The sequence below is a fragment of the Paenibacillus sp. NN59 genome (genome assembly GCF_057597225.1).
On sequence record NZ_CP199678.1, the window covers coordinates 2,479,614 to 2,537,284 of the forward strand.

The following is a 57,671-nucleotide window of genomic DNA, read 5'->3' on the forward strand; positions in this document are numbered from 1 at the left end:
AAAGCATTATATCTATATGAACGGCCGTGAAGTGTTTAAATTTGCTGTTCGTGTCATGGGTACAGCAACGATTGAAGTTCTTCGCAAAGCTGGCATGGATCGCACGGATGTTGATTTGTTCGTTCCACATCAGGCGAATGTTCGAATTATTCAATCGGCTATGCAACGACTTGAACTTCCAGAGGAGAAAGTGGTTGTCAATGTAGACAAGTATGCGAACACGTCGGCGGCATCCATTCCACTTGCACTGGTTGAAGCTGCAGAAGAAGGCCGTATGAAAGCAGGAGATACTGTTTTGATGGTTGGTTTCGGCGGCGGTTTAACTTGGGGCGCATCCGTACTCGTATGGTAAACTAGACAGCTGGAGGATGAATGAAATGGGTAAAATCGCTTTTGTATTCCCTGGACAGGGATCACAAAAAGTAGGTATGGCCAAAGATGTATATGAGTCTGTACCTGCAGCCACGGAAGTTTTTCGCACAGCAGATGAGGCGCTGGGCTTCTCGCTGAGCAACCTGATCTTTGAAGGACCAGACACGGAGCTGAAACAGACATCCAATACCCAGCCGGCACTGCTCACCGCGAGTATTGCACTGCTGGAAGCTTTCAAAGAAAAAGGAATTGAGGCAGACTACGTTGCAGGTCATAGCTTGGGCGAATACAGTGCACTAGTGGCAGCGGGTGTTCTTTCCTTTGAGAATGCTGTGCAAATTGTCCGGGCACGTGGTCAGTATATGGAAGAAGCTGTTCCAGGTGGACAGGGAGCAATGGCTGCTGTACTGGGTGCGGATCGGGAAGCGCTGGGGGTGCTTTGCCGTGAAGTGTCAGAAAGCGGAGATACAGTTGAACTTGCCAACATTAACTGTCCTGGACAAATCGTTATTTCGGGTGTAAAAGAGGGCGTTGCTGCCGTGTCAGAACGGGTGAAGGAAGCAGGTGGCAAGCGCGCAATTGCAATTGAAGTAAGTGGTCCGTTCCACTCTTCATTGATGAAAGGCGCTGCCGATAAGCTGGTCGATAAGCTGAGTACAGCGACGTTCTCACCTGCGAAGGTTCCTGTGGTAGCTAACGTAACCGCAAGACCTGCTGAAGATGGACAATTTCAGAACTTGCTTACCACCCAGGTCTATTCTCCGGTTTTATGGGAAGACAGTGTGACATGGCTGATTGAGCAAGGTGTGGATACGTTTGTTGAGATTGGTTCAGGCAATGTATTAACCGGTTTGATTAAAAAAACAGATAAAACCGTAAAATTATACAATGTAAACAGTCTTGAAACCTTGGAAGCAACCGCTGCTGATCTTAAAAAATAATTAAATCACATAAGCAAAACTATTTATTTACACTTTAACGGAGAGGACAGAAAAAAACTGGGAAAGCGAAGCTGAAAGCTTTCTGAAAGAAAGCTGCATCGGAAGCATATGCTTCGCCTTTATCACCAGATTTTTCCCTTTGGAAAAGGGAATCAAGAAAATCTGGGGATAACAGCGATTGAAAGGTTATTCTGTCACCTTAGTGGCTGTGTAAATAATCGAAGTTCAACTTATGTAGATTCAGGGAGAGGAGGAATGGTTATGTCTAAACCGTTAGAAGGTAAAAATGCATTAGTAACCGGAGCATCCCGCGGAATTGGCCGCAGTATTGCACTTGCCCTGGCTGAAGCCGGAGCGAATGTTGCTGTAAACTATGCGGGCAGTCAGGCTGCGGCAGAGGAAGTGGCCGAAGAGATTCGTGCAAAAGGTGTTCAGGCGATTACGATTCAGGCGAATGTAGGTCAGATGGTTGAAGCGGAACAGATGGTGAAAACAACGCTTGAAGCATGGGGCAATGTCGATATTCTGGTGAATAATGCGGGGATTACACGGGACAACCTCATTATGCGGATGAAAGAAGAAGAGTTCGATCAAGTTATCGAAACGAATCTTAAAGGGGTGTTTAACTGTCTGAAGGCAGTAACACGTCCAATGATGAAACAACGTTCAGGAAGAATTATTAACATCTCTTCTGTCGTTGGTGTGCTGGGTAATCCGGGTCAAGCCAACTACGTGGCTGCCAAAGCGGGAGTTATCGGTTTAACGAAGGCTTCTGCTCGAGAACTTGCTTCTCGCGGAATTACGGTGAACTGTGTTGCACCGGGCTTCATTGAAACCGATATGACCAAGGAATTGTCTCAAGAGCTGGTCGATGGTATGCTTAGTGGCATTCCGTTGTCCCGTCTGGGACAGCCGGATGAAATTGCTGGTGTGGTTACATTCCTTGCATCAGAAGCTTCATCTTATATGACAGGTCAAACACTGCATGTCGATGGCGGCATGTACATGTAAATTTCCTGGGCTTTGAATCAAAGTCGGGGAACAGGCGCTGGACGATCCGAAATGCCGGAAAAAGGCCGGGTTCCCCGGCCGGGAGCCGCATATGTCTTCTATGGCATTTTGCCTGCGATTCTCGTATAATACCAAGGAGGAGGTGAACCGGATGTCCGATGTATTGGAGCGTGTAAAACGCATCGTCGTCGACCGCTTGGGCGCAGACGAAGCTGAAGTTACACTTGAAGCATCTTTCAAAGAAGATTTGGGTGCTGATTCTTTGGATGTAGTGGAATTGGTCATGGAATTGGAAGATGAATTCGATTTGGAAATCTCTGATGAAGATGCAGAAAAAATTACGACCGTAGGTGAAGTTGTAAACTACATACAATCTCATACCTAAAGTCAATTCAGTCCCGCTCCTGTTTTCGAACAGGCGGGACTTCTCATCATTCATTGGTTTTTCACATCCCGCAGACAAGGTGCTTGCTGATCTTTGGAGAGGCGTCTTGCATTCGAGTCTGCGGATATTCCCACAAAATACTTGCGTAATGCAGTCGATATAGAGGTGAGTCGGTTGAAACAAAGAGTTGTAATTACCGGAATGGGCGTAATGACATCGCTCGGAAAAGATATAGAGACGTTCTGGGGCAGTTTAATGGCAGGAAAGTCCGGAATTTCTCAGATTGAGGCATTTGATGTTAGTGAATACACGACACAGATTGCAGCCGAGATCAAAGATTTCAACCCGGAAGAATATATGGATCGAAAAGATGCACGGAAGATGGATCGTTTTGTACAGTTCGCTGTGGCAGCTGGTTTCAAAGCTGTGGAAGATAGTGGTCTGAAAATCAACGAAAACATTGATGCAGAACGTTTTGGTGTATCGATTGGTTCTGGTATTGGTGGATTGGGAACTTGGGAAGATCAGCACAATGCGCTTTTGCAAAAAGGCCCTAAACGTGTGAGCCCGTTCTTTATTCCGATGATGATTTCGAATATGGCATCTGGACAGATGTCCATTTCACTTGGTGCCAAAGGACCGAACATCAACGTTGTTACCGCTTGTGCAACAGGAACACACTCCATTGGAGATTCGTTCAAGTTGATTGCCAATGGCGATGCAGATGCGATGATCTGCGGCGGTGCTGAAGCAACCATTAGGCCAACTGGACTTGCAGGTTTCTGCGCGATGCGTGCGATGTCTACACGTAATGACGATCCTACGAAGGCAAGCCGTCCTTTTGATACAGGTCGTGACGGATTTGTTATGGGTGAAGGTGCCGGAATTCTGATTCTGGAATCTCTGGAACATGCTCAGGCTCGTGGCGCACGAATCTACGGTGAAGTAATCGGTTACGGTCTGACAGGTGATGCACACCATATGACAGAACCAGATCCAGATGGAGCAGCACGTTGTATGACGATGGCGCTTCGCAATGCAGGCATTCAGCCGGAAGAAGTGGATTACATCAATGCACACGGAACTTCAACACCAGTAGGTGACCGTTCCGAAACGTTAGCCATCAAAAAGGCGTTTGGCGATCATGCGTACAAGCTTGCCGTAAGTTCCACCAAGTCCATGACAGGCCATATGCTTGGCGCTGCGGGCGGGGTAGAGGCAGTTATCTGCGGATTGTCCCTGACACATCAGACACTGGCTCCAACGATCAACCTGGAAGATCAGGACCCTGAATGTGATCTGGATTACGTGCCTAACGTTCCACGTCAAACCAAAGTGAATGTAGCAATGTCCAATTCATTTGGATTTGGCGGTCACAACGCTACCATTATTCTCAAAAAATTTGAAGCATAAGGGGCTAGTTCGTTTGAGTGAAGATCTGAAGCAGTTACAACAAAAACTTCAAATCAAATTTGACAACAGGCAGCTTCTAAAACAAGCGTTTACCCATGCTTCTTACGTAAACGAACACCGATTCAGTCAACATCAGGATAACGAACGTCTGGAGTTTCTGGGCGATGCTGTATTGGAGTTGACTGTATCGGAGTACTTGTATCATCTGTATCCTAACCGTCCGGAAGGAGAACTAACAAAGATGCGGGCATCCATTGTCTGTGAACCTTCCCTGGTCAAATTTGCTGAAGCGCTTAGTTTTGGACAATATGTACTTCTTGGAAAAGGTGAGGAATTAACTGGAGGACGTACACGTCCAGCTCTTCTGGCGGATGTGTTCGAGTCATTTATAGGTGCATTATACCTGGATCAGGGTCTTGAACCTGTGCGAGCATTTCTGGATCAGCATGTGTTTCCGTTAATCGTTGTTGGCAGCAAGCTGCAAATGAGTGATTACAAAACAGAGTTGCAGGAACTCACACAGCATCACAATATGGGGGCTCTGGAGTACCGGATCGTCGAAGAGCGGGGACCAGCCCATGAACGTGAGTTTGTCTCGGAAGTCCATATGGGCCAAGAACGACTTGGCCGAGGTACAGGACGCTCCAAAAAAGAGGCGGAACAACAGGCAGCATCTGCGGCGCTTGAACGATTGAAGCTTCCGGAGGCCTGAATTGTACCAGGCAGCGCTTAGACAAACGAAGAGCAAAGAGCAGCCCGCGGGCCCGCCCCGGCGGAAGTAATCGGCCGGACTGCTTTTTGCTCTTTTTTTTGTAAAGAGACTCGGGAGGCATTATCGGATTTTTTACTAGGTGTCGAAGGCATTATTTGAAATTCGCAAGAGGAGGTGACGAGAAGCCCTATGTTTCTGAAACGAATAGAATTGGGTGGATTCAAGTCATTCGCCGACAAAACGGAAATGGAATTTGTTCGTGGCATTACAGCGGTTGTAGGTCCGAACGGAAGCGGTAAAAGTAATATATCCGATGGTATCCGCTGGGTATTGGGGGAGCAAAGTGCCAAGTCACTGCGTGGCGGTAAAATGGAAGATATTATTTTTGCAGGCAGTGATGCGCGTAAAGCTGTCAACTACGGAGAGGTTTCCCTTACACTGGACAATGAGGATCATGCACTCGCTTTGGATTTCGGTGAAGTAACCGTGACCCGTCGTGTTCATCGCAGCGGGGACAGTGAGTATTTTATCAATAAACAATCCTGTCGCTTGAAAGATATCACAGAACTGTTCATGGATACGGGGATCGGTAAAGAGGCTTACTCGATTATTGGACAAGGACGTATTGAGGAGATCTTGAGTACTCGTTCAGAGGATCGTCGCGGTATTTTTGAAGAGGCTTCAGGAATCGTTAAATATAAATCCCGCAAACGAGATGCAACGCGCAAGCTGGATGAGACAGAGCAAAATCTGCTACGTATTCACGATCTTGTAACCGAACTGGAAGATCAGATTGGCCCGCTGAAAGAACAATCCGAGAAAGCCATGCATTACAAGCAACTTCGTTCCGAACTCAAATCAAAGGAAATTTCGATGTATGTGTATCAGATTGAACAGATTCATGCTTCCTGGAGCAAAGCGAGCGAACGTCTGGAATCACTTAAACACGAAGAGGTTGGATTGGCGGCGATTGTATCCACACATGATGCGAAGCTGGAGAATGATCGCAATGCACTGCGTCTGCTGGAAACGGAGACAGAAGAACTTCAGGCTGCTTTGTTGCAATTTAGTGAGGCAACAGAGAAAAGTGAAGGGCATGGAGAACTTCTTCGGGAACGTTCGCGTAATCTGCAAGCGAATCAGGAGCAACTGAGGGAAACGCTGGCGGTGAGCGAGCAGAGACATCAGGAACGTGAAGCTGAGCTGATTGCCTTGCGAGAGAAGTTTGGCAAGCTTGAACTGGAACTGGCTGATGTAAAAAATCGTTTGTCTGAAGAAGAAGCTAAGCTTATCGGTGTTACGGGTGGAATCAGTCAGCAGCAGGAGGAGAGCCTCAAAGGGAACTTGCTGGAACTGATGAATCAGATGGCGCAGGCACGAAACGAAATACGGTATGTGGACCAGCAAAAAGAAACGCTGGAGCGCAGAATGAACCGTGCATCAGAAGAATCCGGCAAATGGGAAGAACAGAAAGAGACGTTAGAAGGCCGTAAAGCAGAGATTCAGAAAAAAGTGGTTCGGTTAGGTAAGGAAATCAGTGAACTGCGCGGGGGTTATATTTCGGAAAGCGAACGGCTGCAGTCTTTGCAAAAACTCCTGGAAGAGAGCCGTGGTACTGTACGTAAATGGGAGCAAAAGCGCGAAGCACAAGTGTCCCGCCGGGATACGATGAAAGAAATGCAAGATGATTTTGACGGCTTCATGCTGGGCGTAAAAGAAGTGCTCAAAGCTTCTCGAAAGGGGACGCTAAACGGAGTACATGGTGCTGTGGCAGAACTCGTTAAAGTTCCCGAAAAGATCGAGCTTGCGGTAGAAACAGCGATGGGGGCTGCGCTGCAGCATATCGTCATGGAGAACGAGGCCGTATCCAGACAGGCTATTGCTTTCTTGAAGCAACGTCAGTTGGGACGTGCAACCTTTCTTCCGCTGGACGTTATTCGTCCTCGTTCAATCGGTGCAGGTGAACGCTCGATGGTTGAGGGTATGGACGGTTTTGTTGGCATCGGTGCTGAACTTGTACAGTATGATTCAAGATATGCCTCGATCATCGGTAGCTTGCTCGGAAATGTCATCATTGCAGAAACGTTGGAGTTTGCGAATAAAATTGCGGCACGTTGTCAGTATCGTTTCCGCGTTGTAACCCTCGAAGGGGATGTCGTCAACGCTGGCGGTTCCATGACTGGCGGCAGTCAGCACAAAAAAAATGGCAGTCTGCTCAGCCGCAAGCGGCAACTGGATCAGCTGGATCAAGATATTGTGGATACCGAGCAGCAGATTGTGAAACTGCATCGCAGTGTGGAAGATGTCAAAGCTCAGCTGGAGCAGTGTCAGGACAAGCTGGATCAGCTACGTCAGTCTGGTGACGATACCCGAAATGCAGAGCAACAGGCCTCGATGGAGATGAAGCAGGTTGAGCATGAACTGCGCCATGTATTGGAGCAGGTCGCTGTGGCAGGTCAGGAAAAGAACGGCTTTACGGAAGAAATTAAGGAACTGGACAAATCCCGGGTTGAAGCGGAGAAAAAACTTGAGCAACTTGAGGAAGAGGAGAAAGCAACTCATCGCGCTATTCATGCAGCAGAGTTTGCCCGGAAGGCCAATGAGTCTGCAAAAGAAGAGTTGCAAACACAGCTGACCGAACTGAAAGTCCGGGAAGGTAAGCTGGATCAGGAACGCTTCTCAAATGAAGAGCAATTGCGGAGATTGGAGCGAGAGGTTGATTCACTAGTCAAAGATCTGCGACAGAATCGTACGTTGCTCGCTTCGATGGAAGCTGATTTTAAGAAAACACAGAGTGAAAGTGTAAAACAGATTGAAGATTTAAACGAGTACAAGCTTAAAAAGGCACAGGCATCTCAAGAATTGGACTTCAAACGTGCCGCGCGCAGTGAACTGTCGAAAAAGCTGGAGCTGGCCGAGAGTGAAACGAAGGAGCAGCGCACACAGCTCAAAGCGGTGGAAGAGCAGATGCGTCAGACTGAAATTTCCGTGAACCGTCTGGATGTTGAGCTGGAAAATATTTTGCGTAAGCTGACAGATGAATATGAGTTAGGCTATGAGCTTGCCAAAGAACGTTATCCAGTGCCTGAAGATGTGGAGAGCACACAAGCTGAGGTACAGAAGTTAAAACGTGCAATATCCGCTCTTGGCGATGTGAATCTCGGTGCAATCGAGGAGTTCCAGCGGGTGAATGAGCGGTATGAGTTCCTGAACGAACAGAAGAATGATCTGGTGGAAGCCAAAACGACATTGTATCAGGTTATCAAGGAAATGGAAGATGAAATGGCGAAGCGTTTCAAATTTACATTTGACGCGATCCGTCGTGAATTTGGTACCGTCTTTACGAAGCTGTTTGGCGGTGGACGTGCTGATCTGGTTCTGATGGACCCTGAGCGACTCCTTGAAACAGGCATTGATATCGTAGCCCAGCCACCGGGTAAGAAACTGCAAAATCTGCAACTGTTGTCGGGGGGAGAACGGGCCTTAACGGCGATGGCGTTGCTCTTTGCCATTCTGCACGTGAAACCTGTGCCATTCTGCGTATTGGACGAAGTTGAGGCTGCCCTGGATGAGGCGAACGTCGTTCGTTTCGCCCAATACTTGCGTGAGTTCTCTGAGCAAACCCAATTTATTGTGGTTACGCACCGGAAAGGCACGATGGAAGAGGCAGATGTCCTATACGGAGTTACGATGGAAGAGGGCGGAGTATCCAAGCTCGTTTCGGTTAAACTGGATGATGAGGAAGCAGACATCGCCTAATTGCATGGAGATTGCTGTGTGCTTCAAATAGGATTCATTTAATTTTACAAAATCATACCATTTACGATTTAATTATCTACACGATGGAGGGGCTTTATGAGTTTCTTTAAAAAGCTACGGGACAGCATTGCAAGTAAAACGGAGTCGGTTACTAAACAGTTTAAGGATGGCCTGGAAAAGACACGCAAAGGGCTTGTGGAAAAAGTAACCGATTTGGTCATTCGCCGCAAAAAAATTGATGAGGAATTTTACGAGGAACTTGAAGAAATTCTGATCGGGGCAGACGTAGGCGTCAATACGGTCATGAATCTGATCGAAGACCTGCGCGCAGAAGTGAAGAAACGCAAAATTGAGGATGCGGCTGAGTTACAGCCTGTGTTGTCCGAGAAACTGACAGATTTGCTTCGTGGGGAACAAAACAATGAACTGAAAATGAATCCGGATGGCATTACGGTTATTTTATTTGTTGGTGTGAACGGTGTTGGTAAAACAACGACGATTGGCAAGCTGGCTCACCGTTTCAAGCAGCAAGGGAAAAAAGTAATTATGGCCGCTGGAGATACGTTCCGCGCCGGAGCGATCGAGCAGCTTGAAGTATGGGGACAGCGTGCAGGCGTTGATGTGATCAAACAGCAATCCGGTTCTGATCCGGCTGCTGTGATGTACGATGCGGTGCAGGCCGCGAAACAGCGCGGAGCCGATGTGTTGTTATGTGATACGGCAGGCCGCTTGCAAAATAAAAGTAACCTGATGGACGAGCTGAACAAAATCTATCGTGTCATTCAGCGTGAGATTCCAAGTGCGCCGCATGAAGTGTTGATGGTGCTGGATGCGACGACGGGACAAAATGCGCTGAATCAGGCCAAACTTTTCGGAGAGAAAAGTGGAGTAACGGGTCTTGTGTTGACCAAGCTTGATGGAACAGCTAAAGGTGGTATTGTAGTGGCAATCCGTCAGGAGCTGGACCTGCCTGTGAAGCTCGTTGGTCTTGGGGAGAAAATTGATGATCTGCAGGAATTTGATTCTGAGCAATTTGTTCACGCGTTGTTCGCAGGATTAATTCAGGAGCAACCGGCAGAGAATGCCGAAGAAGAGAATACACAATCCTGATCTTGGGTCGTAAATGAATAATCATGTTCACCGTATTGCCGCTGCATCATGTGAGAGCTCACGTGTAATGTCATCGGCAATACGTGTATAATGAAAGGTAACTGATATTGTAATGGGTTAGAAAGGAAGGTTGATATGGCCAATACCTATACCTATTCCCGTCGTGAAGAGGTCGCCAATGCCGTGACACATGGAATCGGTGCTGCGCTTAGTGTAGCTGCGTTAGTGTTGTTAATTGTATTTTCCAGTATGAAAGGTACGGCCTGGCATGTTGTTAGTTTTACAATCTATGGTATTACCATGCTGATGCTCTATACGAATTCAACGTTGGTGCACGCGCTCAAAGAGGGGGAGGCCAAAGACTTGTTTGAGTTTTTTGACCACTCTTCCATCTATCTGTTTATTGCAGGCACATATACGCCGTTTTTATTCGTCGCAGTTCGCGGAACGCTGGGCTGGACGCTATTCGGTGTCATCTGGGGCATTGCACTGGCCGGAGTGATCTTCAAAGCCTTTTTCACCAAAAAGTTTCTGTTTATGTCGACGATCTTCTATATCGCGATGGGGTGGCTGATCGTAATTGCTTGGCAACCGCTTGTGTCAGCAATTCCCACAGGTGGGATTGTACTATTGGTTGCAGGAGGCCTGATGTATACGCTGGGGACCTTGTTCTATGTATGGAGAGGTTTCCCGTTTCACCACGCGATCTGGCATCTGTTTGTACTGGCAGGCAGTATTCTGCATTTCTTCGCGGTCTTAATCTATCTGACACCACTTCGTTAGAAGCGTTAAACGAATCGTCTCTTCTTTAGGGATGTTTCGTTTTTCTTTTTGGTTCTGATTTGAAAGACTTCTATGCTTTATTGAATGGACAGAAAATGAGGCTTTATAACGCCTAGAGATGGCAGTTTTAAACTGTACATGGCAGGCGTAGCGTCTCTTTTTATTGTGACAAGTATTTTTGCTTGACATCCTGATTTGTTTTAGGTATTATTAGGAACGTTGCAAGAGTGTAAAGTGTTTTTCCTTGACGAAGGGAGTGCCCCGATATGAGTCAAGAAAATCGGCTTGAGAAAACAAACCGGATTAACTTGCTGTTTGCCTTTTACGAATCATTGTTGACAGAGAAGCAGCAAACATTTCTGAAATATTACTTTCATGATGATTTTTCACTTGGTGAAATTGCAGCCGAGTTTGAGATCAGCCGCCAGGCGGTATACGAACACATCAAGCGTGCTGAACAAGTGCTTGAGAACTATGAAAGCAAGCTTGGCTTGCTTGAGAAGTATGAAAGACGCAGCCGCTGCCTTGAAGATTTACAACAAGCACTGGAACGCGCTGGCGTTACCGTGGATAACAACAAACCAATACACGATCTCGTTGCTTTACTGGGAGAATAACCATTGTCTGCAGTGAAGTGAGACGAATCGGTCTTAAAATGGAATGAAGCATGAAGGAGGTGGGATCATGGCATTTGAAGGATTAACGACCCGATTGCAGAATGTGTTCAGCAAGCTGCGCGGCAAAGGCAAGGTGTCTGACGAAGACGTAGCCGAAGCGATGCGCGAAGTACGTCTGGCATTGCTTGAAGCGGATGTAAACTTCAAAGTGGTCAAGGAATTCATCGCCAAAGTGAAAGAGAAGGCTGTCGGCAAAGAAGTAATGGACAGCTTTACACCCGGAATGGTCATCATTGACATTGTTAACAAAGAATTAACAGAGTTAATGGGTGGAAGTCAAGCTAAGCTGGCGAAGTCGAATAAACCACCTACAGTGATCATGATGGTTGGTTTACAGGGTGCGGGTAAAACGACGACTTCCGGTAAACTGGCAAAAATGTTGCAAAAGCAAAATAGCAGACCTTTGCTGGTTGCGGGCGACATTTACCGTCCGGCTGCGATCAAGCAGTTACAAGTACTGGGAGAGCAGTTGAAGGCGCCAGTGTTCACCCTCGGTGATCAGACAAGCCCGGTGGAGATTGCTCGCCAAGGTTTGCAACACGCAAAAGATAACGGACATGATTATGTGATCGTGGATACAGCCGGACGTTTGCATGTTGATGAAGAACTGATGGAAGAGTTGCGTCAGATTCACAGTGTAGTGAACCCGGATGAAGTATTACTCGTTGTCGACAGTATGACAGGTCAGGATGCCGTTAATGTGGCGGAACACTTTAATCAGCAACTTGCTCTGACCGGGGTTGTACTGACCAAACTGGATGGCGATACACGTGGTGGTGCGGCACTGTCTGTTAAAGCAGTTACAGGTTGCCCGATCAAGTTTGCCTCTCTGGGGGAGAAGCTTGATGCACTGGAGCCATTCCATCCGGAACGTATGGCTTCACGTATTCTTGGTATGGGTGACATGTTGTCCTTGATTGAAAAGGCACAGTCCAATATCGATACCGAGAAAGCGAAGGAAATGGAACGCAAGATGCGGAATGCAGAATTCACGTTCGAGGATTTCCTGGAGCAGATGGATCAGGTGAAAAAGCTTGGACCAATTGACCAGATCATGGATATGATTCCGGGTATGGGTAAGATGAAACAAGCGAAGGACCTGAAGGTCGATGATAAACAGATGGGCCGAATCGAAGCGATTGTCTATTCAATGACAACGGAAGAGAAGCGTAACCCGGATATGATTAACCATAGCCGCCGGAAGCGGATTGCTACCGGAAGTGGAACGTCACTCGCAGAGGTGAATCGTCTGATCAAGCAGTTTGATGAGATGCGCCGTATGATGAAGCAGTTCTCGGATATGATGGGTCCTAAGGGTGGCAAGAATAAAGCAATGAAACAGTTGAAAGGTCTCGGTAAAGGAATGAAGTTTCCTTTCCGTTGATTGAACAGCGTTTATATGAGAACCAGATTTCATTGAAGGAGGTGAATTTTCAAATGGCAGTTCGTATTCGTCTGAAACGTATGGGTGCTCACAAAGCTCCTTTCTACCGCGTAGTGGTATCGGATTCCCGTTCCCCACGTGACGGTCGTTTTATCGAGGAGATCGGTTACTACAACCCGGTTGAACAACCGGCTGTTGTTAAGATCGATGAGGATAAAGCATTGCAATGGCTTCAAAACGGTGCGCAAGCATCCGACACTGTCCGCAACTTGCTGAGCAAAGCGGGCGTGATGAAGAAATTCCACGAGTCCAAATTATCTAAATAAGGTGCTGATTCGGAGGGTCATCTATGGAAGAATTAGTAAGCATAATTGCTAAGGCTTTGGTCGATCATCCGGATGATGTGGCGGTTCGGACGATTGAGAAAGACCGGCTTGTCGTTTATGAGTTGACGGTGCATCCCGACGATGTCGGAAAGGTGATCGGAAAACAGGGACGAATCGCAAAATCTCTTCGTACGGTCGTCACATCAGCAGCAGTTAAGATGGATAAACGGGTTACCGTTGATATCATATCTTAAAGATATACGAAAGGGGGTTAGGATGCATGTCCTAGCCCCTTTTCGTGCATGCTGAACTTATCATTTAATTGTTTAAGGGAATTTAGGATTAAAATTAATTTGGAGATTACACTTTAACGGAGCGGGCAGAAAAAATCTGAAGAAACGAAGTGTTCGCCTTTAGGCACCGGATATCAACCTTTTGATAACTTATTCAAAATATCCGGGGATAACAGCGATCGGAAGATGTTTCTGACCGTGGAGTGTGCGGGTAATCGCTTATCATTTTGATTGAATTTCGTAGGAGGATTGTATGGCAGAGTTTATGAATGTAGGGAAAGTTGTGAATACGCATGGAATTCGCGGCGAGTTAAAGATCATGCCTTTGACTGATTTTCCAGAAGTACGTTTCGCCAAAAATGCTGAATTGTTTTTGTTTACTCCGGATAATCATCCGGTGCCAGTTACAGTGGAATCTGCGCGTCTGCATAAAAATATGTATATCGTTCGTCTGAAAGAATACGGCAACATTAACGAAGTGGAGAAGTTCAAGGGGGGGATAGCCAAAGTATCCAAAGAAAACCTTGCTGAACTTGAAGAAGGGGAGTATTACTTCCATCAAATCGTAGGATGCGCTGTCATTACGGAAGAGGGAGAGTCACTCGGGACGATTTCGGAGATTCTGACCCCAGGTGCGAATGATGTGTGGGTAGTCAAAACACCGGCGGGAAAAGAAGTGCTAATTCCGGTGATTGACGATGTTGTTCTGGATGTGGATGTAGAGCAGAAGCAGGTCAAGATTCACCTGATGGAAGGACTGCTGTAACATGAAGGTGGATGTATTAACGTTATTCCCGGAAATGTTCGATGGTGTGTTTGGCACAAGCATTCTGGGTAAAGCGCAGGCCAAGGGGCTTGTCTCGCTTGGGGCGACCAATTTCCGAAATTACGCAACGAATAAACATAACACTGTGGATGACGCACCATATGGCGGCGGTGGAGGTATGGTGCTCAAACCTGATCCGATTTTTGCTGCCGTAGAGGATGTTTTGCAACAGCGCGGAGAAGCTGCCGCCACAATGAAAGCGCCCCGGATTATTCTGATGTGTCCGCAAGGTGAGACATTTACACAGAAAAAGGCAGAAGAACTGGTTCAAGAAGATCATCTGATCTTTATCTGCGGTCATTATGAGGGATATGATGAACGAATCCGCGAATTTCTGGTGACCGATGAACTATCTATTGGTGACTATGTTCTGACTGGCGGAGAACTACCTGCTATGGTGGCCATTGATAGCATTGTACGGCTGATTCCGGGGGTGCTCGGTAACGAGACAAGTGCAGTGACGGATTCATTCAGTACGGGGTTGCTGGAGTATCCTCACTATACTCGCCCGCCTGAATTTAGAGGCATGAAAGTGCCGGATATGCTCTTGTCTGGACACCATCTGAATATCGAGGCTTGGCGTAGAGAACAATCGCTGATTCGTACGTTGGAGCGCAGACCTGAACTGTTGGAGTCGGCAGATCTGACGGAGAAGGAACGGAGATGGCTGGAGCAATACCGGGCTGAACAAGATAAGAAATAGGTAAAGATAAAGCCGAGTGGACAGCTTAGACTGCATCCATCGGCTTTTTTGATTTAATCAAGGCAGAATTGAATTATTCGTTTGAAAGTATTACTAATCTAGAACCGCTCACTGAGTATATTGGAACCCGTTTGTAGCAGGGTAGGGAGATCGGTATCATTTGTAACGGTTAAGCGAGGTAAAACCATGGGTGAATCCCCAGGGTGAACAAATCCGGGTCTAACCGTGAATCCCATGCGATATCCATGCTGATGGAGTTTGTAAATCATTTGTTCACTGAAATATCCATAAGGGTAGGCGATATATGGCGTATTGATACCGATATGTTTGATCTGCTCAATATCGTGATCCAGCAGGCTGGTATCCAGCGTAACGGGCAGATCGTCTCCACATACCATATATCCTTTGTGATGCAGGTTAAAGGTGTGGCTATTATACTCAAATACATCGCTTCCTGCGGCCATCTCTTGCTTGGAGATATCGCTTTTTTTACTAGGGTTAAAAGCGACTGGTGTGGACTGAATCCGGCTACCTATGACAAAAAGGGAAGCATGGAAATGATATTTTTTGAGTATGGGATAAGCCAGCGTATAATTGTTTTGATATCCGTCATCAAAGGTAATGACAAATGATTTCTCAGGTAGCGAGATTTCACCGTTAACGTATTGTTCAAGCTGAGCCAGAGTAACGGTTCGGTACCCATTTTCGTGTAAATATTTCATATTCTGCTCGAACACATCCAGGTCAATGATGGATTTATTCTTTGGCTCGTGATTGTCAACTTTTGGTGTAACATAATGATACATGAGAACAGGAACTTTTGTAGCCGTGCCTTGTTTGATAACAAAGTTAGAGCGATCCAGCTTGGAATGCAGCGAAAAGTCCGAGTGAGTTAATGTGAAGAATTTACGTTGTACGATATTCCAAGACGAGCAGGCCTTGTGGGATAACGCGTTGGTAGGATGATTAACAGCATAAGCGTATAATGTAACGGTGCATGTGAGCAAGGCAAGTGAGGCTAGCAATAATTTTTTGATGTGTTTCATGTCTCTCCTGGTTCTCCTTTAGGATTCATCTATTTCTTAAAATTCGTTACGCTGCTCGTGTAATGAGCTTTTAAGTATATGATAGACGATCTTCTATGTCGGAAAGTTACATTATTTTATCCACGAGAGTGGTTGACTTTTTAAAAACGGACCAAAACTTTTCACCTATTTACTAATTAAGAGAAGAAATGGATACGAGAATTGCGAATTATGGATTGTTAATAAAAAACACAGATGGATGTAAGACGATCTATTATAAATTTGGTTATTTAGCTTGTGTTTTAATGTGCCACGTGATACAATAGTTCTGTTATGTGGAATACGGCGGTCCTCTATGGATAATGAAAGAGACAAGGTGATCTCTGGAAGAAGTATGAACGCCTGTACGGAAGGAGGGAGTCATAGATGAATATCGTTCAAGCGATTACACAAGAACAACTTCGCAAAGATATTCCGAGTTTTCGTCCTGGTGACACTTTGAAAGTGCACGTTAAGGTAATCGAGGGAACTCGTGAGCGTATCCAATTGTTCGAAGGTGTTGTGATTAAACGCCGTGGTGGTGGAATCAGTGAGACTTTTACAGTTCGTAAAATTTCTTACGGTGTAGGTGTGGAAAGAGCTTTCCCGCTTCATTCCCCTAAAATCGATAGAATCGAAGTGGCTCGCCGTGGTAAAGTGCGTCGTGCGAAGCTTTATTATCTTCGTGAACTACGCGGTAAAGCAGCGAGAATTAAAGAAATTCGTTAATATAACGGATACCGGGAAGGGCTTGGAGACAAGCCCTTTTCGTTTTTGTCCGGGAAAAGTTGAACCGGAGGTACACTTCCGAGTAAAATGGTATGGCGGATATGCGGCGTAAAGTCCGGGAGGATTGTGACATCAGTTATCCAAGGCATTTGAATTGTGGTTCAATGTACGGTTGTAATGCTTGGCTGCAAGAATTACATAACTGAGTTGAATAATTTGTTTTCTCTAGTTTTATATAGGGAGGAAGCAAAAAGCTGAATGTATACTGCTATAATCATGTACTGTGAAGAGAGGAAGATCTTGAATGGAACAAGAAGTTCAACAGGACCAGAGCTTACCTGCGGAAGAAAAAAATAATCGATCCAAAAAAGCGAAAAATGAAATAGTCGAGTGGCTGAAGGCCATTGTCATTGCACTCGTGCTGGTTATTCTGATTCGCTGGTTACTTTTTAAACCGTTTGTGGTGGACGGGCCATCCATGCAACCGAATTTCTCGACAGGAGAACGTGTCATTGTCAATGAGATACTGTACGATATCCGCGAGCCAAAACGTGGTGAAGTGATCGTCTTCCATGTACCTTCCGAAGGACGGGATTTCATCAAACGTGTTATCGCAGTTGCGGGAGATACGGTTCAGGTTCAGGGAGACACCGTAACGGTAAATGGACAAAAGGTGAATGAGACCTACATCCAGGGTGCTATTGATGCGGCTGAAGCGAGTGGTGGAACGTATAACGTGAAGGATTTCCCGAACGAACAGTTCCCAGACGGCAAGGTGCCAGCGGGTCATGTGTTTGTTATGGGGGATAATCGACCAAACAGTACAGATAGCCGAATGATCGGTTATGTATCGCTGAAAGATATTATTGGCCGTGCTGATGTTATTTTCTGGCCTATTGGAGAAATTAAGTGGATTAACCACTAAAAAACTTAAAGTATGTATTAAATGAGGTGAAGACAAGGTGACGATACAATGGTTTCCAGGTCATATGACCCGAGCCAGACGCCAGATTCAGGACAAGTTGAAGCTCATTGACGTGGTCATCGAACTATTGGATGCCCGTCTGCCTGTCTCCAGCCGTAATCCGATGATTGACGAGATTTTGATGGATAAACCCCGCATGATTTTGCTCAATAAGTCGGATTTGGCGGATGCCAAAGTGACGCAAGAGTGGATAGAGTATTTTAAAAAAGAAGGCATTACAGCGTTCCCTGTGGATGCTTCAACAGGTACCAATGTCAAAGATATTCCTGCTCAGGCAAGACTTCTTCTAAAGGAGAAGATTGATCGTCAACTGGCAAAAGGCATTAATCCCCGAGCTGTTCGGGGTTTGATTGTCGGTATTCCTAACGTAGGAAAATCCACATTGATCAATCGTTTGGCTGGACGGAGCATTGCTGCAACTGGAGATCGCCCAGGTGTAACCAAAGGCCAGCAATGGATTAAAGTAGGCAAGGAAATGGAACTGCTGGACACCCCAGGTATTCTGTGGCCGAAATTTGAAGATCAGAATGTGGGTTACCGGCTTGCTGTGACGGGTGCGATCAAAGAGGAAATACTGAATGCAGAAGATATCGCATTTTTCGGAATCAGTTATCTGATGCGTTATTATTGGGATGCGCTGGAAGAGAGATATGGTCTTCAGGAGTTCTCCAAAGATGCGGACGATTCGGACAGTGTTATTGCCATTATGGAGCAGGTTGGCCGAATTCGCGGTTGTGTCATCAGTGGTGGACGGATTGATCTGGAGAAAGCATCACGAGCGTTTCTGCGCGAATTACGAGCAGGCAAGATGGGGCGTTTCTCTATGGAAGCTCCTTACTGATCGAAAATATCCTTACAAGAGCCGAAAGAAGCGGCCGTTACCGGATTACCGGGAACGGCCTTTTTGTGTTTTGAAGGCTAAGGGGATATAAACCTAGCATAAATATGGTAAAAAAATGAATTTCAGTGTGCTTGGTGGAATTGTTTGTTCTGTATAGGAGGTGTCCTGAAATCATGCTATGATAAATGATGTTGAAAATTTGCAGAACATCAGTTTGTATGTATTCAATTTAACGCTAGAACAACCGATAAATGAAGACATCAGGATATTCTTTTAAATCATACTTTTAACACGAAACATGGTGCAGGAATACGATTAATCAGAACAAATATGCGATAGCCTACGTCTAATTAATTATATACATTACATGGGATTACACAGCTACATGAAACATGGGTGAGGAGATGAACAGAATGACAGCAAACCATGAAATGCCGGAGCTTGAATTGCCAGAACTGCAACGCAAACCGAAGAAAAAGAAAAAAGAAACTAGCGAACCTCGGGATCTTTTGGTGTATGAGCGGGAGTATTGGGGTAGCGGGTTTGAATATATCGCAGGAATTGATGAAGTGGGACGAGGATGTTTGTTTGGGGATGTGGTTGCGGCGGCCGTGATCTTGCCTCAAGGGCTTATTTTGGAAGGGGTCAATGATTCTAAAAAATTGTCAGAAAAGAAACGTGATACGTTATATGACATCATTATGGAGAACGCGCTGGCTGTAGGTGTAGGATATGCAGATGCGGAAACGATTGATCGTCTGAATATTAAACAGGCCGCCAGACTGGCCATGAAACGTGCGGTAGAGGCACTTGATGTAACACCTCATTACATGCTGGTGGACGCGGAAAAGGTGGATTTGAATATACCGCAGTTATCTATTATTAAAGGGGATGCAAATAGCCAATCGATCGCAGCGGCTTCTATTGTGGCCAAGGTAACGAGAGATCGGCTATGCAAGGAAGAATGGGATACGTTATACCCGGAATATGGTCTGCCCGTACATAAAGGCTATGCAACTCAATTTCATCGGGAACAGATTATGGCACTCGGCGCAACACCGATGCATCGGCGGAGCTTTCTCGGTAATTTATTAGGTGAGCAGCATACGTTGTTTTAAGTGAAAGGGAACGGAAAGGAGGGAGAACGAGTTGAATATCAGCTCTATGATTCGTGGTTTAATGGGAGACAGTAAGCCCGGAAACGCCAAGCCGCTCGAATTAAAAGAAGGTCAGGTCGTTCGTGGATCTGTCGTCAGTGTATCGGATGATGGTGGAGAGGCAGTGCTCCAGATTCAAGGGGTGCAGGTGCGTGCCAAACTGGAGACACCGCTCCGTCCGGGTGAGACGACGCTTCTGCAGGTTCAACCTCCGGGTGAAAACGGCATAACGGTAATGAAACCTGTTGCTGGCTCGCTTGCGGAGCTGCCGCAGGCTTCACTGAATAATTTGTTGCAAGAGGTAGGTTTGGCGGATACCAAAGACAACCGTGAATTGTTACTTGCTATGCAACGCAGTGGGTTTCCGCTGACCAAGGATAACGTAGCCATGGTGCAAAACATGATGGTAGCCAAACCTGCACAGGTGCCTGTGGAGGAATGGGTACAGGCGGTGGGTATTGCTTTTCAGAGGGGCCTGCCTATTACGGCCGAAACGGTGAAAGGTTTACATCAGACCGTATTTGGGCCTCCTTTGCATCAGTTGTTAAGTGGTCTTGCGGATCAACTGGAGTCGTTTTTGTCTCAAACGGTGGCAGGTAAGCCGTTTCCTGGCGGCGAAGCAGCAGCAGGCTTAAAAGCGGGGGCGTCCACAGGACAGGCGGGAGCTTCTGGAACTTTTACTAATGTTGCTGTTCAGCCAGAAGAGGGAGCGCCAGCGGTAAATGTGAGCAGGCCAGGAGTCGGAATACCCGTAGCCTCTCCTGTAGCGTCACAGCCGAATCAGGTTCAGACCACTCCAGCGGCGGGTGCAGGAGTGACTACAGATGCTGCTGAAGGTGCGGCATCAGATCAGGGGCAACAAGCCAAAGGTAACGTGCCGCTGAATGCAGGCCAGGCGAATGGTGGACAGACAGCAGGAGCTGAGACTGCTGCGAAGAGTGTTTCCAGCCAAGCGGAAACGGCTGGCAAAGGGAATGCAGGTATTCCGGCAGGTACCGGAATACCTGGGGAAGGCCCGCCGCGTGTTGCGGATGCGGGCCAAGTTGCGAGCCGCCCGGGTACACCTGGGGCGGCGGAAGGTGCGGCCGTGCGTGCAGACGGCCGCACAGACACGCCTGCTGCTGCGGCGACACCTGCCGCAGCAGGGCAGGCCGCGCCAGCAGCGCCTACGCCAGCACAGCTGGCGCCAAAGCTGCTGGCGCTGCTGGACGCGCTGCGCGGCGCGTCCACTGCCGCACCGGCACAGCCGGGTGCGGCAGCACAAGCCGCCCCTGCTGCGCAGCAGGGCGGCCAAGTGGCTGCGGCTGCCGCAGGCTCGCCGCAGCCCTTGCCAGCCGGCGCTGATGCGCAGCCGGCTGGCGGTGTTGCCGCCGCTCCCGCAGGTGCGGCGGCAGTGCACGCGCCCGTCACCCACGGGGGAGACCCGTGGGTGGGGCGCGTGCTGAAGCTGCTCGGTGCAGAGCACGAGCAGCAGGCCGTTCACGGCGCGGCGATGCAGCCGCGCGTGGGCGAGGGAGCGAGTCCGGCGAACACGGACTCGCTCAAGGGTTTGCTGCTGCAGTTGGCCAGCAGCGACAGTGCTCCGGCGGCGCTGAAAGATGCCGCCAATCAAGCCATACAATACCTGACAGGTCAGCAACTATTGCTCACAACCGATCGCGGTGCAGCGTTTGCGCAAATGCATTGGTTTATCCCCATCACAGGTCCGGACGGTGAACAGACGGCCTCTGTGCAGATTCAATCACGCCGCGGTCAGCGCGGGGAATTGGATGCCTCGAATTGCCGTCTGCTGTTTGACTTGGATATGAGAAGTTTGGGACATACCCTTGTCGATGTACATGTGGTCAATAACATTGTCAGTTTGCGTGTACTTAATGATCGGGAAGAAATGGGAGCTTTGTTGGAGAGTGGACGTGAAATCATTCATCAATCGCTCGACAAGCTTGGATATCAGTTATTGACCTTCCGGGCAGAACCTTGGCCGGCAGGGCAGGAGCTCGGGATGGAGCGGAAGATGACTGCTGCAGATTATAGCCCTGAGCGATACAAAGGGGTGGATTTCAAGGTATGAAAGAGGAATTACCACAGCCGGAGCTTTTATCCAAAAAAGCAGTTGCATTAAAATATGTCCCGGGAGAAAGTGAAGCACCTGTTGTCGTAGCCAAAGGCCGCGGCAAAGTGGCTGAAGCCATACTGGACAAAGCTAAGGAAAACGGCGTACCCGTACAGGAAGACGCAGCTTTAGTTGAAGTGCTCTCCAAGCTGGATCTGGATGAACAGATCCCGACAGAATTGTATCAGTTGGTAGCAGAAGTGCTTACCTATGTTTATCGAGCCGATCGGCTTGCCTCAGGCCGAAGTGATAACGAATCATGGTAGAACAGGGATCTGGCCAGAAACCTAGTGGCAAGTTGACCCGTCAGCAGAAGGGAAAGATTGGCGAAGAGGAAGCTTGCCGCTGGTTAGTGAAACAGGGTTATTCTATCCTCCAGCGAAACTGGCGTTGTCGTAGCGGAGAAGTCGATATTATCGCAGTACGTGAAGATTTGTTAATATTTGTTGAGGTGCGAAGCCGAAGTTCCAACTCAGGATTCGGAACTCCACAAGAGTCTGTCGATCAGCGCAAAATGCAATAGGTTCGTTCAACGGCTGGAGTCTACATCCAAATGAGCGGAGAACATACTCGTCAGATTCGATTTGATGTTATTGCGGTGATGATGAACCATTTTGGCAAGATCATGTCCATAAATCATCTAGAAAATGCATTTTAGCTTGGAGTTAGTTGATAAAAAGGATGAGCATTTAGACGAGTATAATGTCTATAGTTCATCTTTTTCTATTTGATCCGGAACTCTCTTATCTGCTGTCCTTTGAATCTGGCTAACAGAGAGGTGTATAATGAAATTGCAACCTGGTGTGTACCATTTGGAGAGGGAGGCATGACCCATGAGTAAAACGACGAAGACAATCAACGAAGTCCGCCATGCGATCGAGAATCGCCGCACCGTCAAAAAATTCAAGAAAGATCCTGTTCCAACGGAGCAAATCATCGATTTGCTGGATACAGCCGTTTGGGCACCTAACCATAAATTGCGTGAGCCGTGGAGATTTGTGTTGTTCAATGGCAAAGGACGTAAAAAGCTCGCAGAGGCCATTGAAGCCGAGATGGGTGAGGATAACAAGTTTTCGGGGAGTGTGCAACAGGTGCCTGCCATTTTGCTTGTTGTGCTGGAGGAAGACCCGAGACAAGCGATTTGGGATGAGGATTTCGCCGCAGTCAGCGCCATGGTTCAGAACTTTATGCTTGCAGCATGGAGCGAAAATATAGGCACGTTTTGGGTGACCAAACCATTTTTATATGCACCTAAATTTCGGAAGCCACTAGGTATCAAGGCAGGAGAAAAAATTATTGGAATGATCTATATGGGATACCCCGAGGTCATTCCATCATCGAAAGAGCGTACACCTGCCAAGGAGAAGCTAACGTTATTTGAATAAAAGAACTTCATTCGAGACCACATACATGTGGTCTTTTTTATATGATCATTTTCAAATAGTGTTTTGTCATAAACCAAATTCCTGTCACTGTTTGATGTTCCCACGATATCTCCTCCGATAAGCTTTTTTTGAAAAGAGACATTCATTTATCTTATGATTTACGTGTAACTGCCAATTCAATTTTTGGATGTGCTTATGATGCCAACCAAGCCGTATAGGTACTCTTCATTAACATGTAAGCAGAGTTCAAATACGGCTTTTGTTTAGCAACTGAATATCCGTATTAAAATAAACTCAAGTCTAACTGCCGATATTGTATTGCTTCCGCGACATGGGCAGTCACAATCTCACCTTCATGATCCAAGTCAGCAATAGTTTGTGCCATTTTCATAATTCGGTCATGGGCACGCATACTCAGGTTCAACGTCTGTATCGTTTGATCCAATAAATGCTCTGCTTCACGAGGTAGATGGATTGTCTTCCGTAAAAATGTGCCAGAGAGCTGACTGTTCCAGCGCACTGAACGGTTCGTGTACCGTTTGGCCTGAATGGCATGGGCAGCCATCACTTTGGACTGCATCTCGACAGATGAAGGAGAAGTGCCAGCCATACGCCAATCTCCTGGTGGGGGAACTTCGACTTGGAGATCAATACGATCCAGCAGTGGGCCCGAAATTTTTGCCCTGTATGCTGCAACGCGAGCCGGACTGCAGATGCAACGCTGATCCTCCGCCTGAGCCGACAGATATCCGCAGGGACAGGGATTCATCGAACAGGCCAGCATGAATTGTGCAGGAAATGTGAACGCAGCTCTTGCCCTACTGATTGTAACCGTCTGATCTTCAAGCGGCTGTCTTAGTACTTCAAGAACCTGACGCTGAAACTCTGGTAATTCATCCAGAAACAGAATTCCGCGATGGGCTAGACTGACCTCGCCTGGCTTTGGAATGCCGCCACCCCCAATCAAGCCGGAGGTGGATATCGTATGATGAGGTGACCGGAAGGGTCTGTCTGCAATCAGTCCTTGAGGAGCTTCTTTTAGAGTTCCCGCTGCACTTAACACTTTAGTTACTTCGAGTGCTTCTTCTTCCGATAAAGGGGGTAAAATCGTCGGTAATCGTTTAATCAGCATCGTTTTGCCTGTACCAGGTGGGCCAACCAGCATGATATTATGCATCCCCGCAGCGGCAATCATAAGTGCACGCTTGACATGATGCTGTCCAAGTACATCACTATAGTCTTCATGTGGATAAGAGAGAAGTTCTCTACCTTGATTGGACCGTGCACTGGAAGGTCCAGAGATATGAAGGTGACTGTAGTCTTTTAAAATGATTGGCCCCGCACTCGTTGTTCCCCCTGAAGTGTTGCCATTTAAATCTTGGGATGTAAGGGTATGACCAGGAGCAAGGTCCTTCAGATGTTGAAGCCCATAGATCCCGATTCCACGAATCAAACGCGCCTCCTCCACGTTCTCATAAGGGAGCAGAACCGAAGTAAAGCCTTGCCTTTTGGCTAGATCAACCATCGACAATATTCCGGGAACGGGCCGGATTGAACCATCCAGTGCCAGTTCCCCGAGAACTAAAGTGCGTTCCTGCGGGGGAAGAACAAGTTGACCGCTGGTTGTAAGTAAAGCAATGGCAATAGCAAGATCAAAGGAGGAACCTTCCTTACGCAGATCAGCTGGGGCCAGATTAATCGTAATTCGTTGCAAAGGATACTGATATCCACAGTTTTTAATCGCCGCCCGAACGCGTTCCACAGCTTCTCTAACCGCCGAATCCGGTAGTCCGATAATTGAAGTCAGAGGCAACCCATTAGATAAATCCGTTTCAACTTCAATTAATACACCGTCAATTCCATAGAGACACGAGCTATACAACTTTCCATACATAACAAAGAAACACCTCACTCGAATGTTGGGCTACGCGCAGGGCGAGCCAGTCTCGAATTAAGGTGCTTCCTCAGCTTCTACTAGCATTTTATATAAAAGGAATCAGAGCGTCAACCCGGTGTGAATTGAACTGCAATGAGTTTGTCTGAATCCTGAATTGTTCTGGTGATTGTTCTGATGATCCTCCCTGAAGTAGATTATCCGTCCTATTGATCATCTGTAATTATATTTTATACAACTAAATTTAACATGATTAAATAACGATGTAAAATAATTTGTGCTCAATTATTCTTTTTTTAATCTATTTTGTGATAAGATAGTAATGGGGAACTCAATTTCGCCGCTAATAAAGGTGAAGCAGGATGATTAACCCATGAGATATGCAATTTAAAGTACATTAGGCAGGTGAGATAGCTAACATGCAGACAGACCGTTTAAAGCTGGATAATCAATTATGCTTCGCCATATACGCTTGTTCACGTGAAATTACAAAATTGTACCAGCCCTATCTGGAAGTGCTTGGTGTGACGTACTCTCAATATTTGGTATTAATGGTATTGTGGGAGCGGCAGGAATGTACCGTTAAGGAAATTGGTGAAGCTCTGTACCTCGATTCAGGTACGCTGACGCCTCTTCTCAAACGATTACAGTCAGCCGGGTTCATCCATCGTGAGCGCTCTGCACAAGACGAGCGTAAAGTGTTGATTACACTAACCGATGCGGGACGTGAACTTAAGAATAAGGCATTATCCATACCTGAAGCCATTCAGGGAGATGCTTGCTTGAACAGCACAGAGTTTGAAGCACTGCTTGGGCAATTTAAAGGCTTGCTCGAGAAAGTTCATGAATCGAATATAAATGCTGCTAAAAAATAATAATAAAAGTCTCGATGTGATGAAAACCTTAGCCTAATCGGTTGAGGTTTTTTTCCATATATATCCAAGCATTCACAAAAAGGGATCATATCCATATCAAAATGCTGTCTATTAACCATTACTTTTTTAAGGAAAGCGTTTTAAAAACATGTTACAATGAATTGGGTTTAAGTGAAAATAGTCAACATATGTCTTTTGTTCGTCTACCAGCCCGCCTTGTTGCAGTCATGTTGATAGGAGGATTCGAGAATGAATATCCATGAATATCAAGGAAAAGAAGTACTGAAACAGTATGGAGTTACCGTTCCAAACGGAAAGGTTGCTTATACAGTCGATGAAGCGGTTGCGGCCGCAGAGGCACTGGGCAGTCCGGTGACTGTAGTTAAAGCGCAAATTCACGCAGGGGGTCGGGGTAAAGCCGGCGGCGTGAAAGTAGCAAAAAGCACAGAGGAAGTTCGTGCCTATGCATCCGAAATTTTGGGCAAAGTATTAGTAACCCATCAGACAGGACCAGAAGGTAAAGAAGTAAAACGTCTTTTGATTGAAGAAGGATGCGATATCCGCAAAGAGTATTATGTGGGTGTTGTTGTCGATCGTGCTACAGGACGTGTAGTCATGATGGCTTCCGAAGAAGGCGGAACAGAGATCGAAGAAGTAGCTGAAGCTACACCTGAGAAAATTTTCAAAGAGGTAGTTGACCCTGCGATCGGGTTGCAAGTGTTCCAAGCACGTAAACTGGCTTACAGCATTAACATTCCGAATGAACTCGTGAATAAAGCTGTGAAGTTCATGCTTGCGTTGTACAAGGCATTTGTCGAAAAAGATTGCTCTATTGCCGAGATCAACCCGCTGGTTGTTACCGGAGATGGAAACGTTATCGCGCTGGATGCAAAGCTGAACTTTGACTCCAACGCTCTCTTCCGTCACAAGGATATTCAAGAACTTCGTGACTTGGATGAGGAAGATGAAAAAGAAATCGAAGCTTCCAAATACGACCTCAGCTACATAGCGCTTGACGGCAACATTGGCTGTATGGTTAACGGTGCGGGACTTGCGATGGCTACGATGGACATCATCAAATATTACGGTGGAGACCCGGCCAACTTCCTTGATGTTGGGGGCGGTGCAACAACAGAGAAAGTTACGGAAGCATTCAAGATCATTCTGTCTGATGCCAAAGTAGCCGGTATCTTTGTTAACATCTTTGGTGGTATCATGCGTTGTGATGTCATTGCCAACGGTGTTGTTGAAGCAGCGAAGCAGCTTGGCCTGACCAAACCGCTGGTTGTTCGTCTTGAAGGAACTAACGTGGAACTGGGCAAACGTATTTTGGGTGAATCCGGCCTGAATATCGTTCCTGCTGATTCCATGGCCGATGGAGCACAGAAAATTGTTGCCCTCGTAAAATAGGTTCATTCCTTCGTACCGGAGCTGTCCGGGAATTGAAAAATAACCGTAAGGATGTGAAGCAACGTGAGTATTTTGATCGATAAAAATACAAAAGTCATTACGCAAGGCATTACGGGTTCAACGGGAATGTTCCACACGAAGGGCGCATTGGACTACGGAACCCAAATGGTAGGCGGTGTTACGCCAGGTAAAGGCGGAACCAATGTTGACATCACGCTGGAAGACGGTTCAGTAGTCAGCTTGCCGGTATTCAACACGGTGCAGGAAGCGAAGGAGGCTACTGGCGCAACAGCGAGCGTCATCTATGTTCCTCCAGCATTTGCAGCGGATTCCATTATGGAAGCTGTTGATGCGGAACTGGATTTGGTCATCTGTATTACTGAAGGTATTCCGGTACTGGATATGGTCAAAGTAGACCGTTTCATGGACGGAAAAAATACAGTATTGATTGGGCCTAACTGTCCAGGTGTGATCACACCGGGCGAGTGTAAGATCGGCATTATGCCTGGATACATTCATATGCCAGGACATGTTGGTGTCGTTTCACGTAGTGGAACACTGACGTATGAGGCTGTTCATCAGCTCACAACTCGTGGTATTGGCCAATCTTCTGCGGTAGGTATCGGAGGAGACCCGGTTAAGGGTTCCGAGTTCATCGATATCTTGAAACGTTTCAATGAAGATCCACAGACACATGCTGTCATCATGATTGGTGAGATCGGTGGCACTGCGGAAGAGGATGCAGCAGAATGGGTAGCGGCTAACATGACTAAACCGGTGGTAGGATTCATCGGTGGTGTTACAGCGCCTCCAGGCAAACGTATGGGGCATGCGGGTGCGATTATCTCTGGCGGTAAGGGTACAGCCAAAGAGAAAATTGCGAAGCTGGAATCATGCGGTATTAAAGTTGCTCCGACACCAGCGGAAATGGGCTCCACTTTGGTAAGTGTGCTCGAAGAACGCGGTATTTTGAATTTGTGCACGACACATTAATCCTATTCCGTTATAATAGAAGAAACGGCACGGAAATGATTCATTTTCGGAGCCGTTGATTCAGGAGACGGTAAAGGTAAGCAACCTTTTGTCCTTTAAACAGGGCGAAGGGTTGCTTTTTTGCGTTTTTTTAGAAAAATGAGGACGAACTTTAGTGTGCAGAATATGTTAACGTGTGGCAATTTATCGTTGTTTATCACACAAATAGAGGGCAATTTGCCCTCTCACAGGAGGTAGAAACATGGAAGAACGTTGGATTTTGCTTGGACTCTATGAAATGGAAGGCATCGGTAAGAAAAGTGTTGCAAAATTGATGACAGGTCAGCACTCGTTGCGGGAGTTGCTTTATTACGAGGAAGGAGACTGGATTGAAGCTGGACTGAGGAAGGATCAGGCGACTCGTTTGGCTAGAGAATTTAATGCCGGCTGGATTGAGAGTAGAAGAGAGCAGGTTTATGATCGCGGGATCGAGGTTATTACTTATCTGGATTCAAATTATCCTATATTAATGAAGGAAACCGCTCAGCCTCCCTGGGTGATGTACACTCGAGGAGACACTCGGTTATTACATCAACCTTCGATTGCGATGGTAGGAACAAGGATGCCTACAGTTTATGGGCGTAAAGTTGGGGAAAAGCTTGCAGAACAATTATCTCTTGCGGGGTTAACTATTGTCAGTGGACTTGCCAGAGGTATTGATCGTGTGTGTCATGAAGCTGTATTACGAGCAAATGGTAAAACGATTGCTGTTTTTGGTACAGGGGTAGATATGGTTTACCCACCTGAAAATACGAGCCTTGCAGAACAAATTGCTGAAACGGGTCTACTCTTGTCAGAGTACCCTCTGGGAACCAGGGCTCGTCAGGGCCTTTTTCCCGAGCGAAACCGGATTATCGCAGGATTAACATTAGGAACGCTCGTTGTAGAAGCGGATGTACGAAGTGGTTCTCTCATCACCGCAGATGCAGCACTCGAGGCAGGCAGAGATGTATTTGCAGTTCCAGGGCCGATTACTTCGCCGAAGAGCCGAGGGGCACATAATTTAATACGACAGGGGGCCAAATTGGTCACTTGTGCTACTGATTTATTAGAAGAGTATCGTTTGGACTTGCCAAATGCAGAACAACTTCCTTACAATAGAGGACGTTCGGCAGAAATGTCAGGACATGCGGAGCAAGGTTTATTTCCAAAGGTGGAACTTTCTACAGATGAACGACGTATCATCATTTTACTTGAGCAGGAAGAGCAGTCTTTAGATCAATTGATAGATCGGTTGGGTTGGGATTTTGGACATTTACATTCAGTTCTGTTATCTTTAATCATAAAAAAGCAGATTAGCCAATTACCAGGAACCAAATATGCTAGGGTATGACGATGCTGCAACCTGTGCAGTATGTGGAGTATATAATACGAAGTATGAAGTGAAGTACAAGAAACAGTTTCATGACTGAGAGGAGGATGGACCTATGGCGGATGCACTCGTAATCGTGGAGTCGCCCTCAAAGGCGAAGACGATCGGCAAATATTTAGGCAGCAAGTTCATCGTGAAAGCTTCGATGGGACATGTACGCGATTTGCCAAAGAGTCAGATCGGCGTTGAGGTAGAGAATGATTTTAATCCGAAATATATTACGATCCGCGGCAAAGGTTCAGTATTAAAGGAACTTAAGGATGCACGAAAGAAAGTGAAAAAAGTGTATCTCGCGGCCGACCCGGATCGTGAGGGTGAAGCCATTGCCTGGCATTTGGCACATGCACTTGAACTGGATGACACGGCTGATTGCCGAGTTGTATTTAATGAAATCACCAAACAAGCGGTTAAGGACGCATTCAAAACGCCGCGTAAAATAAATATGGATCTGGTCAATGCACAGCAAGCTAGACGCATTCTGGATCGGCTCGTGGGTTACAAGATCAGTCCACTATTATGGAAGAAAGTAAAAAAAGGATTATCAGCAGGACGAGTTCAGTCTGTTGCCGTCAAAATTATTTTGGATCGTGAAAATGAAATTGACGAATTTGAACCGGAAGAGTACTGGAGCATTACAGCCAAACTGAGTGCAGATGGTAATCCATTCGAGGCGAAGTTTCATAAGTTGAACGGAACGAAAACAGAGCTTGGCAGTGAAGCTGAAGTACAAGCGATTTTGAAACAGATCGAAGGTGCTGATTTTACAATCAAGGAAGTGAAGGAGAAAGAGAGAACTCGAAATCCTTCGGCGCCATTTACGACAAGTTCACTGCAACAGGAAGCGGCACGTAAACTTAATTTCAGGGCTTCCAAGACGATGTCGGTTGCGCAACAGCTTTATGAAGGTGTAGACCTTGGAAAAGAAGGCACAGTCGGTCTCATTACGTATATGCGTACAGACTCGACTCGTATCGCTGCTTCCGCACAGGAAGAAGCCAAAGAATATATCGTTGGAAAGTATGGTGAGACATTTGCACCAGAGAGCCCGCGGAACTATTCCAAAAAGGCTTCCAACGCTCAGGACGCGCACGAAGCGATCCGTCCGACTTCCATTTTGCGTGATCCAGATTCGATAAAATCGTTTATGAGTCGTGATCAGTTCCGTTTATATAAGTTGATATGGGAACGTTTTGTAGCAAGTCAGATGTCTTCGGCTATTCTGGATACACTTTCGGTTGACATCGCTGCAGGAGATACGATCTTCCGTGCTGCGGGTTCCAAGGTGCGCTTTCAGGGATTCATGAAAGTGTATGTAGAAGGCAATGACGATGGTACAACCGAGGAAGATCGTTTGTTGCCTCCGCTCAAGAGTGGAGATGTGCTGAAAAAGCAGGAGATTGAGCCTAAGCAGCACTTTACGCAGCCGCCGCCACGTTATACCGAAGCACGGTTGGTTAAAACCTTGGAAGAGCTCGGCATAGGTAGACCAAGTACTTATGCGCCAACACTGGAGACCATTCAGAAACGTGGATATGTTGCGATCGAAGAGAAGAAATTTATGCCGACTGAGCTGGGAGAGCTGGTCATTGAGCAGATGGAAGAGTTTTTCCCGGAAATCCTGAATGTGGAGTTTACCGCGAATATGGAAGGCGATCTCGACCATGTGGAGGAAGGCTCTGAAGATTGGGTTAAAGTGTTGGCTGAATTCTATGAATCTTTCGAGAAACGGTTAGAGTTTGCTGAGGAAGAAATGAAAGAGATCGAGATCGAAGACGAGGTGTCGGACGAGATCTGTGAGAAATGTGGCAAGCCGCTCGTATATAAACTGGGTCGTTTCGGAAAGTTCCTCGCATGCTCAGGATTCCCTGACTGCCGTAATACGAAACCGATTATTAAAGACATCGGTGTAACTTGTCCGAAGTGTAAGGAAGGACATGTGGTGGAACGCCGCAGTAAAAAAGGACGTATTTTCTATGGCTGTGACAAATATCCGGAATGTGATTTTGTATCTTGGGATAAACCTTCCGCTAAACCTTGTCCGAGCTGTGGATCGTTAATGATTGAGAAGCGAAACAAAAAGGGAACAAGATTGCAGTGTACTTCATGTGATCATCAGGAGCCGGTGGAAGAATTGGATGATGAATCAGCGGATTAGCATATGATGGGGGTAAATGATTTTGACAAGTGAACAACAAGTAACAGTTATCGGTGCGGGATTGGCTGGATCAGAAGCAGCGTGGCAGATCGCCAGTCGCGGTGTGCGAGTGAAGTTATATGAGATGAGACCGGTTGTCAAAACGCCGGCTCATCATACGGATAAATTTGCAGAACTCGTCTGCAGTAACTCTCTTCGTGCCAATGGACTGGCTAATGCAGTTGGCGTGTTGAAAGAAGAAATGAGAATGTTGAATTCGCTCGTACTCGGAGCAGCTGATCGACATGCTGTTCCGGCAGGAGGAGCCCTGGCTGTGGATCGGGATGGCTTCTCGGGTGAGATTACATCGACTTTGCATCAGCATCCGCTGATTGAAGTGGTGAATGAAGAACTTACTTCACTTCCAGAGGACGGCATTGTTGTTGTAGCGACCGGACCACTGACTTCGCCAGCATTGTCCGAGCAGATTAAAGCATTGATGGGTGAGGAGTACTTCTATTTCTATGATGCTGCAGCGCCGATTATTGAAAAAGATTCCATAGATATGAACAAGGTATACCTTGCCTCTCGTTATGATAAAGGAGAAGCGGCTTATCTCAACTGTCCAATGACAGAAGAAGAGTTTGAACTCTTTTATGAGGCTCTGATTACTGCAGAGGTTGCTCAGTTAAAAGAATTCGAAAAAGAAATCTATTTCGAAGGTTGCATGCCGATTGAAGTCATGATGAAACGGGGCAAACAAACAGCATTGTTTGGACCGATGAAGCCGGTAGGTTTGGTTAATCCGCATACGGGTGAATTGCCTCATGCTGTAGTACAGCTTAGACAGGACAATGCGGCGGGAACGTTGTATAACTTGGTAGGTTTCCAAACGCACTTGAAGTGGGGAGAACAGAAACGTGTCTTCTCTCTGATTCCGGGTCTTGAGAATGCTGAGTTTGTGCGCTACGGTGTCATGCACCGGAATACATTTATTAACTCACCGAAGTTGCTTCGTCCAACATACCAATTCAAAGAGCGCCCTAATTTGTTCTTTGCTGGTCAGATGACAGGGGTAGAAGGATATGTTGAATCTGCCGCATCGGGTCTTATTGCCGGCATGAATGCAGCTAAAGCAGCGTTAGGACAAGAACTTGTTGTACTGCCGGTAGAAACGACACTAGGTAGCATGGCCCAATATATTACAACGGCGGATTTCAAGCATTTCCAGCCAATGAATGCTAACTTCGGTTTGTTACCGAAATTGGAAACTAGAATCCGTAACAAAAAAGAAAAAAATGAAGCACTTGCAAATCGTGCCCTGGATGGTATCGCCAAGTTTATTGCTTCAGAAGGTCTAACCGTTCCGGAACGCGTATAAATTATTCGTGGGGGAGCTGATATCATGGATATGTCATTTCATGCGACGACGATCTGTGCTGTCCGTCATAATGGCAAGGCAGCGATTGCGGGCGATGGTCAGGTAACTATGGGCCAGAGCGTTGTGATGAAGAATACAGCCAAAAAAGTAAGACGTTTATATCGTGGACAGGTTGTTGCTGGCTTTGCCGGTTCTGTAGCTGATGCAATTACACTGTTTGAAAAATTCGAAGGTAAACTGGAAGAGCACCATGGCAATCTGCAACGGGCGGCGGTTGAACTTGCAAAAGATTGGCGGCAGGATCGCATACTGCGGAAGCTCGAAGCTTTGTTGATTGTGATGGACAAAACAGGAATGTTGCTTATTTCAGGTGGCGGCGAGATAATCGAACCGGATGATGATATCATTGCGATCGGTTCAGGTGGTAATTTTGCTTTATCCGCTGCGCGGGCGCTGAAACGTCACGCTGGACAGATGGAAGCGAAAGATATCGCACGTGAGTCTCTTCAGGTGGCTTCCGAGCTGTGTGTATACACGAATAGTAACATTATCGTCGAAGAATTGTAGGAACAAAGAAATCTCCCGTACAGGAACAAGATGCTACATCTGCTCCGGTTTACGTTAAGGAGATTCTTTGCTCTTGTGGCTGAATTGACGTCAACATACTTGTAGGAGGGAAGCTTATGAATTCTCAAGCTTTAACGCCAAGACAGATTGTTACAGAACTGGATAAATATATCGTAGGTCAAAAACAGGCGAAGAAATCAGTGGCAGTAGCCCTTCGTAATCGCTATCGACGTAGTCTTTTGCCAGAACACACACAGGATGATATTGTACCTAAAAATATACTGATGATTGGGCCTACAGGCGTCGGTAAAACGGAAATTGCGCGTCGTCTTGCAAAACTAGTAGGGGCACCTTTTGTCAAAGTCGAGGCAACCAAGTTTACCGAAGTGGGATATGTTGGACGTGATGTGGAATCCATGGTTCGTGATTTGATTGAAACATCCCTGCGTATGGTCAAGCTTGAACGAACTGAACAAGTGAAGGACAAAGCGGAAGAAGCGGCTAACGAGCGCATTGTACATATTTTGGCTCCTTCTCAGTCCAAGTCTAAAAATCAGCGTAATCCGTTTGAAATGATCTTTGGGAACAACGGGAATGGAAATGCCCCTCAGGATCAGGATGAACCTGAACCTGACGCAAACGTTGCTGAGCGTCGTCGTAAAATCAAATTCGATCTATTGTCTGGTAAACTGGAAGATGACATCATTGAGATCGATGTAGAGGACAATACGCCGAACATGATGGATATGTTTGCTGGCCAGGGTAATGATCAGATGGGCATGAACATGCAGGAGATGTTTGGAAGTTTGTTGCCGCGCCGTACGAAAAAACGTAAGTTGGCTATTAAGGAAGCACGTAAAGTGCTTATTCAAGAAGAAGCGGGCAAATTAATTGATATGGATGATGTGACTCAAGAGTCCATAAGACGTGCAGAGCAGACAGGCATTATTTTCATCGATGAGATTGATAAAGTAGCCAGTCAAGGTCGTGGAAGTGGTCCAGATGTTTCCCGTGAAGGCGTTCAGCGTGACATTCTACCAATTGTTGAAGGATCAACGGTCATGACCAAGTATGGGCCTGTCAAAACGGATTATATTCTGTTTATGGCGGCTGGTGCCTTCCATGTGGCTAAACCTTCAGATCTGATTCCGGAGCTTCAGGGACGCTTCCCTATTCGTGTGGAGTTAAACAGTCTTACCCTGGAGGAGTTTGTTTCTATCCTAACGGAACCTCAGAATGCGCTAACGAAGCAATATGTCGATTTGCTCCGCACAGAGAATATTGAGATTGAGTTCTCGGAGGATGCAATACGCGAGATTGCCAAGCTCGCGGAAGCTGTTAACCAAAACACAGAAAACATTGGGGCTCGCCGTCTGCATACTATATTGGAAAAACTTCTGGAAGACTTGTCCTTCGAGGCTCCTGAGCTTACGTTGGAACGTATGGTGATTACACCAGAGTATGTACGTGAGAAATTACATGATATTGCGACGGATCGGGATTTAAGTCAATACATCCTTTAAGTAAGAGCAGGGTAATGAATGTAGCTTCTAGTATCACATGATAAGATGGTTGTATGGAATAAAACATGGGGTATGTACCATAAACAGTGAACATTAATCAAGATGTTCTGTGCTTTTATACAGAGCATGCTGTGTTAGATGTCGTGTTTATGGATACATATCCTTATTTATATTATGGTCTAACCTTTTCTGATGATTGGACCGATAATAGAGAGGTGGCGATCATTTATGCTAGAAACTAGGACTTGGGCCGCATGGATAACTGTATAAAGGGTAGCGGATTAGTTGGTATTCCTATTTTTATGCAACCATGTATTTCCATTAAAAGAATTTTAATTATTTAAATGTTATCTGGTGCTAAGCGAATAAACCGGAATATTTTGCGCAAATGTGCAAAACGTCGTTTTGTGGAAAATGGAGAAGGCATCAATTGTTTTCTAAATATAAAATAGTAGTGACCTATACAATTGTTAAGAAAGTGTTGCGTCAGAAATGATAGTTCCAATGAATTTTCATACATAAAATGTGAAATAAAGTAGAGTTGGCTACATAAAAATACAGTGTAATATAAGCTTAAAACCCTAATATGACGGTAAAAAATGCTAAACTTAACAAATTGAAATCCTTTTGTGGAAAGGTACATTTAAAGGTGCTCAGACTGAAATACAGGCTGAAAGAATGAGTTTTATTTTAAGAATGTTTAAGGGCATGCCTCAAGATTGTTAACACATTTTTGATTTGGGACTGAATATTTACGAAAAAAATCATATTTTGCAGAAAATACACAAAAAGCCCTCTCTTTAAGAAAAGATAGGGCTTTTTTCTTATTGTAATATATCCCAAACTCGAAGAAACTTATGTTATACGACAACATCAGAGTTAATTCTACTTAAGTCCTAGAAAACCGTGTAAACACGAATGTTTTTGTCGAAAAAACAACAGCAGTTTCGCGTGAAAAGATTCAATCTTTTTCCATATATACTAATGAGAGGAGGGATGTTGTGAATCTTTTAAACGATATTAGCTTTAAAAGATTACAAGGTGCGCTCGATGCGTCGAACATGCGACAACGAACGATAGCTGATAACGTAGCGAACGCCGATACCCCGTATTTCAAGCGATCAGACGTTTCTTTTGAAGAAATGTTACAGGATCAGATGAGCGGTGATTTACCTGTTCTTAAAGGGAAAGTAACGGATCCAAGGCATTTTGTCATAGGTCCTTCCTCTTTAGTACCAACACCAGTAGTTAATATGGACCAGTCCACTTCCATGAATAACAACCAGAATAATGTGGATATTGATCGAGAGATGAGTCTTCTGGCGGATAATCAATTGCGTTACAACGCTTATATCCAGCAAGTGAACGAACAAATTAAAATGATGCGAGTAGGCGTAGAAGGGAGATAACCGCGTTGAACATTAGCAACAGTTTTGGAATCAGTGCTTCGGCTCTTACAGCTCAACGTTTGCGTATGGACGTCATTTCTTCCAATATAGCAAATGCTGAAACCACGCGCGCGAGCATGTCGAATGGGGTCGCAGTTCCATATAAGCGGAAAATGGTAGTGCTTGAACCGAATAAAACATCCTTCAGCACGATGTTACAAAACCAGATGCGTGGTGGAGGTTCAGGTGATGGTGTAAGGGTAACCGAGATTCGGGAAGATCAGTCGCCATTCAAACCGGTTTATGACCCGACTCATCCAGATGCAAACGCAGAAGGGTATGTGTTCATGCCTAATGTGGATATTGCAAAAGAAATGGTCGATATGATCTCGGCTTCACGTTCTTATGAGGCTAACGTTACTGCACTGAATTCAACCAAAGCGATGATTTCTAAAGCGTTAGAAATTGGAAAAGGTTAACTGTTGCATTCTTCGACAACGAACTGAAAAGAAGAGATAAAAGGGAGGGACATTTATGATTCAGAACAATATGTTTAACGCTCAGGGAGTTCAGCCGTTGCAAATGAAAAGTGTAGGAACTGAAAATAAATCTTCTACACCGGCCGAAAGCATTCAGAGCTTCGGTACATACTTACAAAATGCACTGGGCTCTGTAGCCGCACAGGAAACCCAGGCTCATGAAATGTCAAATCAATTTTTGGTAGGTAAAGCGAATGTAGATCAGGTGTTGATTGCTTCCGAACAAGCCCTGCTTAGTCTGCAACTTACCACTCAAGTACGTAACAAAGTGGTTGAGGCATATCAAGAGGTTATGCGCACACAACTATAAGAGTTCATTTGCGCAAACAGTAGCGCTGATCATTACGACAAGCAGCTGCGATACTGCTCCTGATCAAAGCTAGGAGAACGCTCAAGCTTTTGTCAGGACAGACTAAGCAAAGTTTCGGATGGGGTGACAGAGTGAATGAGAGAATTGCCCAGTACAGGGACAAGGCATCACAGTACTGGAATAGCTTTAGCAAAAAGCAGAAAACATTATTTATTTCAACCTTCTTATTTCTGATTTTGGCAGCAGTGGTTCTCACGATGCAGTTATCCAAGACAGAATATGAAGTGGCGTTCACAGATTTAAATGCAAGTGATTCAGCTGGTGTCATCAATTATCTGAACTCATCTAATATCCCATATAAACTTAGCGCGGACGGAAAAAGTATTTCTGTACCCAGTACAGATGTAGCGCTGACCAAAGTGAATATCGGATCTCAAGGCATCATACAAAATGGTTCCCTTGGTTATAAAGCGTTTGAAAGCTCATCATCACCAATCGGTATGACAGATAAAGAGTTTGATGTGAAATACAACAATGCATTAAACGGAGAAGTTGAAAAGCTACTCCAGCGTATGCAGGGCATTCAGGATGCCAAAGTCCTTGTTAACATGCCAAAAGATAATATCTTTGCAGGTTTGGAAGAACAGGACAAAGCTTCGGCTTCCGTAGCATTGCAATTTAAACCGGGGTATCACCCGAATCAGGCAGCTGTAGATGGATACTTTAATTTGGTTAAAACAGCTGTTCCGAACCTGCCCATCGAGAACATCACCATCACGAACACGGATGAGGCTGAACTCGTTCCAACCGCTCGCGGTGGCAGTGGTGGCTTGTCATCTGAAGTGCAGGAGAACATGGCGTTACAGAAAAAGTTTGAGAGTGACGTGCGAAACAACGTGAAGCAATTCCTCTCTCAAATTGTAGGTGAGGATAAGGTCAACGTTTTGGTGGCCTCCAAACTGAATTTCGATAAAGTGACAAGCAAAGAAAATCTCGTTACACCTGTTGATCAAGAGAACATGAAGGGGATCGAGATCAGTGTACAGCAAATTCAGAAGAGCTACACTGGTGGGGGAACTCCGACAGGTGGTGTAGCAGGAACCGGCCAACAGGACGTTCCAGGGTATCCTTCTTCTGATTCCAATAGCAATGCGAATTCGGAAGAATCATCAAGCACGATAAATTATGAAGTGAATCGAATTGCCAAAGATATCATTTCAAGCCCATATACTGTAAAAGATTTAACCATCAACGTGGCGGTTGAACCACCCGCAGGGCAAAACGAATTGCAACAGCCTGTTCGAGATGCGATCGAAAATATTCTAGTTAATATCGTTCGCGCGTCATTGGCAGACTCAGGCACAACAATAACTGACGCAGACCTGACGAAAAAAGTATCAGTCATGTCACAGGGCTTTGCAACAGCTGCAGATGCCAATACGGGCTTCCAGTTGACACCTGCAATGATGTGGGGTGGCGGAGCACTTATTGCGGTCCTGATCGCTGCGGTAGTGATCTTGTTAGTACGTCGTCGTCGTAAACAAAATGAGATCCAAGAAGAGGAAGAAATCCCGCTTCCAGTAGCAACAGAGTTCCCGTCCATAACATTGGACAGTGTGACGAACGAAAGTCAGGTGCGCAAACAATTGGAGAGTTTGGCCAAGAAAAAGCCGGACGAATTCGTCAATCTGCTGCGTACGTGGCTGGCTGACGAATAGAGGTGAACGCATTGGCAAAGGCAGGCAATGCCGGATTAACTGGCAGACAAAAAGCAGCAATATTATTAATTACATTAGGTCCGGAAGTGTCTGCTCAGATTTTTAAACATCTCCGTGATGAGGAGATTGAGCAGCTTACGTTGGAAATTGCCAACGTACGTAAGGTTGATGCATCCGAAAAGGACATGATTATGTCCGAGTTTCATCAGATTTGTTTGGCACAGGAGTATATCTCTCAGGGCGGTATTACCTATGCAAAGGAAATTTTGGAGAAAGCACTCGGCTCCTCCAAAGCGCTTGAAGTTATTAATCGTTTGACAGCTACGCTACAAGTCAGACCTTTTGACTTCGCACGTAAAGCTGATCCGAATCAGATTCTGAACTTTATTCAGAATGAAAGTCCGCAAACGATTGCGCTTGTACTTTCTTATCTGCAATTTGAGCAAGCGGCGGCCATTCTGTCCTCTCTCCCTCAGGAGAAGCAAGCAGATGTTGCTCGTCGAGTAGCTGTGATGGACAGCACTTCACCAGAAGTTATTTCACAGGTGGAACGTGTGCTGGAACAAAAGTTGTCTTCTACAGTGACGCAGGATTACACAAATGCAGGCGGTATCGAATCCATCGTTCAGATTTTGAATGGTGTCGATCGGGGGACGGAACGTACGATTTTGGACTCCCTTGAGATTCAGGATCCGGAACTTGCAGAAGAGATCAAAAAACGGATGTTTGTTTTCGAAGACATTGTCAATGTGGACGATCGCTCCATTCAACGTATTATTCGGGATATCGACAATGCCGACCTGCAACTTGCACTCAAAGTCGCAAGCGAAGAAGTGCGTGAAGCTGTATTCCGTAATATGTCGAAACGGATGTCCGAAACATTCAAGGAAGAGATGGAGTTCATGGGCCCTGTGCGGCTACGTGATGTGGAGGAAGCTCAGACACGTATCGTAGGTACGATCCGCAGACTGGAAGAAGCTGGCGAGATCATTATCGCACGTGGTGGAGGAGATGATATCATTGTCTAATTTGATTAAATCTTTCCAGTATGTACCGGTAGAAGACCATAAAAGGCTCGAAAATCATCACTATTATGGCGGTGAAGATGAGACTGGATTGGAAGAGGACGGTGCAGCAGTTTCTGAATCGGAAGTGCTTCAGGCACGAGTCGATGAAGAGACAGAACGTCTTACTGCTGAGATGCTGGAAGATGCCAAGGAGTTTGCGGAAAAGCAGGTGCGTGATGCTTCGGAAGAGGCGGAGCGAATGCTTCAGGAAGCCCAGGAACAGATTGAACGCTGGTGGCAGGAGCAACGAGAGCAGGATGAACATCTGACAGAAGCTCTCCGCGCTCAAGGTTTTCAGCAAGGGTTTGAAGAGGGACGAGCACAAGCTGAACTGGATCTCCAGGTGAAGATCGAAGAGATGATGAAAGAAGCACAAGGGGTGCTTCAGGAAGCGTATGTTGCCAAAGAACAGATTATTCAGGAAGCCGAGCCGTTTCTTGTTGAACTTGCTTGTGGCATTGCGGAGAAAGTGATAGATAAGCAACTTACGGTAGAGCCTGAACAAACGATTGAGCTGATACGTCAGAGTTTGTCCAGAAAAAGGGAGCAAGGACAGATCGCGCTCTGTGTGGCGCCTGAGCAGTTTTCTTTTGTACAAGCTTCAAGGGAGGAACTTGCTCTTTCCATTGATTCGCAGGCAGAGTTACAGATTTTGCCTGATGCTACGGTTAAAGATAAGGGCTGTGTTATCCGTTCTTCATTTGGAAGTGTTGATGCAAGAATTGATACACAGCTTGCCGAGATCAAAAAGGAACTGATCCGCATAGCACTTGAGGATGAGGAGCGAAGAAATCAACATGAAGGTTCTTAGTTCACAGCGGTATATGGAGCATCTGCGGCAGTTTGATCCTGTGCGTATAAATGGAAAAGTAACCCAGGTCATTGGGCTTATGGTGGAATCAGAAGGACCGGATGCCAGCATTGGCGACGTATGTTACATCTATCCTGGCAAATCAGCTAAGCCGCTACAGGCTGAAGTTGTGGGGTTTCGGGATAACAAGGTGTTGCTTATGCCGCTTGGAGAACTTCAATCCATTGGTCCGGGTTGTGACGTGGTCGGAACCGGTAAACCTTTAGGAGTACAAGTAGGCTCTGAATTGCTTGGTAAAGTGTTGGACGGACTGGGACAGCCGCTTGACGGTTCATTGTTACCATCCCGAATGCCGATGTACTCTACTTCCAATACCCCTGTTAACCCTATGGATAGACCGCGTGTTCTTGAAACGATGAGTGTAGGCGTGAGGGCAATTGATGGCTTGCTCACTGTAGGCAAAGGACAGCGTGTGGGTATATTTGCCGGTTCAGGTGTCGGAAAAAGTACATTGATGGGCATGATCGCTAGGAATACCGCTGCGGATGTGAACGTGATTGCACTGGTAGGTGAGCGTGGACGGGAGGTTCGTGACTTTATCGAACGGGATCTTGGTCCGGAAGGCCTGGAACGGTCTGTCGTCATCGTGGCAACATCAGATCAACCTGCTCTGATCCGAATCAAGGGTGCTGTCATAGCAACGACGATTGCGGAGTATTTCAGAGATCGAGGCATGAACGTGATGTTAATGATGGATTCGGTGACCCGTTACGCCATGGCGCAAAGGGAAGTCGGTTTGGCAGTAGGAGAACCGCCGGCGATGAGAGGTTATACACCTTCCGTTTTTGCAAGTCTACCGAAACTGTTGGAACGTGCAGGAACAGGTCCCACTGGCTCGATAACAGCCTTCTATACAGTTCTCGTCGATGGGGATGACATGAATGAACCAATTGCAGACGCAGTCCGAGGAATATTGGATGGTCACATCGTGTTGAACCGTGCGATAGCGAATAAAGGTCATTTTCCCGCGATTGATGTGCTTGCAAGTATCAGCCGTGTCATGAAGGACATCGCTCCTGAAGAGCAGATTGATGCGGTTAACAATATGAAACGTCTGATGGCAGTGTACAAAGAGTCCGAAGATTTGATTAACATCGGTGCGTATCAACGGGGATCAAATGCAGCTATAGATGAAGCGATGGATCAGATTGATCATATCTGGGATTTTACGAAGCAAAAAGTTGATGAAAAGGTAACGTTAAGTGAAGTACAGGAGCGTTTGATTCTTGAATTCGCAAGGAGATGAAGGGTAAACGATGAAATTTCGATATCATTTCCAGAAGGTTGTTGACCTGAAAAGCAATGAGAAGACACAGGCAGAATGGATGTTATCCACAGCGATCGGTAAACTTCAGACGGAAGAAGAGCATTTGTTGCAATTGATTAATGATCGAAATAATCTGATGAACATTATTCAAGCGGCAACTGAAAATTGTGCTTCCGTATCCAGTTTGCAGGAAATGCAGCGATATGCATATCACCTTGACGAATGTATATCGCGTAAGAACAGTGATGTGGAGAATGCTCAGGTCAATGTGCAGCGGAATCAGAGCTTTCTGAATGGTAAAGTAGTTGACGAAAAAGTGTGGCTTGGAGCGAGAGATAAGGCTAAAGGCAGATTTCAGCAGGAGATGCTCCTCCGGGAACAGAACGATCTGGACGAGATGGCTACTGTACGCTTCGCCGCCAAAGCCCGCGCGAACTGATGTGAGCCGGATGCGAAGTTGTCTCGTGAAGGAGGAATGAACGGTGGCTGTAAAAGACACTGATATCGAAAAAGAGTCCGGGAGTGGATGGGAAAAGTTTCTCATGATTTCGATCCCGATTGTATTCACGGTTGTACTCTTAGGTGTACTGCTTACTCTATTTAATGTAGATATTCGAAATAACGCGCTCGAACTTGCCAAAAAAATTCCTGTAGTCAAGAATTGGGTACCTGATCCGGTGCTTGATCCGGAGAAGGAGAAGTTGGAAAAGAGCGAAAAGCAGGTTGAAAGTGCGGAAGCAACGATTGAAAAGCTAAAATCTCAGGTCACAGCGAAAGAAGCAGAACTGAAAGCGGCCAAAGATGCGGCTACTGCGGAGACGCAGAAAACAGCTGATTTGCAAAAGAAATTGGATGATGCAAATAAGGCTACTGAAACAGCTGCAGCTTCTGAACCGGAAACCGAAAGTGATTATCAGAAGCAGATTAAAAGTCTGGCTAAAATGTACGCTGATATGAGCCCAAGTAAAGCCGCTCCGATTTTGCAAAATATGACGAATGAAGAAATGGTGCTTATGTTGAGCGCGATGCAGTCGACTGCCCGGACGAAGGTGCTGGAAAAGATGGATCCGAAGACTGCAGCGGATGTGACCATGCTGATGAAGGATGCGAAGCCTTCAGGCGATCTTGCCTTGGATGCCCTGCAGTCCCGATTGAAAAAGGAAACAGCAGCAACGACCACGACAACAGGAACTAATAGTAAAAATTTGGATAAAAATCAGTTAAGCCAGACCTTTGCTTCGATGTCTGCGTCAAGCGGAGCCAAACTATTGCTCGAAACCTATAAAATTAGTCCGGATAAAACACTGACCATACTCAATTCAGTTAATGATGCAACACGATCCCAGTTGCTTGAGAACATGTCTAAAGAAGATTCGGTTGAGACAGCCAAAGTGTTGAATCGGCTAATGGGCAATAAGTAACAACTCTATTCTTAATGCATGGAGGGGAGGTGAAAAAATGTCACTCGTATATCAAATGAACGCTGGGGCTTCTTCCAAAACTTCTGGTTCAACACAGTCATCAACAGCGCAGTCTAAAGGTTCGGTTACAGGAACTGGAGCTGAGTTCTTGCAGACGCTGGCACAGTCATTGGCTGGGGGAAGCGGAACTGGTGAGGGTACTGATGGAACGAATGGTGCAGTAACAACAAAGACGTCTGCTCCGTTGATGTTTACTTTTGCCTCAGAAAATGAAGAAAATAACACATCTGTAACGGACGCGTTAAGTTCACTATTAGTTGGTACGGATTCGTCAGGTTTGATGGAAATGCTTGAAAAATTATTTGGTGATCTGGATACGTTAGACAAAGCTCTGGAAAATGATCCGGCCTTGCTTGCAGGTCTTCAATCGTTGATCCAGCAATTGTACGCATTATTAAATAAAAATTCAGATGGAAATCAGCAAGCTTCACTAAGTGAGGTTGGTTCTAATTTAGATCAAGCTCCTACATCTGCATCTGCTGTTGAACTGTCTCAGCATCCAGCTGCAGTCCGTTTTGTATTACAGGATGTGCTGACACAATTGGCAACGGAAGTTCTTAAACCAGGTCCTAATGTAGTCAAGAGTGCTCCCGAATTCCAACACTTACTTCAGCAGTTGCAGAGTCAGTTGAAGGAAGCTGGAGTCGAAACGGATGGGAAAAAGGGTTGGTCTGAACTCAAATCAATACTGAATACATTCTCAGCAATAAAGGATGCAGCTGTTCAAACACCTAACGGTGCTCCGACTACAGCATCCAAAACAGATGGGATAACACCTCAGACGACTGCATCAGCAACAGTTCAAACAGAATCTAAAGCAACAACAGTGACGGTTAAAAATGACTCAACACCCGTTGCCGATGCGCAACCTGCAATCCATCATTCAAACATTGTAACAGCTGGCGAGTTATCCTTGCGAAGCTCAGGTACAGTCGTGAGCAAACCCGCTGAGCCTGTCATGCAAGCAACGAATTTTGCCAAAGAAATGACGCAATTCGTGGTTAGCAAGCTGGATATCGTGAATCAAAAAGGATTTTCTGAAGCCACAATCTCTCTCCGCCCTGAACATTTGGGAAAATTGGATGTACAGATTACGTTGCAAAACGGACAATTGGTTGCCAGGTTCATGACTGAACATGTCATGGCGAAAGACATGCTTGAACAACAGATGATGCAGTTACGTTCCTCGTTACAGTCTCAGGGCATTCAGGTGGAACGGCTCGAGGTCACTCAGAACAGTTCGCTCGGATCTGAAATGTATCAGGATGGCGGACGTCAACAAGGAAATCAATCTCAGCAACAAAAACGTTCCCGTGAGCGTGGGGAGCATACCGATGAAGCTGTGACAGCCGCGGGGCTGCAGGAAGAGTTGCGCAACTGGCGTAGCGAGCAGGTGGAAGGTAGCGAAATTCAGAGAGAGTCATTTACTGCAGAGGCTTAAACAGGGATGAGGTGAATATATGGCAAATGAAATTGTTTCTACTAATAATACTTGGCCTAATTACGCGGCTGCAAATAGAGCCACAACAAGTGCTGCAACGAAAGAACTTGGTAAGGATCAATTTCTGAAAATTTTGATTACGCAGTTGCAGAATCAGGATCCGATGCAGCCGATGGAAGATAAAGAGTTTATCGCTCAAATGGCGCAATTTAGCTCAGTGGAGCAACTGGTTAACATCTCTACGCAGCTTAAAACGTTAAATCAGTCACTTGGAGCGGTATCGGGTATGATCGGTATGGAAATCAGTTGGCTTTCTTCTGATAAAACAGACAGTGGTACGCTTCGTCAGGGTACTGTAGATTCAATCATTGTGCGAGACGGCGTTCAGTATGCGAAGGTGGGCAACGACGAAATTAAACTGGATGAAATCATTCAGGTGAATCGTGCCAAGCAAGCTGAGGAAACGAAGTCAGCTGCCCAGAACGTTCAAAGTGATGCTACAAATACTAATGGTAGTAACCCGTCTGATGTGAATGCCGGGACGAGTGAACCTGAAGATCGAGAGCAGAGCATATGAGTGACCGTATAACCGTTGGACAGTTATATACGGGTCCTGTTACTCCAAATATGCTTCGCAAACCTCAAACGGGAGACGCATCTGGTGCACCGTCTAAACCCTTTGCTCAAGTACTGGAAGATAACCTTTTAAAACTCAGCAATCATGCAGCTAAACGATTAGAACAACGTGGTATCGAGTTGAAAACCGAACAAATGAAACAAATTGGTTCTGCACTGGACAAGGCTGCTGCCAAAGGGGCAAAAGAGTCACTCATTTTGATGCAGGATATGGCTTTTATCGTCAATGTCAAAAATCGTACTGTCGTTACAGCAATGGATAGTGAAAGTATGAAAGACAATGTCTTTACTCAAATCGATAGTGCTGTAATTATTTCATAGCCGGCTGGCCCTTCTCGGGAGCCGGAATGCCGCTGACCGACTGATGCGGCAACCAATTTAAGGCTGGGAGGATTTTGTAAAATGTTGAAATCGATGTACTCAGGCGTTTCCGGGATGAGGGGTTTTCAAACCAAACTCGATGTCATTGGTAACAATATCGCGAACGTAAACACGGTTGGATTTAAAGGAAGCCGAGTGATGTTCAAAGACATTATGAGCCAAACGACTAAAGGGGTAACGGCTCCAACGGATGCACCTTCTGGTGGTGTCAATGCACAGCAAATAGGTCTAGGTGTTTCAGTAGGGTCGATTGACACAATGCATTTGGCTGGTAGCCCGATGACCACCAATAATCCTACTGACCTTCGAATTAATGGAGATGGATTTTTTCTGGTACGCTTGAGTGATGCGCAAACGGTACCTTACTTGACTCGTGCGGGTGATTTCCATGTTGATGCTGCCCGGAACCTGGTAACTTCTGATGGCTTGTTCGTATTGGATAATGGTGGTGCCAACATTACTCTTGAGGATGATGTAGTTTCATTCACAATCGGTCAGGATGGTTTCATCAATCAGACGATGGCTGATGGAACGGTTCAAGCGGGGGCGCAGCTGGGGATTGGTAAAGTTGTTAATCCTGCAGGTCTTGAGAAAATTGGCGGCAACTTGTATCGTATGACGGCGAATGCCAATCCGGATGGGGTACTTGATCCAGTTACAGCAAATAGTGCAGAAGACGGTACAGGGGCTATCATTGCTGGTCAGCTCGAAATGTCCAATGTTGATTTGACGAATGAGTTTACCGAGATGATTGTGTCACAGCGTGGCTTCCAAGCGAACTCCCGGATCATTACAACATCAGACGAAATTCTTCAAGAGGTCGTTAACCTGAAACGATAATAACTGATTAGTGATTTTGAAATGGTGGGGGAGCTTGCTCCTCCACTATGATTGAGGGGGCTTGACATGATTTCAGTTACGCGGTTAAATGGTTCTCCCATGTGGTTAAATGCGCTGATGGTCGAAATCGTGGAAGAGACGCCGGACACGTATATTACTCTGGTAACGGGAAAAAGATTAATCGTGCTTGAAAAGGCCGATGAAGTGATTTCCAAAATCAAAGAATACAACCGTGAAATTGGAGTTCAGGCAGCCACGATTAAAGTGCAGCAAACGGAGGAGTCCTGATGAAAAAGATGATGCCCTGGATTGCAACAACGTTGCTTGCAATCACACTCATTGTGGTCGTAGTTTTTGTATTTATGCAAAGTCAAAACAAGAACGACAATACACATACAGCGGCAGCTGCTGAAGAAAAAAAGCTGACAGCAGATGAAATTGTAGAGGTTTCATCCGAGCTGGGACAGATTAAGACCAATTTGGCTGATGCAGATCGTATTATTATGGTTAGTTTCTCTTTCAAGTTGTCGGATAAGAAAGCTAAAGAAGACTTTGAGAAAATTAAAAGTATTACGGTTAAGCCAATCATTATTGAGACGCTTGCGGATACCAAGGCTGAGGCACTGAGTTCGGCAAAAGGTATGAAACAATTCAATGAGAAACTAACGGGGCTAATTAATGAGGCATTGCCTGAGCCGAACTTGAAAAGCACAAGTGTTTCAGACATTGTTATAGCGCCAATGTAATGAATAGAACAAGCTGTAGACCTGTAAGGGGGTGAGAACATGGTGGATGTATTATCACAAAACGAGATTGACGCCCTATTAGCAGCCCTTTCTTCAGGCGAAATGGACGCCGAGGAATTGAAAAAGGAAGAAACTCAGAAGAAAATCAGGTCTTACGATTTTAAACGGGCAGTGCGTTTCTCCAAGGATCACATTCGAAGTCTGACGCGTATTCATGAAAACTTTGCTCGTTTTCTCACCACTTATTTTTCGGCCCAGCTGCGGACGTTCGTTCAGATCAATGTTGTGCAGGTAGAACAGTTGCCTTATGACGAGTTTATCCGTTCTATTCCCAAGATGACAATTTTGAACATTTTCGAAGCAGAGCCATTACAGGGACGAATGGTCATGGAGGTTCACCCGAATGTGGGATATGCGATGCTGGATCGTCTGCTAGGTGGTACAGGCAGTGCTCCGACCAAAATTGCAAGCATGACAGAAATTGAAACGACGATTATGGAACGGATATTCAGCCGAGCCTTCGAAAGTTTGCAGGAAGCCTGGAAGACGGTACTGGATATCTCGCCTAGAATGGAAGCGCTGGAGACGAATCCTCAGTTTATGCAGATTGTATCTCCCAATGAGACCATTGCCTTGATCTCGCTAAGTACCAAAATCGGCGATACCACAGGCATGATCAATTTGTGTATACCGCATGTCGTTCTTGAGCCTATTATGTCCCGGTTATCAACACATCAGTGGTTTGTTTCAGAGAAGAAAACGAGAGCTCCGGAAGAATACGAAGCGCTGAGATCACGTGTAAACAAAGCCAAATTACCTGTTGTAGCCGAACTTGGTGAATCCAGAATTTCGATAGCCGAGTTTTTAGGATTATCGGTTGGCGATGTCATTACGCTGAATAAACCGGTGGAAGAGGGGCTTTCCATTAAAGTTGGTGACAGACTGAAGTATATTGGCAGTCCGGGAACGATTAAGGACCGTGTGGCTGTGCAAATAGATCAAATTGTCACCGAAGGAGTTGAAGAATTTGACGAGTAAGGATTATTTATCCCAGGAAGAGATCGACGCTTTGCTTCGGCAATCGGAATCCATCTCGAGTTCTGAACCCGCTGAGAAAACGGTTGATGATTTTCTGACGGAGCTGGAACAGGATGCCTTGGGGGAGATTGGTAACATCACTTTTGGCAGTGCTGCGACTGCGTTGTCCACACTATTAGGCCTTAAAGTGGATATTACAACACCTAAAGTATCAATTATTAGCCGAACACAGTTCGAAGAAGCATTTCCTAAACCACATGTTGCCGTTCATGTGAACTATGTGGATGGATTCGAGGGCATTAACTCACTGGTTATCAAAAAGAGAGATGCGCAAATTATCGCTGATTTAATGCTGGGCGGTGAGGGAAATCCGGCCGACGAAGAATTGAACGAAATTCACATTAGCGCGGTACAGGAAGCGATGAACCAAATGATGGGGTCTTCTGCCACATCTATGTCGACCATCTTCAACCGGTTTGTTAATATTTCTCCTCCAGGGATTGATATTCTCAACTTGGAAAGCGGCGAGGGTGTGACCAATCTACCACCCGATGAAACACTCATTCAAGTTTCGTTCCGTCTGTTAGTAGGGGATCTGATTGATTCGAATTTGATGCAGTTGCTTCCTGTACATTTTGCGAAAAACATGGTGGATATGTTAATTGGAGGTGCTCAAGAGTCGACCTCCAGTGCTCCTGTAGCTTCAACACCCGAGCCTGCTCCGACGCCAGTGGCACCACCAACGCCACCACCGGTTATGGAACAGCCGCCGGCTCAGCAACAGATGCCTCCACAGGTTCCACAGCAGCCTGTTCAGGACTATAGTGGATATGGCCAAGCTCCGATGGGAATGCCTCAAGGTATGCCACCGCAGCAACCATATGGTATGCCACCGCAACAACCATATCATATGCCACCACAGCCAGCTTATGGTGAGCCTCAACACTATGGTGCTGCGCCAAATAGGAATGTGAATGTACAGCCTGTTCAATTCGCCAATTTGCAAAATGGCGCTTTTGCTAATGTAGACGAGAACAATTTGAATTTATTGATGGACATTCCCCTTAAGGTCACCGTAGAATTAGGAAGGACCCAAAAGCAAATTAAAGATATATTGGAATTATCACAAGGTTCGATTGTCGAACTAGATAAGTTGGCTGGTGAACCTGTCGATATTTTGGTCAATAACAAACTGATCGCCAAGGGTGAAGTTGTTGTCATTGACGAAAACTTTGGTGTTCGTGTTATAGATATTCTAAGCCAATGGGACCGTATTCAGAAATTACAATAAGCACAATTCAGGGAGGATTTGAACCAACATGGCAAATCGAATTTTAGTCGTAGACGACGCTGCATTTATGAGAATGATGATCCGGGACATTTTGTCCAAAAATGGGTACGAAGTCGTAGGAGAAGCACCAGATGGTGCACAAGCCGTTGAGAAGTTCAAGGAACTTCGTCCGGATCTGATTACAATGGATATTACAATGCCTGAGATGGATGGTATTGCTGCTCTGAAAGAAATTAAAAAAATTGATGCAAATGCAAAAGTAATTATGTGTTCTGCAATGGGCCAACAAGCGATGGTTATTGATGCCATTCAAGCTGGAGCCAAAGATTTTATCGTTAAACCTTTCCAATCTGATCGGGTTATCGAAGCAATCAGCAAAACACTGGGAGCTTAAGAAGCATGTTGATGGCTCAGGGGGGTACTCCAGAACCAGCTGGCGCAGGAATCAATTATTATCTACAGCTAGTATGGGTGATTGTTGTCCTGGCCGTCATCCTGGTTCTTATTGTCTACCTGATTCGATTCTTGAACAAACGAAATCAGCAATGGTTTCGAAGCGGAACCATTCGCATTTTGGGCGGGGTCGGACTAGGACAAAACAAGTCACTGCAAATTTTAGAGATTGGCGGAAACGTTTATTTGATCGGTGTGGGCGAGAATATACAGCTGCTGGATAAGGTTTCGGATTTGGAAGAAGCACAGAGAATTGTGGATTCCTTTGAACGGGATGCTGTTTCACAGCAAGGAAACCTCCCACCCATCATAGCCAAGCTCGCTAAACGTCTTCGTAAAGAAGAACCGCCTCGGGAAATGGAAATTGAGGACACTGCTTCTTTTCATGAGATGTTTGAATCCAAACTTCGGCAGATGCCAAACCGTAAAGAGAAGATGGAGAAGCTCCTGGATCAAGACAATACTACAGATCGGTCGAGGGATTCATGAAGAAAAAGATTTGGTTAGCGTGTTGTTTCGTAGGACTTATCAGCCTGGCATCCGTTACGGTGGCTTTTGCCGAGCCGATTCCTAATATTGATATACAGATTGGGAACGGTGATGGCAGCACGCCAAGTACTAGTTCATTATCTATTATTCTATTAATTACGGTGCTTAGCATAGCCCCGGCATTGCTGGTACTGATGACCAGTTTTACTCGGATTGTGATTGTGCTTGGGTTTGTCCGAACTTCACTCGGAACCCAGCAGATGCCTCCGAATCAGGTATTGGTCGGTCTGGCCCTTTTTCTTACACTTTTCATCATGTCTCCTACTTTATCTTCTATTAATCAGGTTGCATTACAGCCTTATCTTAAAGGAGATTTGACACAAACGGAGGCGCTGGAAAAGGCAGCAGATCCGATTAAGAAATTTATGTTTACTCATACGCGTGAGAAGGATATCTTGCTGTTCATGAAATATAATCAGGCGGAACAGCCGAAATCGTATCAGGATATTCCAATCACGGTAATGGTACCGGCATATGCAATCAGTGAGCTCAAAACAGCTTTCCAGATGGGATTTATGATATTTATTCCTTTCCTGGTGATCGACATCGTTGTGGCGAGTACACTCATGGCCATGGGTATGATGATGCTTCCCCCGGTCATGATCTCATTACCTTTCAAAATACTGCTCTTTGTTCTGGTGGACGGGTGGTATCTGGTAGTCAAGTCACTGTTGCTGAGTTTTAATACTTGAACCGGAGAGTTAAAGGAGGACGGTCATGACTTCGGAGTTTATTATCGGTCTGGCCGGAAAAGCAGTATACACGTCATTGCTGGCCAGTGCACCTATGCTCATACTAGCTCTGGTTGTAGGACTTATGATTAGTATTTTCCAAGCAACGACTCAGATTCAAGAGCAGACGCTCGCTTTTGTACCTAAAATTGTCGCAGTACTACTGGCGGTACTTTTGTTTGGGCCCTGGATCTTGAATATATTAATGGATTTCACATTCAACATACTCGATAATTTATACAGATACATAGGGTAGGCTTTAGCCGATGGAGACATTGCTGCAAAGTTTCCCTGTCGCTCTGCTTATGTTTTGTCGAATTGCCTCATTTTTTGTAACTGCACCTGTATTTTCAGCTCGAAATGTGCCCACTTCGTTTAAAGTGGGAATATCTGCATTTGTTACGCTGACAGTGTACATGAGCTTTGGTATTCATCAGACTGTTCCAACCGACGTAAGTTACATTCTGCTGGTTATCAGAGAAATCCTTATCGGTCTGCTTCTGGGATTTACAGCCTATCTTCTCATGACGGCAGTCCAGACGGCGGGCACGTTTATTGATCTTCAGGTTGGTTTTGGTATGGCTAATGTTTACGACCCTATGACTGGTGCATCTGCACCGCTCACAGGTAACCTGAAATATGCTTTCGCCATGCTACTCTTCCTGACAATGAATGGTCATCATTATCTGCTAGATGGAATTGTTTATAGTTACCGCTGGATTCCATTATCCAATCAATTTTATATCAGACTAGCCGATGGAAGTATAGCAGAGTTTTTGGTGAACACCTTAGGACAATCATTTATGTTGGCTTTCCAAATGGCAGCACCAATTGTTGTAGCATTGTTTTTGACAGATGTAGGCTTAGGGTTTCTAGCCAAAACAGCTCCACAATTTAACGTTTTTGCTGTCGGAATGCCGCTTAAAGTACTTGTTGGATTGGCCATTTTGCTTTTGCTCGTTCCTAGCTTTGGATTTATATTTAGTCAATTATTTGAAGCCATATTTAGATCCATGGAGAAATTACTGGGTACGATTGGGCAAAGACCTGGATGAGGGATTGGAGGGTAAGACTCGCATGAAACTTCAACTCGACCTCCAGTTATTTTCCGGAGAGAAGACGGAAAAAGCTACTCCCAAGAAGAGAAGTGATGCCCGTAAAAAGGGGCAGGTTGTCAAGAGCGCAGAAATTTCTGGAGCTTCCATCCTCTTGTTTACGTTTTTAATCCTCATGACTTTTAGTAATTTTTACAAAGAGCGAATTGTTCGATTGTTCACAGATATCTTCATGAACAGGCTGAGCATGGAAGTGAATAGTGAAAATGTTATGGCTTTGATGATGCGTTATGGAATAGAAGTTATGTTGTTACTCGCGCCTGTATTGATTGTAGCTTATCTTGTAGCCTTGCTTGTGAATTATATGCAGGTTGGATTTCTGCTGATCGGTGAGGGATTGAAGCCAAAGCTTGAGAAGTTAGATCCGATTAAAGGCTTCAAAAATATATTCTCATTACGATCATTGGTTGAATTCGCTAAGTCAATCTTAAAAATGACAATTATCGGGTATTTGGTATACAGCACTATTATTCAATATAAGTCAGATATAGCTGCACTTTCTCATTTCTCGCTTGACGCAATTTTACACTTTGCGGCCTCGATTACTTTGAGCCTCGGGGTTAAGATTGCTGCCGCTCTGATGGTTTTGGCCATATTTGATTACATTTATCAAAAGTATGATAACGAAAAGAAACTGAGGATGTCGAAGCAAGATATCAAGGATGAGTATAAGAAAATGGAAGGCGATCCGCTGATCAAAGGCAAAATCCGGGAGCGTCAGCGTCGTATGGCTATGCAGCGTATGATGCAGGAAGTACCGAACGCTGATGTCATCATCACGAACCCGACACACTTTGCAGTAGCACTGAAGTATGAGGGATCTGAGATGGAAGCTCCGCAAATTATTGCTAAAGGGCAGGATTATGTCGCTCTGCGCATTAAAGAAATTGCCAAAGAACACGGTGTGATTACGATGGAAAACAAACCACTGGCACGGGCATTGTTCCAGAGAGCTGAGATTGGTGACGCTATACCGGCCGATTTGTTTCAAGCTGTAGCCGAAGTGCTGGCTTATGTATATAAACTTAAGGGCAGAACGAAATAACAGGGATCGGAGGCCGTACATTCATTGAAAACAAAAGATTTAGCTATCCTTGCGGGTATTATCGGCATTGTGTTGATGATGATTCTCCCGATCCCGGCCTGGCTGCTCGATTTGTTGCTTGTTGTCAACATCTCAATTGCCTTGATGATTCTGCTTGTTGCCATGAACAGCAAAGAAGCGCTGCAGTTTTCCATATTTCCGGCGTTGTTGCTCATTACTACGTTGTTCCGATTGGCACTCAACATCTCAACAACGAAGCTGATCCTTGGTAAAGGGGATGCAGGAGCGGTAGTTGCAACATTTGGGAGCTGGATAGCTGGCGGGCAAATAGCCATTGGATTTATCGTATTTTTGATCCTGGTGGTCGTACAGTTTATCGTTATTACCAAAGGTTCCGAACGTGTAGCTGAAGTAGCAGCAAGGTTCACGCTTGATGCTATGCCTGGTAAACAAATGAGTATTGATGCCGACTTGAATGCTGGTTTAATTAATGAACAGCAGGCGCGTGAGCGCCGTTCCAAAATTGAACGCGAAGCCGACTTTTATGGAGCGATGGATGGTGCCAGCAAATTCGTAAAAGGGGATGCCATTGCAAGTATTATCATCCTCCTAATCAACCTGATCGGTGGATTTATTATCGGTATGACGGTGCATGGTTACGATTTTGCAACTTCACTTTCCACGTACTCGGTGCTGACTATCGGGGACGGATTGGTTAGCCAGATTCCCGCACTGCTTATTTCAACTGCAGCGGGATTGATTGTTACCAGAGCCTCATCGGAAGGAAACTTGGCAGATGATATTACTGGCCAGTTGTTTACATATCCGATACTCATCTATATCGTAGCTTTTGTCATCGCGATGCTGGGATTCTTTACGCCAATTCATGTAATTACAACATTGCCGCTCGCAGGTGTTCTTGCTTTTGCCGCCTGGAGAATGCAGAATAATCTGAATTTGAAACAGGAAGCAGAAGAGCAATTGGAAGAAGAACAACAGATTGAAGAAGTCAGAAGTCCTGAAAGTGTTATTAACTTGCTTCAGGTGGACCCGATCGAATTTGAGTTTGGTTACGGTTTGATTCCTCTGGCTGACAATCAACAAGGCGGAGACTTGCTGGATCGGATCATTATGATCCGAAGACAATGTGCGCTTGAATTGGGTTTGGTGGTACCAGTGATCCGTATTCGTGACAATATTCAATTAAGACCTAATGAGTATGTGATCAAAATTAAGGGTAATGCGGTTGGTGGCGGGGAACTGCTTCTGAACCATTATCTCGCGATGAGTCCTGGATATGATGAAGAATCCGTAACAGGAATCGAAACAACAGAGCCGGCATTTGGTTTGCCTGCGCTATGGATTGATGAAGTGACTAAAGATCGGGCAGAGCTCGCTGGATATACGGTAGTTGACCCGCCTTCTGTCGTTGCGACTCATCTAACAGAACTAATCAAGAAACATGCGCACGAATTGCTTGGAAGACAAGAGACGAAGGCACTTGTGGACAACCTTAGAGAGAATTATGCTGCACTGGTGGATGAGTTAATTCCTTCCGTTCTCTCGATTGGTGATGTACAAAAGGTACTAGCGAAGCTGCTACGTGAAAAAGTATCGATTCGAGATATGGTTACCATTTTTGAAACGCTTGCAGACTATGGAACTTATACGAAGGATCCAGATGTGTTAACGGAGTACGTTAGACAATCGTTATCTCGTCAGATTACACAACAATTCTCGCAAAAAGGTGAAACCCTTCAAGTGATCACGGTTGGACCAGGACTTGAGAAGAAAATTGCTGAAAGTGTGCAACAATCAGAGCAAGGTAGCTATCTTGCACTGGATCCAGTCTCTACTCAAAGTGTGTACCAAAAGCTGAGTGAACAAGTAAATCGATTAATTCAATCGGGTCAACAACCCATCGTGCTAACTTCTCCAACCATTCGAATGTATCTGCGTCAGGTGATTGAAAGAACGATGCAGGATATTCCGGTGCTTTCCTATAGCGAGTTGGAGCCGAATGTTGAAATTCAAAGTATCGGGGTGGTGAACTTATGAGAGTAAAACAATACGTTGTTGAGACCATGCCCGAAGCTATGCTTCAAATTCGCAAAGACCTGGGAAGTGACGCCGTCATTCTGTCCACCAAAGAAATCAAGGTGGGCGGAGTGCTCGGGATGTTCCGCAAAAAACGTATCGAAGTGGTTGCAGCAGTAGATAAAGAGCAGCCTAATCAGGAGAATGGTTCTTCTGTCAAGAAGGCGCAAAATTCATTTACGCCTGTGCCTCGTTCGTTTGTACCTGAAGCTTATGCTCAGACCGCTCGTTCGTTTGTGGGGGGTTCCGATGCAAGGAAAACTGTAGCGGCGGTGGACCAAAAAGGGCAGGAGAAAACGGCGGCTGTTCCATCTGTATCCAAATCAAGTGGAATAGATGAAAAAATGGATTACGGCTCAGATTTTCTGAGCAGTGAGCATAAACCGCGACCGCAAGGGGCGGATTTTTCGGGTTCAACGCCTAGTATCCAAGATCGTGGTATGGATCAGCAGCAGGATATGCTGTTGAACGAGCTACAGGACTTGAAGCAGATGATGACCAAGCTTTCCAAGCAAGGAACAGTTGCGACAACAATTCCTGAAGAATTAATGAAGAGCCAGGAGCGGCTTGCGGATCAAGAAATTTGGCCAGAAGTATGGGAATCCTGGTTTGAACCTATTGAGCAGGGGTTAGCTGATGGTAAATTGCAAGAATCGGATGTTGAAGAGGCACTTCGGTTGGAGATAGCGACTTTTCTGAAAGACCGTATTCAAGAGGGCATCATGCCTAGCACTCGAATTGTATATGTGGCTGGACCTACAGGAGTAGGAAAAACAACAACGATTGCCAAATTGGCTGCGGAGCAGATGTTTAAAAAACAGCGTAAAGTTGGTTTTATTACGTCAGATACGTACCGTATCTCTGCAGTTGAACAGCTAAGAACGTATGCATCGATTCTGAACGTGCCGCTTGAAGTTGTGCAGTCGCCAGGAGATACGCAACGTGCCATATCACGGCTAGAAAACTGCGATCTGATCTTTATGGATACGGCAGGCAGAAACTATAGAAACGAATTGCTTGTCTCCGAACTGCAGAGTTTACTTGCTCCAGTTGAGAACAGTGAAACCTTTCTGGTGATGAGTATGACTGCGAAAAGCATGGATATGGTACAGATTACTGAGCATTTCAGTAAATATGGATTGGATAAAGTGATCTTTACCAAAATGGATGAAACAGGAACTTGCGGTCCGCTCTTTAATCTTCTACATCGTTTCCCGCTCAAACTTGCTTATGTGGCAAATGGTCAGAATGTTCCTGATGATCTGCTGAAGCCCAATGTGGAATGGTTGTCCCATGCGTTATTGGGAGACGGGACACAATGAAGGATCAGGCAGCATCACTCCGAAGTTTGGTCTCCACGCCACTCGAGAGCGATACAAGCAAAGTGAGTAGCCGTTCCTCCAAAATTATTACGGTAGCTAGTGGTAAAGGTGGGGTAGGCAAGTCCAATTTCACATTAAACTTTGCACTGACTCTTCATTCTATGGGTAAAAAAGTGCTGGTGTTTGAT

59 protein-coding genes (2 of these 59 cut by a window edge) are annotated in these 57,671 nt (G+C 45.7%); 57 read left to right on the forward strand and 2 right to left on the reverse strand.

From position 1 onward, the window contains the following. The 15 genes from ACT89M_RS11010 to trmD all read left to right on the forward strand — a co-directional run. Positions 1-352, forward strand: partial view of a beta-ketoacyl-ACP synthase III gene (locus tag ACT89M_RS11010; RefSeq protein ID WP_090923953.1) — the end only. It extends 638 nt beyond the left edge of the window; 352 of the gene's 990 nt are visible here — the last part of the coding sequence; the start codon falls outside the window, past its left edge; it ends in the stop codon at positions 350-352. Positions 353-377: 25 nt separating this feature from the next. Next, the gene (fabD, locus tag ACT89M_RS11015) at positions 378-1,313 is read left to right on the forward strand and encodes an ACP S-malonyltransferase (protein WP_154886402.1); all 936 of its coding nucleotides are present in this window, start codon (positions 378-380) and stop codon (positions 1,311-1,313) included. A gap of 261 nt (positions 1,314-1,574) precedes the next feature. Next, the gene (gene fabG / locus ACT89M_RS11020; RefSeq protein ID WP_090923903.1) at positions 1,575-2,324 is read left to right on the forward strand and encodes a 3-oxoacyl-[acyl-carrier-protein] reductase; all 750 of its coding nucleotides are present in this window, start codon (positions 1,575-1,577) and stop codon (positions 2,322-2,324) included. A gap of 151 nt (positions 2,325-2,475) precedes the next feature. Continuing rightward, positions 2,476-2,709 (forward strand): acyl carrier protein, encoded by a 234-nt coding sequence (gene acpP / locus ACT89M_RS11025; RefSeq protein ID WP_024630176.1) that lies wholly within the window; start codon positions 2,476-2,478, stop codon positions 2,707-2,709. A gap of 174 nt (positions 2,710-2,883) precedes the next feature. Then, positions 2,884-4,122: a beta-ketoacyl-ACP synthase II gene (gene fabF, locus ACT89M_RS11030; protein WP_090923902.1), complete on the forward strand. Its 1,239-nt coding sequence runs from the start codon at positions 2,884-2,886 to the stop codon at positions 4,120-4,122. 13 nt (positions 4,123-4,135) lie between these two features. Then, positions 4,136-4,834, forward strand: coding sequence for a ribonuclease III (gene rnc, locus ACT89M_RS11035; protein WP_090923901.1), 699 nt, complete (start codon positions 4,136-4,138; stop codon positions 4,832-4,834). A 189-nt stretch (positions 4,835-5,023) separates the two neighbouring features. Next, on the forward strand, positions 5,024-8,593 hold the full coding sequence (gene smc, locus ACT89M_RS11040) for a chromosome segregation protein SMC (RefSeq protein WP_154886400.1): 3,570 nt from the start codon (positions 5,024-5,026) through the stop codon (positions 8,591-8,593). Between the two features lie 96 nt (positions 8,594-8,689). Further along, entirely contained in the window at positions 8,690-9,703 is a 1,014-nt protein-coding gene (gene ftsY, locus ACT89M_RS11045) for a signal recognition particle-docking protein FtsY (RefSeq protein ID WP_154886398.1), read from the forward strand. A gap of 135 nt (positions 9,704-9,838) precedes the next feature. Continuing rightward, the gene (gene trhA / locus ACT89M_RS11050) at positions 9,839-10,486 is read left to right on the forward strand and encodes a PAQR family membrane homeostasis protein TrhA (RefSeq protein WP_308722043.1); all 648 of its coding nucleotides are present in this window, start codon (positions 9,839-9,841) and stop codon (positions 10,484-10,486) included. A 266-nt stretch (positions 10,487-10,752) separates the two neighbouring features. Beyond that, positions 10,753-11,103, forward strand: coding sequence for a putative DNA-binding protein (locus ACT89M_RS11055; RefSeq protein ID WP_123064424.1), 351 nt, complete (start codon positions 10,753-10,755; stop codon positions 11,101-11,103). Between the two features lie 67 nt (positions 11,104-11,170). Continuing rightward, positions 11,171-12,547: a signal recognition particle protein gene (ffh, locus tag ACT89M_RS11060; RefSeq protein WP_090923896.1), complete on the forward strand. Its 1,377-nt coding sequence runs from the start codon at positions 11,171-11,173 to the stop codon at positions 12,545-12,547. 53 nt (positions 12,548-12,600) lie between these two features. Further along, positions 12,601-12,873 (forward strand): 30S ribosomal protein S16, encoded by a 273-nt coding sequence (gene rpsP, locus ACT89M_RS11065; protein ID WP_056700527.1) that lies wholly within the window; start codon positions 12,601-12,603, stop codon positions 12,871-12,873. 23 nt (positions 12,874-12,896) lie between these two features. Beyond that, positions 12,897-13,127: a KH domain-containing protein gene (locus tag ACT89M_RS11070; protein ID WP_090923895.1), complete on the forward strand. Its 231-nt coding sequence runs from the start codon at positions 12,897-12,899 to the stop codon at positions 13,125-13,127. A 292-nt stretch (positions 13,128-13,419) separates the two neighbouring features. After that, positions 13,420-13,932 carry a ribosome maturation factor RimM gene (gene rimM / locus ACT89M_RS11075; RefSeq protein ID WP_154886396.1) on the forward strand — a complete coding sequence of 171 codons (513 nt, stop codon included), beginning with the start codon at positions 13,420-13,422 and terminating at the stop codon, positions 13,930-13,932. Position 13,933: 1 nt separating this feature from the next. Next, on the forward strand, positions 13,934-14,695 hold the full coding sequence (gene trmD / locus ACT89M_RS11080) for a tRNA (guanosine(37)-N1)-methyltransferase TrmD (RefSeq protein WP_154886394.1): 762 nt from the start codon (positions 13,934-13,936) through the stop codon (positions 14,693-14,695). 98 nt (positions 14,696-14,793) lie between these two features. On the opposite strand, the gene ACT89M_RS11085 is transcribed toward trmD, so the two are convergent. After that, positions 14,794-15,741, reverse strand: coding sequence for a polysaccharide deacetylase family protein (locus ACT89M_RS11085; RefSeq protein WP_186809551.1), 948 nt, complete (start codon positions 15,739-15,741; stop codon positions 14,794-14,796). Between the two features lie 405 nt (positions 15,742-16,146). On the opposite strand from ACT89M_RS11085, the gene rplS reads away from it, so the two are divergent. From rplS to ACT89M_RS11125, 8 genes are all read left to right on the forward strand, one after another. Then, positions 16,147-16,488, forward strand: a complete 342-nt coding sequence (gene rplS / locus ACT89M_RS11090) for a 50S ribosomal protein L19 (protein WP_024630190.1) — start codon at positions 16,147-16,149, stop codon at positions 16,486-16,488. A 304-nt stretch (positions 16,489-16,792) separates the two neighbouring features. Continuing rightward, entirely contained in the window at positions 16,793-17,413 is a 621-nt protein-coding gene (lepB, locus tag ACT89M_RS11095; RefSeq protein WP_090923892.1) for a signal peptidase I, read from the forward strand. Between the two features lie 37 nt (positions 17,414-17,450). Beyond that, on the forward strand, positions 17,451-18,314 hold the full coding sequence (gene ylqF / locus ACT89M_RS11100; RefSeq protein WP_090923891.1) for a ribosome biogenesis GTPase YlqF: 864 nt from the start codon (positions 17,451-17,453) through the stop codon (positions 18,312-18,314). 413 nt (positions 18,315-18,727) lie between these two features. Then, the gene (rnhB, locus tag ACT89M_RS11105) at positions 18,728-19,432 is read left to right on the forward strand and encodes a ribonuclease HII (RefSeq protein ID WP_308722042.1); all 705 of its coding nucleotides are present in this window, start codon (positions 18,728-18,730) and stop codon (positions 19,430-19,432) included. A gap of 31 nt (positions 19,433-19,463) precedes the next feature. Then, positions 19,464-21,542, forward strand: a complete 2,079-nt coding sequence (locus ACT89M_RS11110) for a DNA ligase (protein ID WP_308722041.1) — start codon at positions 19,464-19,466, stop codon at positions 21,540-21,542. Next, on the forward strand, positions 21,539-21,850 hold the full coding sequence (locus ACT89M_RS11115; protein ID WP_090923889.1) for an EscU/YscU/HrcU family type III secretion system export apparatus switch protein: 312 nt from the start codon (positions 21,539-21,541) through the stop codon (positions 21,848-21,850). Before ACT89M_RS11110 ends, ACT89M_RS11115 begins: the two co-directional genes overlap by 4 nt. Then, positions 21,844-22,107: a YraN family protein gene (locus tag ACT89M_RS11120; protein WP_487345224.1), complete on the forward strand. Its 264-nt coding sequence runs from the start codon at positions 21,844-21,846 to the stop codon at positions 22,105-22,107. The genes ACT89M_RS11115 and ACT89M_RS11120 overlap by 7 nt, the downstream gene beginning before the upstream one ends. Before the next feature lie 310 nt (positions 22,108-22,417). Beyond that, a complete protein-coding gene (locus ACT89M_RS11125) occupies positions 22,418-22,969 on the forward strand; it encodes a nitroreductase family protein (protein ID WP_154958967.1) in 552 nt (183 codons plus the stop codon). Positions 22,970-23,252: 283 nt separating this feature from the next. Here the strand turns inward: ACT89M_RS11125 and ACT89M_RS11130 are convergent, their stop codons facing one another. Further along, positions 23,253-24,863, reverse strand: coding sequence for a YifB family Mg chelatase-like AAA ATPase (locus tag ACT89M_RS11130; RefSeq protein ID WP_154886386.1), 1,611 nt, complete (start codon positions 24,861-24,863; stop codon positions 23,253-23,255). A 419-nt stretch (positions 24,864-25,282) separates the two neighbouring features. Here ACT89M_RS11130 and ACT89M_RS11135 point away from each other — a divergent pair, with 419 nt between their 5' ends. From ACT89M_RS11135 to ACT89M_RS11300, 34 genes are all read left to right on the forward strand, one after another. Then, the gene (locus ACT89M_RS11135) at positions 25,283-25,738 is read left to right on the forward strand and encodes a MarR family winged helix-turn-helix transcriptional regulator (RefSeq protein ID WP_154886384.1); all 456 of its coding nucleotides are present in this window, start codon (positions 25,283-25,285) and stop codon (positions 25,736-25,738) included. A gap of 249 nt (positions 25,739-25,987) precedes the next feature. Further along, complete coding sequence (gene sucC, locus ACT89M_RS11140) at positions 25,988-27,148, forward strand: ADP-forming succinate--CoA ligase subunit beta (RefSeq protein ID WP_090923884.1); 1,161 nt, start codon at positions 25,988-25,990, stop codon at positions 27,146-27,148. 63 nt (positions 27,149-27,211) lie between these two features. Further along, entirely contained in the window at positions 27,212-28,141 is a 930-nt protein-coding gene (gene sucD, locus ACT89M_RS11145) for a succinate--CoA ligase subunit alpha (RefSeq protein WP_090923883.1), read from the forward strand. Positions 28,142-28,382: 241 nt separating this feature from the next. Further along, positions 28,383-29,513 carry a DNA-processing protein DprA gene (gene dprA, locus ACT89M_RS11150; RefSeq protein ID WP_154886382.1) on the forward strand — a complete coding sequence of 377 codons (1,131 nt, stop codon included), beginning with the start codon at positions 28,383-28,385 and terminating at the stop codon, positions 29,511-29,513. A 94-nt stretch (positions 29,514-29,607) separates the two neighbouring features. Continuing rightward, positions 29,608-31,707 (forward strand): type I DNA topoisomerase, encoded by a 2,100-nt coding sequence (gene topA, locus ACT89M_RS11155; protein WP_308722039.1) that lies wholly within the window; start codon positions 29,608-29,610, stop codon positions 31,705-31,707. 16 nt (positions 31,708-31,723) lie between these two features. Then, entirely contained in the window at positions 31,724-33,067 is a 1,344-nt protein-coding gene (trmFO, locus tag ACT89M_RS11160; protein WP_373323193.1) for an FADH(2)-oxidizing methylenetetrahydrofolate--tRNA-(uracil(54)-C(5))-methyltransferase TrmFO, read from the forward strand. A gap of 24 nt (positions 33,068-33,091) precedes the next feature. Beyond that, entirely contained in the window at positions 33,092-33,634 is a 543-nt protein-coding gene (gene hslV, locus ACT89M_RS11165) for an ATP-dependent protease subunit HslV (protein WP_090923879.1), read from the forward strand. Between the two features lie 116 nt (positions 33,635-33,750). After that, positions 33,751-35,157 (forward strand): ATP-dependent protease ATPase subunit HslU, encoded by a 1,407-nt coding sequence (hslU, locus tag ACT89M_RS11170; RefSeq protein WP_090923878.1) that lies wholly within the window; start codon positions 33,751-33,753, stop codon positions 35,155-35,157. 1,001 nt (positions 35,158-36,158) lie between these two features. Beyond that, on the forward strand, positions 36,159-36,566 hold the full coding sequence (gene flgB, locus ACT89M_RS11175; protein ID WP_090923877.1) for a flagellar basal body rod protein FlgB: 408 nt from the start codon (positions 36,159-36,161) through the stop codon (positions 36,564-36,566). A gap of 5 nt (positions 36,567-36,571) precedes the next feature. After that, the gene (gene flgC, locus ACT89M_RS11180) at positions 36,572-37,024 is read left to right on the forward strand and encodes a flagellar basal body rod protein FlgC (protein ID WP_090923876.1); all 453 of its coding nucleotides are present in this window, start codon (positions 36,572-36,574) and stop codon (positions 37,022-37,024) included. A 55-nt stretch (positions 37,025-37,079) separates the two neighbouring features. After that, positions 37,080-37,394 (forward strand): flagellar hook-basal body complex protein FliE, encoded by a 315-nt coding sequence (gene fliE / locus ACT89M_RS11185; protein ID WP_090923875.1) that lies wholly within the window; start codon positions 37,080-37,082, stop codon positions 37,392-37,394. Between the two features lie 131 nt (positions 37,395-37,525). Continuing rightward, positions 37,526-39,112 carry a flagellar basal-body MS-ring/collar protein FliF gene (gene fliF / locus ACT89M_RS11190; protein ID WP_154886378.1) on the forward strand — a complete coding sequence of 529 codons (1,587 nt, stop codon included), beginning with the start codon at positions 37,526-37,528 and terminating at the stop codon, positions 39,110-39,112. 11 nt (positions 39,113-39,123) lie between these two features. Next, complete coding sequence (fliG, locus tag ACT89M_RS11195; protein WP_090923874.1) at positions 39,124-40,140, forward strand: flagellar motor switch protein FliG; 1,017 nt, start codon at positions 39,124-39,126, stop codon at positions 40,138-40,140. After that, a complete protein-coding gene (locus ACT89M_RS11200) occupies positions 40,133-40,990 on the forward strand; it encodes a FliH/SctL family protein (RefSeq protein ID WP_090923873.1) in 858 nt (285 codons plus the stop codon). Before fliG ends, ACT89M_RS11200 begins: the two co-directional genes overlap by 8 nt. Further along, a complete protein-coding gene (fliI, locus tag ACT89M_RS11205) occupies positions 40,977-42,296 on the forward strand; it encodes a flagellar protein export ATPase FliI (protein ID WP_145329755.1) in 1,320 nt (439 codons plus the stop codon). The genes ACT89M_RS11200 and fliI overlap by 14 nt, the downstream gene beginning before the upstream one ends. A 10-nt stretch (positions 42,297-42,306) precedes the next feature. Next, positions 42,307-42,756 carry a flagellar export protein FliJ gene (gene fliJ / locus ACT89M_RS11210; protein WP_154886374.1) on the forward strand — a complete coding sequence of 150 codons (450 nt, stop codon included), beginning with the start codon at positions 42,307-42,309 and terminating at the stop codon, positions 42,754-42,756. A 43-nt stretch (positions 42,757-42,799) separates the two neighbouring features. After that, the gene (locus ACT89M_RS11215) at positions 42,800-43,738 is read left to right on the forward strand and encodes a MotE family protein (RefSeq protein ID WP_154886372.1); all 939 of its coding nucleotides are present in this window, start codon (positions 42,800-42,802) and stop codon (positions 43,736-43,738) included. A gap of 37 nt (positions 43,739-43,775) precedes the next feature. Then, positions 43,776-45,239: a flagellar hook-length control protein FliK gene (locus tag ACT89M_RS11220; protein WP_154886370.1), complete on the forward strand. Its 1,464-nt coding sequence runs from the start codon at positions 43,776-43,778 to the stop codon at positions 45,237-45,239. A gap of 19 nt (positions 45,240-45,258) precedes the next feature. Then, on the forward strand, positions 45,259-45,816 hold the full coding sequence (locus tag ACT89M_RS11225; RefSeq protein ID WP_090923868.1) for a flagellar hook capping FlgD N-terminal domain-containing protein: 558 nt from the start codon (positions 45,259-45,261) through the stop codon (positions 45,814-45,816). Between the two features lie 50 nt (positions 45,817-45,866). Continuing rightward, positions 45,867-46,196, forward strand: a complete 330-nt coding sequence (locus ACT89M_RS11230; protein WP_373323208.1) for a TIGR02530 family flagellar biosynthesis protein — start codon at positions 45,867-45,869, stop codon at positions 46,194-46,196. Positions 46,197-46,277: 81 nt separating this feature from the next. Further along, complete coding sequence (gene flgG / locus ACT89M_RS11235; protein WP_221790561.1) at positions 46,278-47,096, forward strand: flagellar basal body rod protein FlgG; 819 nt, start codon at positions 46,278-46,280, stop codon at positions 47,094-47,096. A 66-nt stretch (positions 47,097-47,162) separates the two neighbouring features. Continuing rightward, on the forward strand, positions 47,163-47,384 hold the full coding sequence (locus ACT89M_RS11240) for a flagellar FlbD family protein (protein ID WP_056700597.1): 222 nt from the start codon (positions 47,163-47,165) through the stop codon (positions 47,382-47,384). Then, the gene (locus tag ACT89M_RS11245; RefSeq protein ID WP_090923865.1) at positions 47,384-47,842 is read left to right on the forward strand and encodes a flagellar basal body-associated FliL family protein; all 459 of its coding nucleotides are present in this window, start codon (positions 47,384-47,386) and stop codon (positions 47,840-47,842) included. Before ACT89M_RS11240 ends, ACT89M_RS11245 begins: the two co-directional genes overlap by 1 nt. Before the next feature lie 39 nt (positions 47,843-47,881). Next, a complete protein-coding gene (fliM, locus tag ACT89M_RS11250) occupies positions 47,882-48,880 on the forward strand; it encodes a flagellar motor switch protein FliM (protein ID WP_090923864.1) in 999 nt (332 codons plus the stop codon). After that, positions 48,870-50,171, forward strand: a complete 1,302-nt coding sequence (gene fliY, locus ACT89M_RS11255) for a flagellar motor switch phosphatase FliY (protein ID WP_253495439.1) — start codon at positions 48,870-48,872, stop codon at positions 50,169-50,171. Before fliM ends, fliY begins: the two co-directional genes overlap by 11 nt. 28 nt (positions 50,172-50,199) lie before the next feature. Beyond that, positions 50,200-50,565, forward strand: coding sequence for a response regulator (locus ACT89M_RS11260; RefSeq protein ID WP_090923862.1), 366 nt, complete (start codon positions 50,200-50,202; stop codon positions 50,563-50,565). Positions 50,566-50,576: 11 nt separating this feature from the next. Then, a complete protein-coding gene (locus tag ACT89M_RS11265) occupies positions 50,577-51,113 on the forward strand; it encodes a flagellar biosynthetic protein FliO (RefSeq protein WP_090923949.1) in 537 nt (178 codons plus the stop codon). Continuing rightward, entirely contained in the window at positions 51,110-51,865 is a 756-nt protein-coding gene (gene fliP / locus ACT89M_RS11270) for a flagellar type III secretion system pore protein FliP (RefSeq protein ID WP_090923861.1), read from the forward strand. The genes ACT89M_RS11265 and fliP overlap by 4 nt, the downstream gene beginning before the upstream one ends. Before the next feature lie 25 nt (positions 51,866-51,890). Continuing rightward, positions 51,891-52,160, forward strand: coding sequence for a flagellar biosynthesis protein FliQ (gene fliQ, locus ACT89M_RS11275; RefSeq protein WP_154886362.1), 270 nt, complete (start codon positions 51,891-51,893; stop codon positions 52,158-52,160). Between the two features lie 10 nt (positions 52,161-52,170). Continuing rightward, entirely contained in the window at positions 52,171-52,959 is a 789-nt protein-coding gene (gene fliR / locus ACT89M_RS11280) for a flagellar biosynthetic protein FliR (protein WP_154886361.1), read from the forward strand. A gap of 22 nt (positions 52,960-52,981) precedes the next feature. Further along, positions 52,982-54,064 carry a flagellar biosynthesis protein FlhB gene (gene flhB / locus ACT89M_RS11285; protein ID WP_154886360.1) on the forward strand — a complete coding sequence of 361 codons (1,083 nt, stop codon included), beginning with the start codon at positions 52,982-52,984 and terminating at the stop codon, positions 54,062-54,064. A 24-nt stretch (positions 54,065-54,088) separates the two neighbouring features. Then, positions 54,089-56,122, forward strand: coding sequence for a flagellar biosynthesis protein FlhA (gene flhA / locus ACT89M_RS11290; protein ID WP_253495437.1), 2,034 nt, complete (start codon positions 54,089-54,091; stop codon positions 56,120-56,122). Then, entirely contained in the window at positions 56,119-57,483 is a 1,365-nt protein-coding gene (gene flhF, locus ACT89M_RS11295; protein WP_308722038.1) for a flagellar biosynthesis GTPase FlhF, read from the forward strand. Before flhA ends, flhF begins: the two co-directional genes overlap by 4 nt. Beyond that, on the forward strand, positions 57,480-57,671 hold the beginning of the coding sequence (locus tag ACT89M_RS11300; RefSeq protein WP_090923855.1) for a MinD/ParA family protein. Its footprint extends 696 nt past the window's final position; 192 of the gene's 888 nt are visible here — the first part of the coding sequence; its start codon is at positions 57,480-57,482; the stop codon falls past the right edge of the window. The genes flhF and ACT89M_RS11300 overlap by 4 nt, the downstream gene beginning before the upstream one ends.

Excerpts from the sequence above, each read along its gene's own strand:
- ACT89M_RS11130 (WP_154886386.1), bottom strand. The coding sequence starts at position 24,863 with ATGTATGGAAAGTTGTATAGCTCGTGTCTCTATGGAATTGACGGTGTA.
- rplS (WP_024630190.1), top strand. The coding sequence starts at position 16,147 with ATGAATATCGTTCAAGCGATTACACAAGAACAACTTCGCAAAGATATT.
- ACT89M_RS11055 (WP_123064424.1), top strand. The coding sequence starts at position 10,753 with ATGAGTCAAGAAAATCGGCTTGAGAAAACAAACCGGATTAACTTGCTG.
- fliI (WP_145329755.1), top strand. The coding sequence starts at position 40,977 with ATGAAGGTTCTTAGTTCACAGCGGTATATGGAGCATCTGCGGCAGTTT.
- fliE (WP_090923875.1), top strand. The coding sequence starts at position 37,080 with ATGATTCAGAACAATATGTTTAACGCTCAGGGAGTTCAGCCGTTGCAA.
- ACT89M_RS11085 (WP_186809551.1), bottom strand. The coding sequence starts at position 15,741 with ATGAAACACATCAAAAAATTATTGCTAGCCTCACTTGCCTTGCTCACA.
- flhB (WP_154886360.1), top strand. The coding sequence starts at position 52,982 with ATGAAACTTCAACTCGACCTCCAGTTATTTTCCGGAGAGAAGACGGAA.
- dprA (WP_154886382.1), top strand. The coding sequence starts at position 28,383 with ATGGAAGAACGTTGGATTTTGCTTGGACTCTATGAAATGGAAGGCATC.
- trmFO (WP_373323193.1), top strand. The coding sequence starts at position 31,724 with ATGATTTTGACAAGTGAACAACAAGTAACAGTTATCGGTGCGGGATTG.
- trhA (WP_308722043.1), top strand. The coding sequence starts at position 9,839 with ATGGCCAATACCTATACCTATTCCCGTCGTGAAGAGGTCGCCAATGCC.
- acpP (WP_024630176.1), top strand. The coding sequence starts at position 2,476 with ATGTCCGATGTATTGGAGCGTGTAAAACGCATCGTCGTCGACCGCTTG.
- smc (WP_154886400.1), top strand. The coding sequence starts at position 5,024 with ATGTTTCTGAAACGAATAGAATTGGGTGGATTCAAGTCATTCGCCGAC.
- fliM (WP_090923864.1), top strand. The coding sequence starts at position 47,882 with ATGGTGGATGTATTATCACAAAACGAGATTGACGCCCTATTAGCAGCC.
- sucC (WP_090923884.1), top strand. The coding sequence starts at position 25,988 with ATGAATATCCATGAATATCAAGGAAAAGAAGTACTGAAACAGTATGGA.
- flhF (WP_308722038.1), top strand. The coding sequence starts at position 56,119 with ATGAGAGTAAAACAATACGTTGTTGAGACCATGCCCGAAGCTATGCTT.
- hslV (WP_090923879.1), top strand. The coding sequence starts at position 33,092 with ATGGATATGTCATTTCATGCGACGACGATCTGTGCTGTCCGTCATAAT.
- lepB (WP_090923892.1), top strand. The coding sequence starts at position 16,793 with ATGGAACAAGAAGTTCAACAGGACCAGAGCTTACCTGCGGAAGAAAAA.
- ACT89M_RS11265 (WP_090923949.1), top strand. The coding sequence starts at position 50,577 with ATGGCTCAGGGGGGTACTCCAGAACCAGCTGGCGCAGGAATCAATTAT.
- ACT89M_RS11125 (WP_154958967.1), top strand. The coding sequence starts at position 22,418 with ATGAGTAAAACGACGAAGACAATCAACGAAGTCCGCCATGCGATCGAG.
- rnhB (WP_308722042.1), top strand. The coding sequence starts at position 18,728 with ATGACAGCAAACCATGAAATGCCGGAGCTTGAATTGCCAGAACTGCAA.
- flgG (WP_221790561.1), top strand. The coding sequence starts at position 46,278 with ATGTTGAAATCGATGTACTCAGGCGTTTCCGGGATGAGGGGTTTTCAA.
- rpsP (WP_056700527.1), top strand. The coding sequence starts at position 12,601 with ATGGCAGTTCGTATTCGTCTGAAACGTATGGGTGCTCACAAAGCTCCT.
- fliR (WP_154886361.1), top strand. The coding sequence starts at position 52,171 with ATGGAGACATTGCTGCAAAGTTTCCCTGTCGCTCTGCTTATGTTTTGT.
- ACT89M_RS11115 (WP_090923889.1), top strand. The coding sequence starts at position 21,539 with ATGAAAGAGGAATTACCACAGCCGGAGCTTTTATCCAAAAAAGCAGTT.
- hslU (WP_090923878.1), top strand. The coding sequence starts at position 33,751 with ATGAATTCTCAAGCTTTAACGCCAAGACAGATTGTTACAGAACTGGAT.
- ACT89M_RS11070 (WP_090923895.1), top strand. The coding sequence starts at position 12,897 with ATGGAAGAATTAGTAAGCATAATTGCTAAGGCTTTGGTCGATCATCCG.
- fabG (WP_090923903.1), top strand. The coding sequence starts at position 1,575 with ATGTCTAAACCGTTAGAAGGTAAAAATGCATTAGTAACCGGAGCATCC.
- ACT89M_RS11220 (WP_154886370.1), top strand. The coding sequence starts at position 43,776 with ATGTCACTCGTATATCAAATGAACGCTGGGGCTTCTTCCAAAACTTCT.
- ACT89M_RS11260 (WP_090923862.1), top strand. The coding sequence starts at position 50,200 with ATGGCAAATCGAATTTTAGTCGTAGACGACGCTGCATTTATGAGAATG.
- ffh (WP_090923896.1), top strand. The coding sequence starts at position 11,171 with ATGGCATTTGAAGGATTAACGACCCGATTGCAGAATGTGTTCAGCAAG.
- ACT89M_RS11245 (WP_090923865.1), top strand. The coding sequence starts at position 47,384 with ATGAAAAAGATGATGCCCTGGATTGCAACAACGTTGCTTGCAATCACA.
- topA (WP_308722039.1), top strand. The coding sequence starts at position 29,608 with ATGGCGGATGCACTCGTAATCGTGGAGTCGCCCTCAAAGGCGAAGACG.
- fabD (WP_154886402.1), top strand. The coding sequence starts at position 378 with ATGGGTAAAATCGCTTTTGTATTCCCTGGACAGGGATCACAAAAAGTA.
- trmD (WP_154886394.1), top strand. The coding sequence starts at position 13,934 with ATGAAGGTGGATGTATTAACGTTATTCCCGGAAATGTTCGATGGTGTG.
- ACT89M_RS11240 (WP_056700597.1), top strand. The coding sequence starts at position 47,163 with ATGATTTCAGTTACGCGGTTAAATGGTTCTCCCATGTGGTTAAATGCG.
- fliQ (WP_154886362.1), top strand. The coding sequence starts at position 51,891 with ATGACTTCGGAGTTTATTATCGGTCTGGCCGGAAAAGCAGTATACACG.
- ACT89M_RS11225 (WP_090923868.1), top strand. The coding sequence starts at position 45,259 with ATGGCAAATGAAATTGTTTCTACTAATAATACTTGGCCTAATTACGCG.
- ACT89M_RS11230 (WP_373323208.1), top strand. The coding sequence starts at position 45,867 with ATGCTTCGCAAACCTCAAACGGGAGACGCATCTGGTGCACCGTCTAAA.
- fliP (WP_090923861.1), top strand. The coding sequence starts at position 51,110 with ATGAAGAAAAAGATTTGGTTAGCGTGTTGTTTCGTAGGACTTATCAGC.
- ftsY (WP_154886398.1), top strand. The coding sequence starts at position 8,690 with ATGAGTTTCTTTAAAAAGCTACGGGACAGCATTGCAAGTAAAACGGAG.
- ACT89M_RS11135 (WP_154886384.1), top strand. The coding sequence starts at position 25,283 with ATGCAGACAGACCGTTTAAAGCTGGATAATCAATTATGCTTCGCCATA.
- rimM (WP_154886396.1), top strand. The coding sequence starts at position 13,420 with ATGGCAGAGTTTATGAATGTAGGGAAAGTTGTGAATACGCATGGAATT.
- fliJ (WP_154886374.1), top strand. The coding sequence starts at position 42,307 with ATGAAATTTCGATATCATTTCCAGAAGGTTGTTGACCTGAAAAGCAAT.
- ACT89M_RS11120 (WP_487345224.1), top strand. The coding sequence starts at position 21,844 with ATGGTAGAACAGGGATCTGGCCAGAAACCTAGTGGCAAGTTGACCCGT.